The sequence below is a fragment of the Bacillus ectoiniformans genome, from assembly GCF_016908875.1.
In the GTDB taxonomy this organism is placed as follows: Bacteria; Bacillota; Bacilli; order Bacillales; family Domibacillaceae; genus Bacillus_BX; species Bacillus_BX ectoiniformans.
Genome location: NZ_JAFBES010000005.1, coordinates 57,672 through 115,342, shown reverse-complemented (window position 1 = coordinate 115,342; position 57,671 = coordinate 57,672). Strand labels below are relative to the sequence as shown.

Annotated in this window: 58 protein-coding genes, 1 tRNA gene, 1 riboswitch and 2 other annotated features (2 of these 62 cut by a window edge); of the genes, 6 read left to right on the top strand and 53 right to left on the bottom strand. The window is 42.2% G+C overall.

Annotated elements, in window-relative coordinates:
• The 16 genes from lonB to JOC78_RS09030 form a co-directional block, all read right to left on the bottom strand.
• Nucleotides 1-62: the 5' end (the start) of an ATP-dependent protease LonB gene (lonB, locus tag JOC78_RS09105; RefSeq protein ID WP_204554395.1), read on the bottom strand. 1,600 nt of this gene lie to the left of the window's left edge; only the first 62 of its 1,662 coding nucleotides appear in the window; its start codon is at nt 60-62; its stop codon lies beyond the left edge, outside the window.
• 146 nt (nt 63-208) lie between these two features.
• Nucleotides 209-1,480, bottom strand: coding sequence for an ATP-dependent protease ATP-binding subunit ClpX (clpX, locus tag JOC78_RS09100; protein ID WP_204554393.1), 1,272 nt, complete (start codon nt 1,478-1,480; stop codon nt 209-211).
• A gap of 272 nt (nt 1,481-1,752) precedes the next feature.
• Nucleotides 1,753-3,039 carry a trigger factor gene (tig, locus tag JOC78_RS09095; RefSeq protein ID WP_204554391.1) on the bottom strand — a complete coding sequence of 429 codons (1,287 nt, stop codon included), beginning with the start codon at nt 3,037-3,039 and terminating at the stop codon, nt 1,753-1,755.
• A gap of 145 nt (nt 3,040-3,184) precedes the next feature.
• Nucleotides 3,185-4,162, bottom strand: a complete 978-nt coding sequence (locus JOC78_RS09090; RefSeq protein WP_204554389.1) for a hypothetical protein — start codon at nt 4,160-4,162, stop codon at nt 3,185-3,187.
• A 168-nt stretch (nt 4,163-4,330) separates the two neighbouring features.
• A tRNA-Arg gene (locus JOC78_RS09085) sits at nt 4,331-4,407 on the bottom strand.
• Nucleotides 4,408-4,574: 167 nt separating this feature from the next.
• Nucleotides 4,575-5,084, bottom strand: coding sequence for a metallophosphoesterase (locus JOC78_RS09080; protein WP_204554387.1), 510 nt, complete (start codon nt 5,082-5,084; stop codon nt 4,575-4,577).
• Entirely contained in the window at nt 5,081-5,689 is a 609-nt protein-coding gene (locus JOC78_RS09075) for an XTP/dITP diphosphatase (protein ID WP_204554385.1), read from the bottom strand. The genes JOC78_RS09080 and JOC78_RS09075 overlap by 4 nt, the downstream gene beginning before the upstream one ends.
• A 21-nt stretch (nt 5,690-5,710) precedes the next feature.
• Complete coding sequence (gene rph, locus JOC78_RS09070; RefSeq protein ID WP_204554383.1) at nt 5,711-6,451, bottom strand: ribonuclease PH; 741 nt, start codon at nt 6,449-6,451, stop codon at nt 5,711-5,713.
• A gap of 133 nt (nt 6,452-6,584) precedes the next feature.
• Nucleotides 6,585-7,634: a GerMN domain-containing protein gene (locus JOC78_RS09065; RefSeq protein WP_204554381.1), complete on the bottom strand. Its 1,050-nt coding sequence runs from the start codon at nt 7,632-7,634 to the stop codon at nt 6,585-6,587.
• Nucleotides 7,635-8,170: 536 nt separating this feature from the next.
• Nucleotides 8,171-8,971, bottom strand: a complete 801-nt coding sequence (gene racE, locus JOC78_RS09060) for a glutamate racemase (protein ID WP_204554380.1) — start codon at nt 8,969-8,971, stop codon at nt 8,171-8,173.
• 10 nt (nt 8,972-8,981) lie between these two features.
• A complete protein-coding gene (locus JOC78_RS09055) occupies nt 8,982-9,431 on the bottom strand; it encodes a MarR family winged helix-turn-helix transcriptional regulator (protein ID WP_204554679.1) in 450 nt (149 codons plus the stop codon).
• 177 nt (nt 9,432-9,608) lie between these two features.
• Complete coding sequence (locus JOC78_RS09050; protein ID WP_204554377.1) at nt 9,609-9,833, bottom strand: helix-turn-helix domain-containing protein; 225 nt, start codon at nt 9,831-9,833, stop codon at nt 9,609-9,611.
• Between the two features lie 136 nt (nt 9,834-9,969).
• Nucleotides 9,970-10,437, bottom strand: coding sequence for an acyl-CoA thioesterase (locus JOC78_RS09045; RefSeq protein WP_204554375.1), 468 nt, complete (start codon nt 10,435-10,437; stop codon nt 9,970-9,972).
• Between the two features lie 98 nt (nt 10,438-10,535).
• A complete protein-coding gene (gene sdhB / locus JOC78_RS09040) occupies nt 10,536-11,303 on the bottom strand; it encodes a succinate dehydrogenase iron-sulfur subunit (RefSeq protein WP_204554373.1) in 768 nt (255 codons plus the stop codon).
• On the bottom strand, nt 11,303-13,063 hold the full coding sequence (sdhA, locus tag JOC78_RS09035; RefSeq protein WP_204554371.1) for a succinate dehydrogenase flavoprotein subunit: 1,761 nt from the start codon (nt 13,061-13,063) through the stop codon (nt 11,303-11,305). Before sdhA ends, sdhB begins: the two co-directional genes overlap by 1 nt.
• A 60-nt stretch (nt 13,064-13,123) precedes the next feature.
• Nucleotides 13,124-13,732, bottom strand: a complete 609-nt coding sequence (locus tag JOC78_RS09030) for a succinate dehydrogenase cytochrome b558 subunit (RefSeq protein ID WP_204554369.1) — start codon at nt 13,730-13,732, stop codon at nt 13,124-13,126.
• Between the two features lie 290 nt (nt 13,733-14,022).
• Between JOC78_RS09030 and JOC78_RS09025 the strand changes: the two genes are divergently transcribed.
• Nucleotides 14,023-14,448 (top strand): YslB family protein, encoded by a 426-nt coding sequence (locus JOC78_RS09025; RefSeq protein WP_204554367.1) that lies wholly within the window; start codon nt 14,023-14,025, stop codon nt 14,446-14,448.
• An 81-nt stretch (nt 14,449-14,529) separates the two neighbouring features.
• Here JOC78_RS09025 and JOC78_RS09020 read toward each other — a convergent pair whose 3' ends face one another.
• From JOC78_RS09020 to zapA, 21 genes are all read right to left on the bottom strand, one after another.
• Nucleotides 14,530-15,756, bottom strand: coding sequence for an aspartate kinase (locus tag JOC78_RS09020; RefSeq protein WP_204554365.1), 1,227 nt, complete (start codon nt 15,754-15,756; stop codon nt 14,530-14,532).
• Nucleotides 15,757-15,865: 109 nt separating this feature from the next.
• A riboswitch (Lysine riboswitch) is annotated at nt 15,866-16,044 on the bottom strand.
• 65 nt (nt 16,045-16,109) lie between these two features.
• Nucleotides 16,110-17,879: an excinuclease ABC subunit UvrC gene (uvrC, locus tag JOC78_RS09015; RefSeq protein ID WP_204554363.1), complete on the bottom strand. Its 1,770-nt coding sequence runs from the start codon at nt 17,877-17,879 to the stop codon at nt 16,110-16,112.
• Entirely contained in the window at nt 17,872-19,335 is a 1,464-nt protein-coding gene (locus JOC78_RS09010; RefSeq protein ID WP_204554361.1) for a hypothetical protein, read from the bottom strand. The genes uvrC and JOC78_RS09010 overlap by 8 nt, the downstream gene beginning before the upstream one ends.
• A gap of 157 nt (nt 19,336-19,492) precedes the next feature.
• Nucleotides 19,493-20,446, bottom strand: a complete 954-nt coding sequence (locus JOC78_RS09005) for an FTR1 family iron permease (protein WP_204554359.1) — start codon at nt 20,444-20,446, stop codon at nt 19,493-19,495.
• 31 nt (nt 20,447-20,477) lie between these two features.
• Entirely contained in the window at nt 20,478-21,233 is a 756-nt protein-coding gene (locus JOC78_RS09000) for a hypothetical protein (RefSeq protein WP_204554357.1), read from the bottom strand.
• A 47-nt stretch (nt 21,234-21,280) separates the two neighbouring features.
• A complete protein-coding gene (locus JOC78_RS08995; protein WP_204554355.1) occupies nt 21,281-22,051 on the bottom strand; it encodes a glycosyltransferase family 2 protein in 771 nt (256 codons plus the stop codon).
• Nucleotides 22,044-23,510 carry an alkaline phosphatase family protein gene (locus tag JOC78_RS08990; RefSeq protein WP_204554353.1) on the bottom strand — a complete coding sequence of 489 codons (1,467 nt, stop codon included), beginning with the start codon at nt 23,508-23,510 and terminating at the stop codon, nt 22,044-22,046. Before JOC78_RS08990 ends, JOC78_RS08995 begins: the two co-directional genes overlap by 8 nt.
• Before the next feature lie 3 nt (nt 23,511-23,513).
• Complete coding sequence (locus JOC78_RS08985; protein WP_275582021.1) at nt 23,514-24,446, bottom strand: lysylphosphatidylglycerol synthase transmembrane domain-containing protein; 933 nt, start codon at nt 24,444-24,446, stop codon at nt 23,514-23,516.
• The gene (locus JOC78_RS08980; RefSeq protein ID WP_204554349.1) at nt 24,424-25,374 is read right to left on the bottom strand and encodes an SDR family NAD(P)-dependent oxidoreductase; all 951 of its coding nucleotides are present in this window, start codon (nt 25,372-25,374) and stop codon (nt 24,424-24,426) included. Before JOC78_RS08980 ends, JOC78_RS08985 begins: the two co-directional genes overlap by 23 nt.
• 187 nt (nt 25,375-25,561) lie before the next feature.
• Entirely contained in the window at nt 25,562-26,770 is a 1,209-nt protein-coding gene (locus JOC78_RS08975; RefSeq protein ID WP_204554347.1) for a hypothetical protein, read from the bottom strand.
• A gap of 212 nt (nt 26,771-26,982) precedes the next feature.
• Complete coding sequence (gene trxA / locus JOC78_RS08970) at nt 26,983-27,297, bottom strand: thioredoxin (RefSeq protein WP_204554346.1); 315 nt, start codon at nt 27,295-27,297, stop codon at nt 26,983-26,985.
• Between the two features lie 159 nt (nt 27,298-27,456).
• A complete protein-coding gene (locus JOC78_RS08965) occupies nt 27,457-28,437 on the bottom strand; it encodes an electron transfer flavoprotein subunit alpha/FixB family protein (protein WP_204554344.1) in 981 nt (326 codons plus the stop codon).
• 27 nt (nt 28,438-28,464) lie between these two features.
• Nucleotides 28,465-29,238: an electron transfer flavoprotein subunit beta/FixA family protein gene (locus JOC78_RS08960; RefSeq protein WP_204554342.1), complete on the bottom strand. Its 774-nt coding sequence runs from the start codon at nt 29,236-29,238 to the stop codon at nt 28,465-28,467.
• A 66-nt stretch (nt 29,239-29,304) separates the two neighbouring features.
• A complete protein-coding gene (locus tag JOC78_RS08955) occupies nt 29,305-30,078 on the bottom strand; it encodes an enoyl-CoA hydratase (RefSeq protein WP_204554340.1) in 774 nt (257 codons plus the stop codon).
• A gap of 29 nt (nt 30,079-30,107) precedes the next feature.
• Complete coding sequence (locus JOC78_RS08950) at nt 30,108-30,692, bottom strand: TetR/AcrR family transcriptional regulator (protein WP_204554338.1); 585 nt, start codon at nt 30,690-30,692, stop codon at nt 30,108-30,110.
• A 107-nt stretch (nt 30,693-30,799) separates the two neighbouring features.
• On the bottom strand, nt 30,800-32,488 hold the full coding sequence (locus JOC78_RS08945; protein ID WP_239587088.1) for a long-chain-fatty-acid--CoA ligase: 1,689 nt from the start codon (nt 32,486-32,488) through the stop codon (nt 30,800-30,802).
• Between the two features lie 267 nt (nt 32,489-32,755).
• The gene (locus tag JOC78_RS08940; RefSeq protein ID WP_204554336.1) at nt 32,756-33,163 is read right to left on the bottom strand and encodes a DUF350 domain-containing protein; all 408 of its coding nucleotides are present in this window, start codon (nt 33,161-33,163) and stop codon (nt 32,756-32,758) included.
• Nucleotides 33,164-33,197: 34 nt separating this feature from the next.
• On the bottom strand, nt 33,198-35,552 hold the full coding sequence (locus JOC78_RS08935) for an endonuclease MutS2 (protein ID WP_204554334.1): 2,355 nt from the start codon (nt 35,550-35,552) through the stop codon (nt 33,198-33,200).
• 16 nt (nt 35,553-35,568) lie between these two features.
• Complete coding sequence (polX, locus tag JOC78_RS08930) at nt 35,569-37,281, bottom strand: DNA polymerase/3'-5' exonuclease PolX (protein ID WP_204554332.1); 1,713 nt, start codon at nt 37,279-37,281, stop codon at nt 35,569-35,571.
• A 110-nt stretch (nt 37,282-37,391) separates the two neighbouring features.
• Nucleotides 37,392-37,931, bottom strand: a complete 540-nt coding sequence (locus JOC78_RS08925; protein WP_204554330.1) for a CvpA family protein — start codon at nt 37,929-37,931, stop codon at nt 37,392-37,394.
• A 5-nt stretch (nt 37,932-37,936) separates the two neighbouring features.
• Nucleotides 37,937-38,200: a cell division protein ZapA gene (gene zapA, locus JOC78_RS08920; protein WP_204554328.1), complete on the bottom strand. Its 264-nt coding sequence runs from the start codon at nt 38,198-38,200 to the stop codon at nt 37,937-37,939.
• Nucleotides 38,201-38,292: 92 nt separating this feature from the next.
• Between zapA and rnhC the strand changes: the two genes are divergently transcribed.
• Complete coding sequence (gene rnhC / locus JOC78_RS08915; protein WP_204554326.1) at nt 38,293-39,231, top strand: ribonuclease HIII; 939 nt, start codon at nt 38,293-38,295, stop codon at nt 39,229-39,231.
• A gap of 338 nt (nt 39,232-39,569) precedes the next feature.
• Here the strand turns inward: rnhC and pheT are convergent, their stop codons facing one another.
• The 3 genes from pheT to JOC78_RS08900 form a co-directional block, all read right to left on the bottom strand.
• On the bottom strand, nt 39,570-41,984 hold the full coding sequence (gene pheT / locus JOC78_RS08910) for a phenylalanine--tRNA ligase subunit beta (protein ID WP_204554324.1): 2,415 nt from the start codon (nt 41,982-41,984) through the stop codon (nt 39,570-39,572).
• Between the two features lie 28 nt (nt 41,985-42,012).
• Nucleotides 42,013-43,050 (bottom strand): phenylalanine--tRNA ligase subunit alpha, encoded by a 1,038-nt coding sequence (gene pheS, locus JOC78_RS08905; RefSeq protein ID WP_204554322.1) that lies wholly within the window; start codon nt 43,048-43,050, stop codon nt 42,013-42,015.
• A 69-nt stretch (nt 43,051-43,119) separates the two neighbouring features.
• Nucleotides 43,120-43,348: a binding site (T-box leader), on the bottom strand.
• 59 nt (nt 43,349-43,407) lie between these two features.
• Complete coding sequence (locus JOC78_RS08900) at nt 43,408-44,163, bottom strand: TrmH family RNA methyltransferase (RefSeq protein WP_204554320.1); 756 nt, start codon at nt 44,161-44,163, stop codon at nt 43,408-43,410.
• Nucleotides 44,164-44,278: 115 nt separating this feature from the next.
• On the opposite strand from JOC78_RS08900, the gene sspI reads away from it, so the two are divergent.
• Nucleotides 44,279-44,485, top strand: coding sequence for a small acid-soluble spore protein SspI (sspI, locus tag JOC78_RS08895; protein ID WP_204554318.1), 207 nt, complete (start codon nt 44,279-44,281; stop codon nt 44,483-44,485).
• Between the two features lie 54 nt (nt 44,486-44,539).
• Here the strand turns inward: sspI and JOC78_RS08890 are convergent, their stop codons facing one another.
• From JOC78_RS08890 to JOC78_RS08875, 4 genes are all read right to left on the bottom strand, one after another.
• Nucleotides 44,540-45,625 carry a M42 family metallopeptidase gene (locus tag JOC78_RS08890; protein ID WP_204554316.1) on the bottom strand — a complete coding sequence of 362 codons (1,086 nt, stop codon included), beginning with the start codon at nt 45,623-45,625 and terminating at the stop codon, nt 44,540-44,542.
• Between the two features lie 74 nt (nt 45,626-45,699).
• Nucleotides 45,700-46,029 (bottom strand): CHY zinc finger protein, encoded by a 330-nt coding sequence (locus tag JOC78_RS08885; protein ID WP_204554314.1) that lies wholly within the window; start codon nt 46,027-46,029, stop codon nt 45,700-45,702.
• A 12-nt stretch (nt 46,030-46,041) separates the two neighbouring features.
• Complete coding sequence (locus JOC78_RS08880) at nt 46,042-46,533, bottom strand: dUTP diphosphatase (protein ID WP_204554312.1); 492 nt, start codon at nt 46,531-46,533, stop codon at nt 46,042-46,044.
• A gap of 15 nt (nt 46,534-46,548) precedes the next feature.
• Nucleotides 46,549-46,812 carry a DUF1294 domain-containing protein gene (locus JOC78_RS08875; RefSeq protein WP_204554311.1) on the bottom strand — a complete coding sequence of 88 codons (264 nt, stop codon included), beginning with the start codon at nt 46,810-46,812 and terminating at the stop codon, nt 46,549-46,551.
• 205 nt (nt 46,813-47,017) lie between these two features.
• On the opposite strand from JOC78_RS08875, the gene JOC78_RS08870 reads away from it, so the two are divergent.
• Complete coding sequence (locus tag JOC78_RS08870; RefSeq protein ID WP_204554309.1) at nt 47,018-47,587, top strand: TetR/AcrR family transcriptional regulator; 570 nt, start codon at nt 47,018-47,020, stop codon at nt 47,585-47,587.
• Between the two features lie 94 nt (nt 47,588-47,681).
• A complete protein-coding gene (locus JOC78_RS08865) occupies nt 47,682-48,617 on the top strand; it encodes an SDR family NAD(P)-dependent oxidoreductase (protein ID WP_204554307.1) in 936 nt (311 codons plus the stop codon).
• Between the two features lie 56 nt (nt 48,618-48,673).
• Here JOC78_RS08865 and rplT read toward each other — a convergent pair whose 3' ends face one another.
• The 3 genes from rplT to infC are packed head-to-tail and all read right to left on the bottom strand — an operon-like array spanning nt 48,674 to nt 49,807.
• Nucleotides 48,674-49,033 (bottom strand): 50S ribosomal protein L20, encoded by a 360-nt coding sequence (gene rplT, locus JOC78_RS08860; RefSeq protein WP_204554305.1) that lies wholly within the window; start codon nt 49,031-49,033, stop codon nt 48,674-48,676.
• Nucleotides 49,034-49,063: 30 nt separating this feature from the next.
• Nucleotides 49,064-49,264, bottom strand: a complete 201-nt coding sequence (rpmI, locus tag JOC78_RS08855) for a 50S ribosomal protein L35 (protein WP_204554303.1) — start codon at nt 49,262-49,264, stop codon at nt 49,064-49,066.
• Between the two features lie 21 nt (nt 49,265-49,285).
• Nucleotides 49,286-49,807 (bottom strand): translation initiation factor IF-3, encoded by a 522-nt coding sequence (gene infC / locus JOC78_RS08850; RefSeq protein ID WP_204554672.1) that lies wholly within the window; start codon nt 49,805-49,807, stop codon nt 49,286-49,288.
• A gap of 41 nt (nt 49,808-49,848) precedes the next feature.
• On the opposite strand from infC, the gene JOC78_RS08845 reads away from it, so the two are divergent.
• Complete coding sequence (locus tag JOC78_RS08845; RefSeq protein ID WP_204554301.1) at nt 49,849-50,046, top strand: hypothetical protein; 198 nt, start codon at nt 49,849-49,851, stop codon at nt 50,044-50,046.
• Nucleotides 49,890-50,025, bottom strand: a sequence feature (ribosomal protein L20 leader region). (Overlaps the previous gene by 136 nt.)
• A gap of 498 nt (nt 50,047-50,544) precedes the next feature.
• On the opposite strand, the gene thrS is transcribed toward JOC78_RS08845, so the two are convergent.
• The 6 genes from thrS to JOC78_RS08815 all read right to left on the bottom strand — a co-directional run.
• Complete coding sequence (thrS, locus tag JOC78_RS08840; protein ID WP_204554298.1) at nt 50,545-52,485, bottom strand: threonine--tRNA ligase; 1,941 nt, start codon at nt 52,483-52,485, stop codon at nt 50,545-50,547.
• A gap of 479 nt (nt 52,486-52,964) precedes the next feature.
• On the bottom strand, nt 52,965-53,897 hold the full coding sequence (gene dnaI, locus JOC78_RS08835; RefSeq protein ID WP_204554296.1) for a primosomal protein DnaI: 933 nt from the start codon (nt 53,895-53,897) through the stop codon (nt 52,965-52,967).
• On the bottom strand, nt 53,881-55,284 hold the full coding sequence (locus JOC78_RS08830) for a replication initiation and membrane attachment family protein (RefSeq protein ID WP_204554294.1): 1,404 nt from the start codon (nt 55,282-55,284) through the stop codon (nt 53,881-53,883). The genes dnaI and JOC78_RS08830 overlap by 17 nt, the downstream gene beginning before the upstream one ends.
• A 77-nt stretch (nt 55,285-55,361) precedes the next feature.
• Nucleotides 55,362-55,823, bottom strand: coding sequence for a transcriptional regulator NrdR (gene nrdR / locus JOC78_RS08825; RefSeq protein ID WP_204554292.1), 462 nt, complete (start codon nt 55,821-55,823; stop codon nt 55,362-55,364).
• A gap of 153 nt (nt 55,824-55,976) precedes the next feature.
• Nucleotides 55,977-56,354, bottom strand: a complete 378-nt coding sequence (gene speD / locus JOC78_RS08820; RefSeq protein WP_204554290.1) for an adenosylmethionine decarboxylase — start codon at nt 56,352-56,354, stop codon at nt 55,977-55,979.
• A 301-nt stretch (nt 56,355-56,655) separates the two neighbouring features.
• Nucleotides 56,656-57,671, bottom strand: the 3' portion of a protein-coding gene (locus tag JOC78_RS08815) for a glyceraldehyde-3-phosphate dehydrogenase (RefSeq protein ID WP_204554288.1). The gene runs 13 nt beyond the window's last position; 1,016 of the gene's 1,029 nt are visible here — the last part of the coding sequence; its start codon lies beyond the right edge, outside the window; the stop codon is at nt 56,656-56,658.

Sequence of the window (57,671 nt, the reverse complement as noted above, 5' to 3'; positions counted from 1 at the left end):
TAAAAGCTGATAATAACCCCAAACACTAGCTGTCCGACAATCGCAACTGCAGTCCAGTTCATTTTGCATCCTCCCATACCGGCAATGTTTTATTTTATTGCCAGTATCGCCGAGATTCGAAGGACGTAATCAAAAAAGTTATAATTCCAATAAAAAAGCAGAACAACGCTGACTGCTCGCTGTTCTGCTCTTATCAAACATCTATACATTAGGCAGATGTTTTTGTATCTTTATCCATTTCGATGACTTCACCGTTTTCATCTAACAGCTGAGGCACCGCATTGTCTAACACCGTTTCCTTCGTTAAGACACATGTTTTAATATCCTCACGAGATGGAAGGTCGAACATCACATCAAGCATGATCGTCTCAATGATTGAGCGAAGTCCGCGCGCGCCTGTTTTACGTTCAATCGCCAATTTAGCGATTTCTTGCAGCGCTTCTTCATCGAATTTCAATTCAACATCGTCGAGTTCAAGCATTTTTTGATATTGTTTCACTAACGCATTTTTCGGCTTAGTTAAAATCTCAATCAATGCTTCCTCGTCTAATTGTTCAAGGCTCGCAATAACCGGAAGACGGCCAATGAATTCAGGGATTAATCCGAATTTCAGCAAATCTTCAGGAACAAGCTTAGATAATAGGGATTTATCCGCTACATCCTCTTGTTTCGTATCAGAACCGAATCCGATCACTTTTTGGCCTAAACGGCGCTTAATAATTTGTTCAACCCCATCAAATGCACCACCGCAAATAAACAGGACATTCGTCGTGTCAATTTGGATGAATTCTTGATGAGGGTGCTTGCGTCCGCCTTGTGGTGGAACGCTTGCTACTGTTCCTTCTAAGATCTTTAACAGAGCCTGCTGCACGCCTTCTCCTGATACGTCACGCGTAATAGACGGGTTTTCGGATTTACGGGCCACTTTATCGATTTCATCGATATAGATGATGCCTTTCTCCGCTTTTTCCACGTCATAATCTGCTGCTTGAATCAGTTTAAGAAGAATGTTTTCAACATCTTCCCCTACATATCCGGCTTCAGTTAAAGACGTCGCATCCGCGATCGCAAATGGAACATTTAGAATGCGCGCTAAAGTTTGCGCAAGCAATGTTTTCCCGCTCCCTGTAGGACCAATTAGACAAATATTACTCTTCGCAAGTTCTACGTCGTCTACCTTGCTATTGGAATTAATCCGCTTATAATGGTTGTACACCGCAACGGCCAGCGATTTCTTCGCTTGGTCTTGTCCAATGACATACTCATTTAAAATTTCGCGAATTTCCATCGGCTTTGGAACGTCTTTAAATTCTACTTCTTCTTCCGTGCCCAGCTCTTCTTCCACTATTTCTGTGCAGAGTTCAATACACTCATCACATATATATACGCCAGGACCCGCCACAAGCTTTCGGACTTGATCCTGTGTTTTTCCACAGAAAGAACACTTCAATTGCCCTTTTTCATCGTTAAACTTGAACAATGTCTGTCACCCCTTATCCTATATTTCTTCCTAATTACAAGCAAACCTCTATGAAGACCGCAGTATTCTTATCTTTCCCCTAATTGAGTTATGTACTGCATTGTATCACATTACATCTCATACAAAAAATATAATGCATTTGTATATAGTAAGATGCTTCCTGTTCAACTATGACCAAAATTCTAAAGTTTCATTCTCTATGTATGCAAGCCTTAGGTGTAGAAAACAAGGCACGAGAGATTCGCACCTTGTTTTCACTGTCCTATATTTTATTATGCACTAGTTTTGCTGTTTTCTACAAGGAATTCGACTGCTTTACGGATTTTTAAATCTCCTTGGATGCCGTCAAGATTTCCTAGAGCTTTTTTGATGTCATCAGCTGACAGGTTGAATTGCTCAGCCATTTTATTTACTTCGTTCTCAACGTCTTCTTCTGTCGCTTCTAATCCTTCAGCAGCTGCAATTGCTTCTAAAGTTAAGCTTGTGCGTACGCGAGTTTCAGCATTTTCTTTCATTTGTCCGCGAAGGTCTGCTTCACTTTGACCTGAGAATTGGTAGTAAAGGTCAAGGTTCATGCCTTGCATTGAAAGGTTTTGCGTGAATTCTTGAAGCATGCGGTCGATTTCGCTCTCAACCATTACCTCAGGAATTTCAACTTCAGCATTAGCTGCCGCTTTTTCAACTAGCGTGTCACGAAGTGTTTGATCTGCTTCGTTTTTCTTTTGGTCTTCTAAACGCTTTTGGATCGCCGCTTTTAACTCATCAAGAGTTTCAGCTTGCTCATCTGTTTCTTTCGCGAAATCGTCGTTAAGTTCAGGAAGCTCCTGCGCTTTGATTTCGTGAATTTTTACTTTGAATACTGCAGGCTGTCCAGCTAATTCTTCTGCATGGTATTCTTCAGGGAATGTTACTTCAACATCTTTCTCTTCGCCAGCTGCCATTCCGATTAACTGCTCTTCAAAACCAGGAATGAATGAACCAGAACCGATCACTAGAGAGTAGTTTTCAGCTTGTCCGCCTTCAAATGCTTCGCCGTTTACGAAACCTTCGAAATCAAGAACAACTGTATCGTCTTCTTCCACTTTGCCGTCTTCTTTAACAACAAGCTCAGCGTGGCGTTTTTGAAGTGAAGTTAACTCTTCTTGAACGTCTTCTTCCGTTACTTCTGTGCTTAATTTTTCAACTTCAAGGTTTTTGTATTCGCCAAGTTTAACTTCTGGCTTAACAGTTACCGTTGCTTTGAAAATTAATTCTTTGCCTTTTTCCATTTGCTCTACGTCAATTTCAGGACGATCCACAGGGTCAATTCCTGCTTCTTCTACTGCTTTTCCGTAAGCTTCAGGAAGAATCACATCAAGTGCATCTTGATAAAGCGCTTCTACACCAAAACGTTTTTCGAACAATGCGCGAGGCATTTTTCCTTTACGGAAGCCTGGTACATTAATCGTTTTTACTACTTTTTTAAACGCAGTATCTAACCCGCGGTTAACTGTTTCAGCATCTACTTCTACTGTAAGAACCCCTTGGTTCCCTTCTTGTTTTTCCCATTTTGCAGACATAAAGTTCCCTCCAAAAATCTATAAATTGATAATATCGAACAATAATAGTATGTTCTCTCGCCCTATGTATTTTACTTCTACACAAAAACGACACATTACGACCTTTACATTATAACATATGATCTTTCTCTTTCAACTAAAAAGGCTAGAGAATAGGTGAAGAAATTTCATCCAGCTCCTTTATGAAAGCCAAACTTCTCGTCATTTCAGAGTCTAAACCATCTTCAGAAAGCACCTCTGCCTCTTGATAATAGTGACGGATCAGATGCAGCGAAGCTTCCGCCCATATGTCAGCCTCGATTTCCACCGGTTCAAAAGGATACAGCAAAAAGAAATGGCGTTTAACAATTTCTTTCGCCTGTTCGAACAGGATCGGGTCCTTGTGGGAGAGATTTTCTTCAAGAACATTCAGCACTTTATTGAAATAACTCATCTCAAACACATCTACTAGAGCAGATGGAATGACCTGTTTATGATAATAAAACTTTTTTATCTCTACCGGTTCATTTACCCCATGCTCTTTTAGCACATTCAGCACGAGCGTTTGTAAAAAAGGGTGGGTGTGCGGGCTTCCCAGCATCTCTATTAATTCCGCTTTATAAGGCTGAATATTCGCATGGACCAATTCAATAATCCGCAGCGTCTTTTCCTGCAAATTTTCCTCGCCCATAAACAAAGGTTTCACATTGTGCTGTGCAGGTTCCTTCATTTTCGCACTAAGCTTTAACAGTTGTTCAAAATGCTCTCTTTTGCTCTCTGGCAGCTGCTTCTCTTCCAAAAGTGCTGTGATGGTGGCATGTACTTCTTCAAATTGCTTTTTTTGAATAAGAATCAATAAATACACATCAAGGACGTCTTCGTAGTCCCCGATCCCTTCACGAAGCATCTCTTGGCACAGGTCTAGACCTTTTTCGTACTGTTCACTTTCATATAAGGCTAAGATCAAGGCCATCTTCACTTCATCTTCGTCCTCTAGCGGGTAATTCAAAGCATCAGAAAGGTGAAGAGCGGCATCAGTAAATCGTTTGTCTTCAAGCGCTTCTTTCCCTTTTTCTATTAACACATTGGCCGCACCCGGAAACATAAAAACATTTCCTTTTTTAACCCATTTTTTCTTTTTCATGAATGATCATCACCCGGTCATTTATTAAGTATGACAATGTTCACCTTACACATATATTTCGTTATTATCTGAAGTGTAGCACGCTCTTATGAAAAATCAAAGCAGCAGGGAAACAACACAGAAAAAAACCTTCTAGACAGCAGCCTAAAAGGTTAATTGATTATGTAATGGCGTCCCAGGAGAGATTCGAACTCCCGACCGACGGCTTAGAAGGCCGTTGCTCTATCCAGCTGAGCTACTGGGACATATGTATAAAAATTATTTCGTTTCATTCGTCCCTCAGGACATTTACTATATTATCAACTTACGAAAAGAATGTCAATACATTCTCAAGAAATTTTTCTCATATAATTTCTGCTCTTTTATTTTCTTATCCATGTTTAAGGAAAAGAGCGGGAAATCCGCTCTTTCTTTAGTTAGCAAATGTTTGCTGCAGGTCTGTTAGTTCCCTATGTTTATGATCAAAAAAACGAATGATGGTTTCACGGCGATTTCTTTCGACCATCGCATAGGTTTTTTCACTTCGGCCGCGCGGCAGCGTAATGCTGCCAGGGTTTAGAAAAATGGTTTGGCCGATCTTTTCTGCACCTATAAGATGGGAGTGCCCGAAAAACGCCAAGTCTGCCTGATGCTCTTCTGCTTTATACTGCAAGTTCATTAACGACATTTTGACGTTGTACCGGTGGCCATGCGTCATAAAAATACGCACGCCTTCAATTTCTTCCGTCAGGTCATTGGGATAGCTTTGTTCCGTGTCACAATTTCCCCTCACGACAATCCAGCCATCCATTTCCGGGTCATCAGCCAAAAGCTCAGAATCCCCGCAATGAAACATCGCATCGACTTTATTTTCGTAACGGCCCTTTAATTCTGTCAGTATCTCTCCCCAGCCATGGCTGTCGCTCACGACTAATACCTTCATGCAAGTTCACCGCCTAATGTATCAGATAGCTTTCCTTTAAGTGCTTGAATGGCTTGTCCACGGTGACTGATACGATGTTTTTCTTCAGGTGACAACTCGGCCATTGTACGACCGAGGGATGGAACAAAAAATATCGGATCATAACCGAAACCGTTCTTTCCTTGCTGACTCGTTGAAATTTGCCCCTCGCACGTTCCTGAAACAGTTAGCACTGGTTCATTAGGTACTGCCAGCGCCAGTGCACAATAAAAACGCGCGGCACGCTTTTCCGCAGGCACTTCAATCAGCTCAGCCAGCACTTTTTCGATGTTCGCCTGGTCATCCTTCGCTTCCCCGGCATACCGGGCGGAATAAACACCTGGACGGCCATTAAGGGCATCAATGACTAATCCTGAATCATCCGCGATCGCCAACCGACCTGTAGCAGCAGAAACTGCCTCTGCTTTAAGAATCGCATTTTCCTCAAATGTCTGTCCAGTCTCTTCAATATCAGGAAAATCCGGATAATCCAGCAGCGTTTTCACCTCATAGCCATACGCTGAAAACATCTCTTTAAATTCTTTCGCTTTTCCTGGATTTTTCGTCGCAATAATAACTTCTTTCATAAGGCATTGCCCCTTTATTCGTTACTTGCCGATTTTTTCAGAAATGTCGCCGAGTGCAGCTGCTTGAGCTTGGAACAATTCTTTTAGACCTGTTTGCGCAGCTCCCAGCAAGCTTTGGAGATCATTCATCGAGAAAGTGGCTTCTTCCCCTGTTCCTTGAAGCTCCACAAATTCACCCGCACCTGTCATCACGACATTCATATCGACTTCTGCCTGACTGTCTTCAATATAATTTAAGTCTAACACGACACCCTGTTCTTTGACGATTCCAACGCTTGTCGCAGCTAAGTAATCAGTCACCGGAAATACTTTTAGTTCTTTTTGCTGCACGAGCTTATCAAGAGCCATCGTCATCGCAACGAATGCACCAGTGATAGAAGCTGTGCGCGTTCCTCCATCTGCCTGTATCACGTCACAGTCGATCCAAATAGTTCTCTCTCCAATTGCGTCCAGATTCACTACGGCTCTAAGCGCACGGCCAATTAAACGCTGAATCTCCATCGTACGGCCTGATACTTTGCCTTTAGATGATTCGCGAATATTTCGTGTGCCCGTTGCTCGTGGCAGCATCGAATACTCCGCCGTGATCCAGCCTTTGCCGCTCCCTCTCATAAAAGGCGGCACACGATCTTCAATACTAGCTGTACAAATCACTTTCGTGTCCCCTACTGAGATTAAAACAGATCCCTCAGGATGCACTAAATAATCTGTGTCTATATGTATATTCCTTAATTCCAATACATCTCTTCCATCTGCTCTCATTACATTTCCTCCTAAATTTGAAATTCACACATGAAGAGCACCCCCAGCTATTTGTTCTGGGGATGCTCTATTTAAATGAATGACTATCCCTGCTTTTCTTTGTGACCCTACTGTATAGTATAGCAAAAATCGTTTAGAATCCACCAGTATTGACAAAGTCTGGGCGCGTGACAGAACTGCTTAACGGCTCTCCTTTTTCAGTCACCATTTCAGAGCTTCCGCCTACTTGGATTCCCACACTTTCAATCTCATTTTCTTCCGTTAACGACAGCACCAATGACTTCAGCACATGATCAGACACCATTTTCTTATCAAAGTTTCCTAATACCGCTTCATTAAAATTCAATACGACACGTCCATCTTTCATGACTGGTCTTTCAAGCAATTCAACCTCAGGCAAGAATTCAGTCACTAGCTTTGAATTGGCTCCCGGACCTTTCGCCAATTCTTTTACTGCGGCAGAAATGTTATCCTTCTCTTGATTGGAGATCCGTTTCGTCACCGGTACATAGTAAGAATTGTCGCCGTCCTGAGCCAGATAATAGACGGTAAGCGGTCTTGTATTGGCCAAATCAACGACCGGTGATGGGTCAAAATTGATGCCATCTTTTCTGCTGAGACCTTGCGGATTCAGAGCCATTCCATTGACTGGCATTTCATTAAGAGCATGTCCATTTATTCTCATTTTAATTCGGTCAACCGAGTCAAATTGAGTTAATGTCCATGCAACCGATTGAACAATTCTTGCTTCATCTTCTTTTTGATACTCTTTAAATTCCGGAGAAAAATCCACAGTGGCCGTCCCATCTTTAATGTCCACACTTTTCACTTGTGTACCTGCCGGCAGGACGGCGCGGAACCCATTTGGAAGCATATTCGTCACAGGACCTTCCGCCACAAGATATTCAAGTGCCTGCTTGGCCAAACTTTTCGTATTAGACAGTGGCATTGTCTGCGAAACGACATATCCGTTTTTATCAATTAAATACAATTCCGTCATCACGATATTTTTGTCTGCTTCAGCTTGTCCTTGCTTAGATGCTTCCTCACTTACATTTTTGTCTACATAAGTAACGGATTGAGGAGGATCAATTTTTTCCTTTTGCTCCCCCGGCAACAACCCGCAGCCCGATACATACAACGACGAAACAAGAATGACAGCTGCTGTTTTTTTATTCAGCATGTGGACCCCTCCTAAAAACTCATTTGTATTGTATGTATACGAGCATTTTTGAAAAATAGAACACTGAAAAGCAAAATGGGCTCGCCCAGGAGCGACTGGCAAATAGGCAGACAGCACAAAGGCGCTCTTTGCCTTTTTGATGGCTGATCTTTTGACCCGAGCTCCTAGCCCATTTTGCTAGACAACACAGAAAAGCAAAAGCCGTTCGCTCAGGTGTGAAGGGCAAATAGGCTTTTTCCCTCAAGGCGCTCTTTGCCTTTATATTTAATGCTGAACATCAAACTTTCCCCTTAAAACTAACTAATAATGGTTCGCTTTAGAAGAGATAGGCAATAAAAACCTTCATTTCGCCAAATTCTGTCTAAATTATATCGCGTGCTTAACGCCCATAGGCTATCTATCGGCGGCTTTCCCAATTCTAACGGCGGTTTGCAGCATTCTAACGGCGACTTTCCCAATTCTAACGGCGATTCAGCAAACAGACACCCCTGCTCACTTCACCGGCAACTCCCACCTTTTCACACAAAACAATCCGCCTAGCTCTCTAAGCGGATTGTTTCAGAATGTATATCTTGCTCCTGCAGCCAGTCGGAGGCAATTTGATTAAAAAGCTGACTAGACCCAGTAGTGAAATAGCGGTTTGGCGAGGATTTTTCACCGTTTGAAAGCAATTGATTATAATCTAGGATCGCGCTTACTTCCCGGGCAGTTTCATCCCCTGAACTAATGACTTTCACGCTAGAGCCCATTACATTGGCAATGGTAGATTCTAATAGAGGGTAGTGGGTACATCCAAGGATAAGCGTATCCAGCTTTTCTTTCTTCAATGGAGTTAACGTCTCAGCGACTATTTTCTTCGCCATGGCTCCTTTGTATTCCCCACTTTCAACAAGCGGCACAAATTTAGGACAGGCAAGTGAGGTTACCCTTACTTTAGAATTAATAGAATTCAAGGCATCTTCATAGGCACCGCTTTTCACTGTGCCAATCGTTCCAAGCACGCCCACATTATAATTCTTCGTATGTTTTATCGCTGCTCTCGCTCCCGGATTAATAACACCGATTACTGGTATATTTAATTCCCGGCGGATTTCATCCAGCACGACCGCCGTCGCAGTGTTACAAGCAATGACAAGCATTTTAATCTGTTTACTCAGCAGGAAACGAGTCATTTCCCATGTAAATCTCTTCACTTCTTTGGCCGGCCTCGGTCCATACGGGCAACGGGCAGTGTCTCCTACATAATAAATGGTTTCATTCGGAAGCTGACGCATGATTTCTTTCGCTACCGTCAAGCCGCCCACTCCCGAATCAATTACACCTATTGGTCTGTTCAACAGTCTCCCCTCAATCTTCCTTCATTTCATGATGCATTTTCGCTAAGTTGTCTTTTAAAGATTTCACTTCTTCGGGAGTGAAGTTTTTTAATACTTGCATGACATAAAGCTGCCGTTTATTAATCACTTCATTGATTATCCGTTCTCCTTCTTCAAGCAAATGGATGCGGACAATGCGGCGGTCTTTACTGTCTTTGACCCGCTCGACCAGCTTGCCTTTCTCCATGCGATCAATTAAGTCCGTCGTCGTGCTGCAGGCAAGAAACATCTTTCCCGACAAGTCTCCGATCGTCATATCGCCTTCTTCAAATAACCATTGCAGTGCAATAAACTGCGGCGGCGTGATCGTGTAGTCACTTAAAATCTCACGCCCCTTTTGCTTAATGATTCCATCTATGTACCGCAGATCTTTTTCTATATCAGCAACGATTACTGCACAATCTTCATGCATTTCTTCCATTCCTTTTTTCACTCCAAACTCTTATCCAGCATGGCAATCTATTATACAATTCCACAAAGTTTCCCCTTATTTTCTCTTTTTTTTTACAAAATTGCAAGGAAAGTTCCGTTTCTATCAAACAAGCAGGAAGTATAGCCTGCATGCGAAAAAGACGGCGCCTTGGCACCGTCTTTTGGATTAGAGTTTTAATTCTCCCATACGCAATAATTCTATTACAGCTTGAGAGCGCCCTTTCACTCCCAATTTTTGAATTGAATTGGATATGTGATTTCTTACCGTCTTTTCACTGATATATAAAACATCAGCAATTTCTTTCGTGGTTTTGTCTTGAACAAGCAATTCAAATACTTCTTTTTCTCTTTTTGTTAATAGCGGTTTTCGGACAAAGCGATCCTCCCTCAATTGAATGTACCCCTCCTCGCTTCCGCCAGCTTCTCTACGTTGAAAAATTATATCGGCCGTTACGGTATCATATGTTAGCTTGATACTAATTGACAGTTAGGGACATTCTTAATTTGAATGATTTTAGAAGAATAATTTATTTTTGACGACTATACTTTCCTTGTTCGAGTTTCTTCTTCGACCCCTCGCTTAGCGGAAGTGCTTTTCCTGTAACTTTCGAAATTTGTACAAGTGTGCCGCGGCCTATAAATCCTATCTTCCCATCAGACCTAACCCCTTTATAGTGGATGTCACATGAGGAATTGCCAACTTCATTTGCCTTCACATAAATATGAAGGGTTTCTCCAAAATACACTTGCTCTAAAAAGTCACATTGCAGATCGGCAACCACTGGAATAGACTCGTTCTCGTTTTCTAGCCAACCTTCCATCAAGCCAATATGAGTTAAAAATTCTATTCTTGCTTCCTCAAAATAAATAAATGGCACTGTGTTATTCAAATGTCCGAACATATCTGTTTCTGAAAACCGCACTTTCACAGGGTGATAAAAATGAAATTCTTGATCCCATTCCTCCCAATGATCAATATAAGAAATCTTTTTCAACTATATTCCTCTCCTTCTGCTTCTATTCCTTACGCTCGTTTCGATTTAAAGATTTTAAAAAAGCCCCCAGCTATCATGCTGGAGGCAAGAATTCATTATTAATCTACTTGATGGTCGCTTCCAAAGAAGTTACGGAACGATTGAACGGTTGCATCACGGTTTAACGCAGCAATAGATGTAGTCAATGGAATGCCTTTCGGGCAAGATTGAACACAGTTTTGCGAGTTACCGCAATTAGCAAGACCGCCATCTCCCATGATGGAGTTTAAGCGCTCATCTTTATTCATTGCTCCTGTTGGATGCGCATTGAACAAGCGCACTTGAGAAAGCGGCTGAGGTCCAATGAAATCAGATTTGCTGTTTACATTTGGACAAGCTTCCAAACATACACCGCAAGTCATACATTTAGACAGTTCATATGCCCATTGACGCTTTCTCTCAGGCATACGAGGTCCTGGTCCAAGGTCATACGTACCATCGATTGGGATCCACGCTTTAACCTTTTTCAAGGAATCAAACATACGGCTTCGATCTACTTGAAGGTCACGGACAACCGGGAATGTGCTCATAGGAGCCAGGCGAACCGGCTGCTCTAGCTGATCAATTAACGCTGTACAAGATTGTCTTGGTTTGCCGTTGATAATCATTGAACAAGCGCCGCATACCTCTTCTAGACAGTTCATGTCCCATGCGATTGGCGTTGTTTGCTGCCCTTTCACATTGACAGGATTCCGGCGAATTTCCATAAGAGCTGAAATCACATTCATATTCGGACGGTATGGAACTTCAAACTCTTCTTCATACGGCGCGGAATCTAACGTGTCTTGACGAGTAATGATAAAACGGATGGATTTATTCTCACTCATCATTTCTCCTCCTTCTTCTTAGAGTAGTCACGCTTACGCGGTTTGATTAAAGAAATGTCTACTTCTTCATAATGGAAGGCAGGAGCTTGGTCTTCTCCTTTAAACGTAGCCATTGTTGTTTTCAAGAAATCTTCGTCATTACGATCCGGGAATTCCGGTTTATAGTGAGCTCCGCGGCTTTCGTTACGGTTAAGCGCACCAATTGTAACAACGCGAGAAAGATGCAGCATATGCTTCAGCTGGCGAGTGAAGCTTGCTCCTTGGTTGCTCCACTTAGCTGTATCGTTAATATTGATGTTCTTCCAGCGCTCAAGAAGTTCAACAATTTTATCATCAGTTGCTTTCAGCTTGTCATTATAACGAACAACAGTTACGTTGTCAGTCATCCATTCGCCAAGCTCTTTATGAAGAACATAAGCATTTTCTTTACCGTCTAGTGACATAATATCGTTCCACTTTTGCTCTTCTTGTTTCACAGAGTTATCAAAAACAGAGGAAGAAATGGCGTCAGTTGACTTTTCAAGACCATTGATATATTTCACAGCATTAGGACCCGCTACCATACCGCCAAAAATCGCAGAAAGCAATGAGTTAGCTCCTAAACGGTTCGCTCCATGCTGAGAGTAATCACATTCTCCGGCAGCAAATAATCCAGGGATATTTGTCTGCTGCTCATAATCAACCCATAGTCCGCCCATTGAATAATGCACGGCAGGGAAGATCTTCATTGGTACTTTACGAGGATCGTCACCCATGAATTTCTCATAGATTTCAATGATTCCGCCAAGCTTAATATCCAATTCATGAGGATCTTTATGAGAAAGATCCAAGTACACCATGTTTTCACCGTTGATGCCAAGCTTCTGATTGACACACACGTCAAAGATTTCACGAGTGGCAATATCACGAGGAACAAGGTTACCATAAGCTGGGTACTTTTCTTCCAGGAAGTACCAAGGTTTACCGTCTTTGTACGTCCAAACACGTCCGCCTTCTCCACGAGCTGATTCACTCATTAAGCGCAGTTTATCGTCTCCTGGAATAGCTGTCGGGTGAATCTGAATAAATTCACCATTCGAATAGTGTACACCTTGCTGATAAACGATCGAAGCTGCTGAACCAGTGTTGATGACAGAGTTCGTCGATTTACCGAAAATAATCCCAGGTCCGCCTGTTGCCATGATCACAGCATCAGCAGGGAACGACTGAATTTTCATGTTTGTTAAGTCTTGACCAACGATTCCGCGGCAAACGCCTTCTTCGTCAAGAACGGAACCAAGAAATTCCCAACCTTCGTACTTCGTTACAAGACCCGCTACTTCATAGCGGCGAACTTGCTCGTCCAATGCATATAGCAGCTGCTGGCCAGTTGTCGCGCCAGCAAAAGCTGTACGGTGATGCTGAGTTCCACCAAAGCGGCGGAAATCTAAAAGTCCTTCTGGCGTACGGTTAAACATTACGCCCATACGGTCTAATAAATGGATAATGCCAGGAGCCGCTTCTGTCATCGCTTTAACAGGTGGCTGGTTAGCTAAGAAGTCTCCTCCGTAGATCGTATCATCAAAGTGAACCCAAGGTGAATCTCCTTCACCTTTTGTATTTACGGCGCCATTAATGCCGCCCTGTGCACATACAGAGTGGGAACGTTTAACCGGTACCAATGAAAACAAGTCAACCGGTGTTCCTGATTCTGCTACTTTAATTGTAGCCATAAGTCCAGCTAAACCGCCGCCGACTACAATAATTTTACCTTTACTCATTGAGACTCACTCCCTTTTTTCCCAATTCCGAACTAGTAGTTATCTCTGAAACTATTTAACTTAAACGAACGCAAGGATTGCGCGAATTCCAACGATCGAAAGGGCAAAGAAAATACCCATTGTAACGTAAGTAACAATTTGCTGGGAACGAGGTGAAACTGCAATTCCCCAGCTTACGCAGAAAGACCATAAGCCGTTAGCAAAATGGAAAATCGTAGATACCACACCAACTATGTAAAAACCAAGCATTAATGGATTAGCTAAAATTTCCTCCATCATTTGGAAATTAACTTCTGCGCCTAAAGCAGCCGCAATTCTTGTTTCCCAAACATGCCATGCAATGAAAACAAGTGTAACAACACCTGAAATACGCTGCATAAAGAACATCCAATTTCGGAAGAATCCGAATCTGCCCACATTATTTTTCGCCGTAAATGCAATATACAAACCGTAAATTGCATGGAATAAAAGCGGAAGAAAAATAATTACAGTTTCCAATACATAGCGGAAAGGCAAGCTTTCCATGAAGTGAGCAGCACCGTTAAATGCTTCTTCACCCTTCGTTGCAAAGTGGTTAACCACCAAATGCTGGACTAAAAACAGTCCTACAGGAATGACACCAAGTAATGAGTGCAGCCTGCGATACGTAAACTCTCGATTGTCAGCCATAAGATACCCCCCTTAATCTTTTAGCATCCGACAAAAAATTGAAAATTCGGACACTGTCTAATTTATTAACAATTATGTGACAAGTACATTTTACTCCCACAAAGTAGTAGCGTCAAGAAAACGTATACAACTTTTTATATATTACTAAAATTAAAAAAGTGAATAGTTCTTCATTATTTTTGCGTGTTTTTTCTGTATTATTATTTCCAAATAATAAAAAATTAGCGCTTTTCTCGCCTTTTTTTGCCGGACTCATTTGTATATAATAAGTACAGAAAGTGGGGATAAAATTGACGAATCAAATCGATCCGCCGGAACAAGAATCATTATCCGTTTCTGTTTTCGGCTATGAATTAATTAGAGATGTGCTGCTGACTGACATACTGGGCAAGGAATGCGAAGATGTCCTTTATTGGGCTGGAAAATCTATCGCCCGTAAATTCCCTTGTTCGTCAAACGATGAACTGGCCGCTTTTTTTCAGGAAGCAGGCTGGGGTCAGCTGAAACTAATAAAAGATTCCAAGAAAGAAAGAATCTATGACTTATCTGGTCCGTTAGTTGAAAGAAAGCTTTCCATGCAAACCGCTCCTTCCTTTACGTTAGAAAGCGGATTTTTGGCTGAGCAAATAGGCACTCTTGAACAAGCAGGAGCCGAGTCGATCAGTGAAATATTAAAAAAGACTTCTTCCGTTCAGCTCACAGTGAAATGGGAATAGAACGCTAAAAGGTAAATCAGCTGTTCCGCTCTCATTTTGAAAGCGGAACGCCTCTTAGTCACGCGATGAGCAGCCTGTTTATTACGCCATAGCTGGTACTAGGTTTAATTGAAAAGCGTCATGCAGAGACTGCGCTGCTTTATTCGTCTCTTCCTGCGCAATCACAGCAGAGACTTTAATCTCAGACGTACTGACCATATGGATGGCAACTTCCTGCTCAGCCAGCACTTCAAACATTTGTGCCGCTACACCCGGATTAGAAATCATGCCTGATCCGACGATGGATACTTTTGAGAGGCCCGTTTCATAATCAAGCGCTTCATACTTTAATTCTCTCTTTAAACCAGTGACCACATCGAGCGCTGCTTCTAAATCTGATTCTTTAGTAGAAAATGATAAATCATACTTATTAGCTGTGCGGCTTTGAATGATAATATCTACATTAATATTATTCTTCGCTAAAGGAGCAAACACGGCTGATAAACTCTGAATTTCATTCTTTAATCCTTCGATTGTAATTCTTGCTACTTCCTCTTCAAACGCTACGCCTCTAACCACTAAGTTTTGTTCCATTGAAATCTCCTCCTCAATTCTCGTTCCTTCTTCTTTTTCCATGCTGGACCTGACAACAAGCGGAATGCTGTAATTCTTCGCAAATTCAACCGCTCTCGGATGCAGAACACCCGCCCCTAGGTTCGCTAATTCAAGCATTTCGTCATAGGATACTGCGTCGAGTTTGCGCGCTCCTTCTATGTATCTAGGATCTGACGTATAAACACCGGTAACATCTGTGTATATATCGCAGCGTTCGGCTTTAAGTGCAGCCGCCAGCGCCACAGCAGTCGTATCCGATCCGCCTCTGCCTAAAGTCGTAATCTCCCCGTCCTCGGTTTTCCCTTGGAAGCCAGCGACAATAACCACTTTTCCTTCATTTAATAATTGTTCTGTTTTATTCGTATCAATATGAGTAATGCGTGCATTTCCCGGCACTTTTTCCGTATGAATTCCTGCTTGCCAGCCAGTCAGTGAAATGGCTTCATATCCTTGCTGCTGTAATGCCATGGACAAGAGAGCGATCGTTACTTGTTCGCCTGTCGCCAAAAGCATATCCATTTCGCGTTTAGATGGGCTTTCGGATAAAGCTTTTGCCAGACCTACTAACTGATCTGTTGTTTTTCCCATGGCAGAAACAACGACGACCACGTCATTCCCCTGGCTTTTCTCTTCTTGCACCCTGCTTGCCACATTTTGAATTCGTTCTACACTGCCTACTGATGTTCCGCCAAACTTTTGTACGATTAATGCCAATTTTACTCCCGCCTTTTCGGTTTCTTATCTGCACACACAAAAAAGGGCAATGAGATCGATATCTCATTGCCCGTTATAGATGTAAATAATAAATTAATTACATGCATACGTGTGAGATAGCTCTCCAAGATTCTTGATCTTGACAGTTCTGCATCTATTAAATACAAAACCAGCAAAAAGAAATATGAGTTTCCTTTCACTTCGGCAGGTCTCCCCTTTCAAGCTTCTTCTTCGAATCTCATCATTCTCTGAAGCCCTACTCTTGAATCCTGCACCTCTATCACCACTTATAAAAAGTGATTGAATATTAAGTTTTGTTAATTGTAGCATACTGGTAATTCCTAGGCAACCGGCTATTTTAATTTTTCAATAATTTTATCAGCTGTCTGCTGCGGAATGCCAATTTCCATTAATTCTTCTTTCGTCGCTTCCTTTAATTTCTTCATTGATCCGAAATGTTTCAATAGCATTTTCTTGCGCTGCGGTCCGACTCCAGGGATCTCATCCAGTACCGATTGAAATGCGCCTTTTCCGCGCAGCGTCCGGTGGAAGGTAATCGCAAAGCGGTGCACCTCGTCCTGTATTCGTTGGAGCAGATAAAACTCTTGGCTGTTATGCTTAAGCGGAACAATCGAGAGCGGATTCCCATAAAGAAGCTGTGAGGTTCTGTGCTTTTCGTCCTTCGCTAAACCGGAAATCGGAATGTCTAAATTCAGCTCGTTAACCAAAACATCCCTGGCCGCTTCAATTTGTCCCTTTCCCCCGTCGATCACAATTAAGTCTGGCAATGGCAGATTTTCTTTCAAGACCCGGGTATATCTTCGGCGTATGACTTCACGCATGGAGCTGTAATCATCTGGGCCTATGACTGTTTTAATTTTGTATTTCCGGTATTCTTTTTTCTCGGGCTTGCCGTCAATAAACACGACCATCGCAGAGACTGGATCTGTTCCTTGAATATTTGAATTATCGAATGCCTCAATTCGAAGCGGAGCCGCAATTCCCATCGCTTGTCCTAATTGCTCCACCGCTTTAATGGTCCGCTCTTCATCCCGTTCGATTAAAGAAAACTTTTCATTTAAAGCCGCGGCTGCGTTGCTGGCCGCAAGCTTAACAAGCTCCTTCTTTTTCCCTCTCTGGGGCTTGAGCATTTGTACGCCGATTAATTGCTCAGCCAGTTCTTCATTCACATCTTCCGGCAGCAGAATTTCTTTCGGCTTAAAGTGGCCGGGCTGATCATAAAACTGGCCAAGAAACGTAAGGAATTCTTCTGCAGGCTCATCATAGATCGGGAAGAGCGACACATCTCTTTCGATCAATTTTCCTTGGCGGACAAAAAATACTTGCACACACATCCAGCCCTTATTGACCACATAGCCAAATACGTCTCGGTCCGTAAAATCCGTCATGTTGATTTTTTGTTTCTCCATAATGGCTTCGATATGAACAATTTGATCCCGATATTCCTGAGCCCGTTCAAATTCCAGCTTCTCCGCTGCTGCATGCATCTTCACAGTCAGCTGATCTTTCACGTCCTTATGCCCCCCATTTAAGAAGCGGGCAATATCACTTGTCATTTCCCGGTACTCTTCTGCCGTCACTTCTTTCACGCAAGGTGCTAAACACTGCCCCATATGATAATACAGACATACGCGATCCGGCAGATTTACACATTTCCTTAATGGATAAAGGCGGTCAAGCAGCTTCTTTGTTTCGTTGGCCGCTTGAGCATTTGGATAAGGACCGAAATATTTTCCTTTATCTTTTTTGACTTTCCGGGTGATGATCAAACGCGGATGTCTCTCCGACGTTAACTTGATAAACGGATAACTCTTATCATCCTTCAGCATAATGTTGTACTTCGGATCATGCTTTTTAATTAAATTCAGCTCAAGAATTAAAGCCTCTAGATCAGAGGAGGTCATAATGTATTCAAAGTCTTCTATTTCATTCACAAGGCGCTGAGTTTTCGCATCATGTGACCCTGTGAAATAAGAACGGACTCGATTTTTTAACACTTTTGCTTTACCAACGTAGATGATCGTTCCCTGCCTGTCTTTCATTAAGTAACAGCCTGGCTGATCTGGAAGCAGCATTAATTTATTTTTAATTTGTTCATTCAATTTCCTCACCTCCAGATGGTATCCATTGATAAATCATGACTTTATTGTATACGGGATCAAATAGCTCTTCCGAATGGAAGGTGTCTACAGCTTTTACATGGGGGGATAAATCCTTCCCTGTTTGCGCTTCAAACCCATGTTTTACTTTATTCGTTATATACACTTTTTTGCCAGCCTGCATTTGCAAATCTGCCAAGAAGTTCTTATAAGTAAATACCCTTTTATGCGAAAATGAGACCTGCTGATAGTCAAACACTCTCGTTTCTTCCCATGTATAAATGATAAATGGCTCACTTTCCTTCTGTAAAAAGGCAGACGCTTGGATGACGGCCGGCTGCTCATTCGCTTGCTGTTTAACCAGCATCCATCCCAGTCCAATTTCCAAACACAAGACAAAAACAGAGAAAGCTATGATCAGCTTATTCTTCCACTCAGAAAAACATAGTACTAATAGGGGAAGCAGCATGATTAATGGCAAGCTGTGCCTCGGCTTTTCAATATTCTGCGCAAATAAAGCCCAAAGAAAATAGCTGATAAAAGCAATGATCATACTGAAGGCAAACCAATCGGCTTTTTTCTTTGTAAATGAAACAGCTGATAAGATCAGCAAAGCAGACAACGATACAGCAAACAGACCTTGCTCAACAAACACCCCTTTCCAAAATAAATTTTGGGTAAGGAAATAGCTTAGCCTTTCAATTGTTGATGCATCGCTTGCGAGCGCGGTTCCGCCCCAATCTGTAAAATGTCCTTCTGTAAAGCCAATTGCTATATCAAAAAACGTTTTGAGGCTCCCTGCATTGGCAATCAATGCACTGACCCATATTAAATTAGCAATCATTAAAATAGCTAATTGAAAAATAATCCCCTGCCAGTCTTTTGATTTTCTCCAATACCATACCCAATACACTAACAAGGACGCGCCTACTGCCAGATAAGACAAACGCACACCCAGCAGCACCGCAAATAAGACCATGGGCAGAAGACCCGATTCTCTCGTTCCACTATTAAACGCCCGTAATAATGACCATATCATCCAAAAAAACACAGCGGCAGCCATTGATTCTGAGATCGGCTGCTGCATCATGATCAGCGGAAACGGCAATATATGCACCACAGTTGCGGTCAAAGCCGCTTGTGGTCTTGGCAAAAAATGCTCAGCTATTTTAAACAATGGCCACCAAGCAGATAAATAGATGATTTTATTCCACAAGGACAAGGCAAGTTCGGCATTTTCCGTCACCACATTCATGAGCATGCCGCCCAATATAAAAAATGGATACCCCGGAAAATGGGGCTGCATATTTAATAAGTCAAATTGTTCAACACCTAAAATAAAATCCACTTGATCCCATGTACCTACTGCAGCAGGAGGCAACGAAAAAATCGCCAGCCAATATATTAGCCCACCGGCTATCGCAATGTAAATTAATAATCTTTTTTGATATTCACTCATAACGGTTCCCTTTCTTTCTATTCTAATGTATAGGTTTTTTACGCTTTTTTCAAAAAATAGAGTAAAGCAGACGGGTCGTTCAGATTAGGCTCTTTTGCCGGACAATAAAAAAACTCGCCCGAGGGCGAGTTCTGTCAGGGGGCTGACATAGATTTCTTTAACTTACTTGAGAATGAGGTTCACTTTTTTCCTGAACCGACTTTTTTTTCGAAAATGGCTTTCGGATTCTTCCATCATTAATGAGCTTCATCCAGATACCCACCAATCCGAAATATCCCCAGTAACCAAGAATTTGTTCCAACGATGGATTATGACTGTATCCAAACATCGCGCTCAAGAATAAGCCAATCTGTCCGCTGATTAATGTTTCTTTGCCGGTGTCTCTCATGTAATGCGCTTCATCTTGAAAATGCTCTGGAAGAATCGAAACAAGATTGTATACTTCAGCAGGCTTCCCTTCTGCAGTTGTGTATAAAGATCCCATTTTGCCAAGGTCTTGCATAATGCCGATTCCTTGAACTAACAATCCGGCTGCAATGAACATAATCAGAATGCCTGTGACATTAAAGAACGTCTTTAATGAAAATCTCATCGTTCCTGAGAAGAACATGTAACCCAGCACTAAGGCCATAAGCAGACCAGCCAGTGCTCCGTGGCTCGTAAATACCTTCGTCACATCGCCGCCGCTGATGGCTGCAAAGAAGAAGACGGTTTCGACTCCTTCTCGCACAACGATTAAGTACGAGTGGATAATTAAAGCCGATACACTTCCAGCCGTGACCGCCGCACCGATCTTTTCCTGCATATCTGCATTGACGCCTTTCGATTCTTTCTTCATCCAAATGACCATATGCGTCAGCAAAAAGACGGAAGCAAACATAATGGTGACTTTTAAATAAGTTTCAGAACCAAAACTTGCAAATCCGGTGAATACCACTTGAAATACAAGTGCCACTAGAAAGCTGGATACGAGGGCTAAGAGCACCCCTACATAAATCCATTTTTTAAATTTGTCTGCCTTTAAGCGGGTAAGATACGATAATATCAGCCCAACGATCAAAATGGCTTCCAATGACTCGCGCAGCGTGATTAAAAATGCTTGAAAATCCATGCAGCCGTCCCCCTGTTTAAAATCTCGTGATCTATTGTTTCTTTTGTTTACGTTTATTATTAATGATTAATGCAGCTAATATAACGACTAATGCGACAGAAAACCATAGCCAGAAGCTAGAGCTTCCTCCCTCATCCATTCCATCAAACAGACCAAGATTTTCTTCGGTCAAGTGACTTCCGTCTTCTTCTTCAGAAACGATCGGAAATTGCGGACTGATTTCACTGATTATGAACTCTATTTTTTCTTTAAATACTTCCGGCTCATTCTGCTGATTGCCAATTCCGAATAATCCCGGGTTTCCCAATGCCTTTAAAGAATCATCAAACGCCTGGTAAATGGCATCTACTGTTTTTTGATCGGTCTGCTCTAACATCATCGGCTCTAAAACGGTGAATGTCCCTCTTGCTTTAGCCAAAAGGAGTTTCGCTTGGCCGTAATCATCGAATTGCTCTTCAGCGAAATGGAGGCGGCGTTCAATATTTAATCGCATGGCCGCTTGCCAGCTGCGGAGCATCAAGTCTTTATCTTCTTCTTTTAATGCTTTTTCAATATCAGGCTGCGTTTTTGTAAAGTACAATTCGAAATCTTTTTTGTATGTATTATATACTTCACCAGCTTTTTCCCAATCATCGTTTTCTACATGATTAGCAAGCTCTTTATACGCTTCGGCCATTTTTTCTTCCCCGGGGTCTCCATAAGAATAGGCATTAGCTCCCCCTGGAAAAGCCATGCAATTGAGAACGAATATCATTATTAAACTAAAAAAAAGACTGGTTCTTTTCATCTTCGCGCCTCCTGTTAATTTAATGATAATGATTATCAGTATTCTTGTCAATGATTATTGGGCAAAAAACGCTTATTTTCAGACTTTTTGTTCGGGTGAATCGAATCAGCTTTCAGATTTTTAACCGGTCTTTTCATTTCTTTATAAATCGCCGGTATCACATTCATCATATAAGATTTAAATTTAATGAATGACTGGCCGGTCGTTCGAACTTGATAGTCGATCGGCACTTCCATCATCCGAAAACCTTTACGGACAATATTTAAGGTCACTACCTGCGCATAGTTATAGTCATGGATGATTTCAGCTTCTTCCATGACTTCCCGTGAAAAGGCCCGCATGCCCGATTGTCCGTCATAAATCCATCTTCGCAATAAAATAGACTGGAGCAAGGTAAAACAATAATTTCCTGTTCGGCGGTGGACTTTCATCCCGTCAATCGTTCCAAGAAAACGAGAGCCCATGGTATAGTCTGCCTCGCCATTTCTAATTGGTAAAATCAATTCAGGAATTTGCCATGCAGGATATTCTCCGTCAGCATCAATCATGACAGCAATATCGGCACCAAGAGCAACGCTTTCCTTTAAGCCGCGGCGAACAGCAGCACCAAGGCCGCTGTTCTTGTCCATATGAACAATATGATCGGCTCCAGCTTGCTTTGCCACTTCAACTGTTCGATCCGTCGATCCATCATTAATAATGAGCACTTCTACTGTCACCTGCTCATCAAAGTGTCTAGGAACTTTCTCAATGACCGCTCCGATCGCTTCCTCTTCATTATAAGCAGGGAGAAATACAACTACTTTTAGTTTATTCATTCTTCTTTTCCTTCCTTTTCAAGAATGCTTCTTTTAGTACAGGACCCCTTGCATGATCCGGAAGCGGTGCCCCCAAAATATACGCAAGTGTCGAGGCCATTGAAACTAAACTGTGGCGTTCCTCGACTTTCACCCCTTTTTGAATCGTTGGCCCGTGCATGATAAATGGAACAAAACGTTCCCCTTCATCTAAATGGCCATGTCCGCCAATCCCGTCTGCCTGGCCGTGATCTGCACAAATGATCAATGTCGTATTGTCCATCTTTCCTTCATTTTGAAGCCAGCCGACAAAGTCTTCCACCAGAGCATCGGCTTCTTTAATTTTCTGCAAATACTCATCATATAATACGCCGCGGCTATGACCTGTTTGATCGGTCGCAATCATCTGCACAATGAAGAGATCGGGATCCTGTTCTTTCATAATTTTCTTCGCGCGCTGCATGATGTTCGGGTCTGCTTGATCATTATTCATGACAGCTGTTACCGTTTCTACGTCACTGCCCATGGCATCTACTAAATGAGCAATACCCAGCAATCGTCCTTTTTTGCCCACTTTTCGAAGCGAATCAAATATGCTTTCTGTTTTAATTCCGAGCTTGTATACCATATTCGATTTGATTCCATGTTCAAATGGGTACGTGCCTGTAAACATGGAGGAGAAGCATACCACGGTTCTCGCGGGATAAACGGTTTCCATATTCGTATACTCTGTACCGTTTTCTTTCAAATAATCGAGATAAGGCGTATCGGCTTCATAAAAGCGCTCTTTCCTCATGCCGTCAATGACGATGACAACAACCCGATCCGTTTGGTGATTAGAATCAATCAGAGGCATCTCTGCATATTGCTCATACGGCTTCGGTTTCCAGTCGAACAAATAACGATGAAGAATATAGGTAAAGATCAGCACTCCCCCATAAAATACACCTAAATCACTATAATTGAATGCCTCACTTGAGATTTGCCCGCTGGCAAAGTGCTGCCAAAGCATTAAGATTAACAAAAATTTCGGCAGCTGCTCCTGCGCGTTGCCGCTTGTGGAGTCACTGTTTTTTAACACGAGCTTCCAGAATCGAGTGAAATTCCAAAGGGTAATGCCTATGCGCAAATAATAATAGATGGTTCCCCAAAAGAAAACGGTGAAGAAGAAATACAGTCCAAGCGCTAAGAACATCAGTGGGAAATCAACCGTTCCGCCCATTAATATGAAAGCGATGAATGGTATCCAAAGATAATTTCGTAAAAACAGCGGAAAATCATAAATAAAATACAGCACCAAGAGCGGCACAATAAACAGAAAGCTTGACCCAACCGCTTGCCACTCTTCCATTGTATTTGACGCAAACAATTGATAGATAAGCATGGTTCCAATCACAAAGATCGGTGTGAATGGTTTTCCTTCATTTAATAAGTTCCAGCATCGGGCAGCAAACTTCTCAAACTTCGATGCACTTTTCATGAGCTAACGCTTCCTCTCTTTATACAATCTAAACACTTTCTTTAAGGACAGCGGATGCAGTATGCAAGCCGCCGCACCTGCAATAAATGAAAACAAGAATTTGATGCCATGGGTGATGATGGCCACTGTCATGCCAAATTCGATGAAATAGCCCGCCGAACGAAAGGACAGTGCCATGACAGATTCATAGCTGGCTAGGCCGCCAGGGGTGACTTGAAAAACTTGACCTGCCACGGTGACACTGTTGATCCAAATCGCTTTTGCCCATTCAACCGGCTGGCCAAGAGCTTCAGCAACCGACCAAATGAGAGCGGCTTCCATACCCCAGCTAAGAAAAACGAGCAGGAATACAGGCATTGTCGATAACCTGAAAAAAGTGGCTTTAAAAAATCGGATTTGTTTTCGAATCACATCTGGCCAAAGCTTGAACAAGATCATTCCAGCTGCCCCGCCTGCCAGACTTCCTCCTATCAAAAGCCAAAATGAAAAGTGAGCAGGCACCGAAAGCCAATATAAACCGATGTAAATCATCACACATAGAGAAAACAAATCAAAAACCCTCATGACCGCGACAGACTGTAAAGCCGTTAAATAGTCCACATCTTCTCGCTCACGAAAGATATACGCTCTAAAAAACTCCCCAGCTTTGACGGGAGACAAATGATTGATCAGCAATCCGTACCAAATACTAATCAGCGACGTGGAAAACGTTATTCTCTGCCCGAGGTACCATCTCCATGCCAGAGCTTTCATGACAAAAGATAGCCCATAGACGATGAAACCAAACCATAATAAATAAGGCTGCTTCGATGCCGTACGAATAGATTCCCAAAAAGCTTCAGGCGATAATTTCATAAAAATCAAACTCAAAAACAGAAAAATCAACGCGACTGATACCGAAAGCTTTATTTTTTTAAAGATATTCTTTATTTTCATACGCCCATTTAATTGTACGTTCTAGCCCTTCTTCAATCGATACAGTTGGCCGATAGCTCTTGTCTTTAGTCATTTTTGATATATCCGCCCATGTAGAAGTCACGTCGCCGGTGCGATGACCTTTTATCTGAACCTCAAGTGCCGGAAAATACATCTTTAACCTTTCTAAAAGCCTGCTCATTAAAACGGGATGGCCTGCACCGACATTCCATATTTCAAATGGCTTTTCATCCGTTAAGCTAAGGACAATTCCATTCACTATATCATCTACATATGTATAATCCCGGCCGCTTCCCTGTCCGTATATTTCTACAGGCTGACCGTTCATAGCTAATTTAATAAATTTAGCAATCGCCATATCTGGACGTCCCCACGGACCATATACAGTAAAAAAGCGCAGAATCGATACAGAATATGAATAAAGCGAGGCATAAACATGGCAAAATGATTCCGCGCTCCATTTTGAAGCTGCATAGGGAGAAATGACCTGTCCATTTGCCATTTCTTCTTTTAAAGGCTTGCCTGGCTGGTCTCCGTATACAGAAGAAGAAGAGGCGAACACCACTTTTTTCACATCTGACTTTCCAGCTGCTTCTAACACATTAATCGTTGCTTTCACATCATAATCCACATATAAAAGCGGCTCTTCCAGTGAATAAGCTACACCCGGAAGTGCCGCAAGATGAATAACCGCATCCGGCTTCACCGCAGTGAATAATTCAGCTGTCGCTTTGCGGTCTGTCAAATCCACTCGGCAGAAATGAAACTTACCCGTTTTTTCAATCTGCTGCAAATGAATATTCTTTCGTTCTAAAGAATAATAGGAGTGAAGCAGATCAGCAATATGTACTTCATAACCTAGTTCTATAAGCGTTGAAGCCGTATGCATTCCAATAAATCCGGCTCCTCCTGTTACTAGCACTTTCATTTTCATTCACTCTTTCTGTTTCAGCGTCCTTATTATTGTAACATAGCTGTTACCTTCTCACCTCTACCTGAATGTACCAGACATATAAGGAAACTTCTCATAGAAAGAGGCTGCCCTCTCTATGCCTCCTTTGAGATAAAATAATTCAAAGGTTGGCATGAATAAGGACAGCCTCGTGCTGAACAGTTTATTTTACTTGACCTAGCATAGAGACGATCTCTTCACTTAAAGGTTTTGCTTCGTCAGCTTTTCCAGCCTCAATTGCCGCATACCATTTTTCAGCTTTCTCATGAAGCTCAGCCGCCTTGTCTTCACCCAGCTGTTTGTTTAATTGAATATCGATCATGTTCATAAACATATTGCCTTCAAGAGCTGAGGTTTTCGCATCTGTCGCTTTATCTTCTTCTAAAGCAGCAGGTGCTTTTTCATGGTAGCTAGTGATTTTTCCGATAATCGCTTTGTTGAACAAGCTGTTCACTTCAGACGCTTTGATTGCTTTTGGATCGCTGTCTAGTGAGAATAGCTCATCTAATTTCTTAGAAGCTTCTTCATCTCCGCCTGCTAAAGATTCTTTAATTGCTTGGTAGAAGCCATATGCTTCCGCCTGCATGATTTGCAGTTCATCTTCTTTGCCTTCTTTTACAGCCGCTTCAATTTTTTCAGCATAGCCGTTCGCAGCAAGATAGTACACTTTATAAGCAGATTTATCAGTCAGCTGAGAATACACTTGGTAGTCATCCGCATTTTCTGCTTGAAGAGCTTCTTCTTGAACTTTTAATCCATTGTTAATGTTTTCAGCGATGCTTTTTTCACCAGTTAATTCATAGTAGTTATCACGTTTTTCAGCTGTTGGAACGATGACATTTTCAGTAATCAATTTGATTTCTTCAAAAGATGCTTTGGCCTGGTCTGCTTTCTTTTCCGTTAAAGCAGCTATAACATCTTTCTGAAGACTCTTTTGTTTTTGATAGAAGTATGATTGAGTCAGCTTATCTACAAGCTGCATGGCAACTACCGGTTCGATCTCTCCAGATTGACCGCCAGCAATAGCTGCTTCAATACCTTGTGCGAATTCACCGTTCACATCATTAACAGCGGCTTGAAGATTTTCATTGTAAGCTTTTTCAACTGCTGCCCAGTCTACTTCTCCGCCTTCTTCTTTCAGCTTGTCTTTTTCAGCTCCAAATGTTTTATGAGCGTCAATTTGTGCCTGCACGTCACCCGCTGCAGCTGGTGCTTCTGTTTCTTCAGCTGGCTTCTCTTCAGTCTCTTCCGCTGGTGCTGCTTCTTCTTGCTTTTCTTCTTTTGGTGCCTCTTCTGTGCTTCCGCATCCAGCCAATACCGTACTGGCTACTAAAAATGATGCGAATACTGCTTGTAAATCTCTTTTCTTCATGTGAAAAATCCCCCTTGAGTTTTGCTTATGTATTATTTAAATGAAAACGTTTATCAATATAAAACAAATTATATCGAGAATGATTCTCATAGTCAATGAAAATTTCGTAATAAAATTAAAATATTCAATCTTGGGCTGAATTTTCACGGTAGAAGAAGTGTGAATGGCATAAAAATATAGAGACACCGCATCAGGCATCTCTATATTTTTACTTATGCGTGTTTGTTGATTAGGTCAGCTAGAGCTTCTTTCGGCTGGAAACCGATTACTTTATCAACTACTTCGCCGTCTTTCATGACAACAAGAGTTGGGATGCTCATAACGCCGAATTTACCAGCAGTTTCTTGGTTATCGTCTACATCTACTTTTACGATCTTCACTTTATCGCTCATTTCAGCATCAAGCTCTTCAAGAACTGGAGCGATCATTTTACAAGGTCCGCACCAAGGAGCCCAGAAGTCAGCTAATACTAAACCGCTGTTTGTTTCAGATGAAAAAGTTTGATCTGTTGCTTTTACAATTGCCATAAAAAAATACCTCCTAAATATGAACTAAATACTATGGTCAGTATATCACCGTTTGGAAGGTGATGCTATTTTTTTGTCTCGGATGTATCTTTCCCCAATTTTTTTCAAAATAAACAACAAAGCAGCAGGAAGGCATCCCGCTGCTCTGTGTCATCTGTATTAAGATGTAGCGACTTTCAGCTTCTTGAATTCTTCAGTCAGCATTGGCACAACTTCGAATAAGTCACCCACAATGCCGTAGTCAGCAACATTGAAGATGTTCGCTTCTGGATCTTTGTTAATCGCTACAATAATTTTAGAGTTAGACATACCAGCTAAATGCTGGATGGCTCCAGATAAACCGCAGGCAATATAAAGGTCTGGTGTAACCACTTTACCTGTTTGCCCGATTTGCAGAGAGTAATCACAGTAGTCTGCGTCACACGCTCCACGGGAAGCTCCCACAGCTCCGCCAAGAACTTCTGCCAATTCTTTTAACGGTTCAAAACCTTCTTCACTTTTCACACCGCGTCCGCCAGCGATGACGACTTTCGCCTCGGAAAGATCAACACCTTCAGAAGCCTTGCGAACAACTTCTTTAATGATTGTGCGAATGTCTTTGATATCCGCTGTTACAGATGCTACATCACCAGAACGGGAAGCATCTTTTTCTAATAGCTCAATGTTATTTGGACGAACAGTAGCAAACACAATTCCTTCGTTCACTACTTTCTTTTCAAATGCTTTACCAGAGTAGATTGGACGTGTAAAGACGATTTGACCGCCCTCTTCTTCAACAGATGTCGCATCAGAGATTAAGCCTGCGCCAAGTTTGCTGGCAACCTTTGGAGACAGGTCTTTTCCTAAAGCTGTGTGTCCAAAAATAATTCCTTCTGGATTTTCTTGCTCAACTACAGCTAAAAATGCTTGAGAGTAGCCATCAGAAGTATATTGAGCTAATTTTTCATCCTCTACAACCAGGACGCGATCTGCTCCATACTGAATCATTTGCTCTCCTAAAGCGCTTACAGAGTCACCAATTAATACTCCAACTACTTCGCCGCCTTCAGCAATCTTTTTCCCAGCAGCAATGGCTTCAAATGATACGTTTCTTAATGCTCCGTCACGAGCTTCACCTAATACTAATACTTTTTTTGTCATGTCGATTACCCCCAGTCTGTTAGTCTATTAAATTACTTTCGCTTCTTTATGAAGTACGTTCACTAATTCTCTCACTTGGTCGCTTAGATCGCCTTCAAGCACACGGCCCGCTTCTTTCTTAGGAGGAAGGAAGATGTCCAGCGTTTTTGTTTTCGCTTCTACTTCATCTTCATCTAAATCTAGATCATCCAATTCTAATTCTTCAAGCGGCTTCTTCTTCGCTTTCATGATGCCAGGAAGAGAAGGATAGCGTGGATCATTTAGTCCTTGCTGAGCTGTAACAAGAAGTGGAAGAGATGCTTCGATTACTTCAGAATCTCCTTCAACGTCACGAGTAATCGTAGCTTGTTCCCCGTCAATTTCAATCTTTGTAATTGTTGTTACGTAAGGGATGTTTAACTGTTCAGCTACGCGAGGACCTACTTGTCCGCTTCCGCCGTCAATTGCAACATTACCTGCAATGATCAAATCTGCATCCTTATCTTTTAAGAATTCAGCTAAGATCTTAGCAGTCGTAAACTGATCTCCGCCTTCTACATCATCTTCCGTGTTAATTAGAACGGCTTTGTCCGCTCCCATTGCTAAAGCTGTGCGGAGCTGCTTTTCACTTTCTTCACTGCCTACAGAAACAACCGTTACTTCGCCGCCTTTAGCGTCGCGAATTTGAATGGCTTCTTCCACCGCATACTCATCGTATGGATTAATAATAAATTCCGCGCCGTCTTCTTGGATGGCTCCGTTTGCGACTGTTATTTTTTCCTCTGTATCAAATGTTCTTTTTAATAATACATAGATGTTCATATTTTCCCCTCCTGTATAATCACTTTCTATAAGTTTAAAAGATTAAGAAATCTTTTAATAAAAAAATTATTGCCCTTTAAATTCAGGCTTTCTCTTCTCAATAAATGCTTGGATTCCTTCTTTCGCATCTTCAGAGACAAACACTGTACCAAAAAGCTTAGCTTCTTTCGCCACACCTTCATGATACTGTGCATGTTTCGTATAATTTAACAGCTCAATGGCTGCTTTGATGCTGACAGGACTCTTTTGTGCGATTTTAGCTGCCATTTCTCTAGCTTTAGGCATCAGCTCGTCCTCTGAATACGCATGATTCGCAAGACCCCACTGTACGGCCTCAGTGCCTGAGATCGGCTCGCTTGTCAATAGCATTTCAGCAGCTTTCGGCATGCCTACATAACGCGGCAAGCGCTGTGAGCCTGCAAAGCCTGGGACAAGTCCCAATGATAATTCAGGAAGGCCTAATTTCGCCTTTTCCGTTACAAGACGGATATGACAGCTCATAGCCAGTTCAAGTCCGCCGCCTAATGCAGCGCCATGAATAGCCGCAATGACCGGCTTGCTGAAATTCTCGACTCTTTCAAATACACGCTGTCCACGAGCGGCCAGTTCAGAGAATTCTTCTCCTGTTTCGATAGAAGTGAACTCTTTAATATCTGCTCCAGCTGAAAAAAATCGGCCTTCACCGCTGATGAGAACGACACGAATATCTTGATCCGCTTCAATCTTATTCAGTGCTGCATCAATCTCTTCAATTAATACACTAGACAGTGCATTCGCTGGCGGACGCTGTATTGTGATTTCCCCCACTCGGTCCGATTTCTCCCAAGATATGTATTGCATTTACTCACCATCCCTTTTCGTTTCAACATTTAGTGGACAGAAAAACCGTTTAGCAGCATGTCTCCCACATCCGAAGCGGACTCTACGAGGTCATACTTTTGCTCATTCATGACCCAGGTTGTCACTGTTTCGTCAATGGTGCCAAAAATCATCTGACGTGCCAGCTGAATATTTAGCGTCTTTCTAAATTCACCATTTTGAATTCCCTCTTTCAAAATCTGGTCAATTAAAAGTAAATATCCTTTCAGCACTTCATTAATTTTTAACCGCAGTTCTTTATTTGACTGGCGAAGCTCCAGCTGGGTAACAACTGCCAAATGTGGATCATCTGATAACATTTTGAAATGATTTTCCACTAACAATAATAACTTCTCCGCCGCTGTCGATTTTCCTGCAATAACTTTTTCAATATTTTCAACAAAATGACCCATTTTGTCCTGAAACAGTGAGATCAATATGTCTTCTTTATTTTTAAAGTATAAATAGATGGTTCCATCAGCGACTCCCGCTTTTTTAGCGATCTTTGCCACTTGAGCTTGATGGTAGCCATTTTCCGCAATAGCAACGACAGCTGCATCAATGATCTGATGGTATTTAGGTTTGTTTTTCTTCATAAGCTGTCACCCTCTCAATCTACAAAAGTGAATGACTATTCATTCATAATCTTATATTACAATCTGATTCTTTAATAGTCAAGAGGGCAACGATTGATTATTTTCAGTTAACTTGTTTTCTCTAGTTTCTTTTTTTCTTCGTCCACCAATACCCGGCGCAAGATCTTTCCGACGGCCGTTTTCGGCAATTCATCTCTAAATTCATAAATTCTAGGCACTTTATAAGCTGCCAAATGCTCTCTGGCATATTTATTTAATTCATCTTCGGTTATTTGATATCCATCTTTTAGAACGACATAGGCTTTTACCGTCTCTCCGCGATATGGGTCTGGCACTCCGGCTACCACTGCTTCAAGAATGGCATCATGTTCATACAGCACTTCTTCTACTTCTCTCGGATAAATATTGTAACCTCCCGCAATGATCATATCTTTCTTGCGGTCTACGACATAGAAATAGCCTTCTTCATCCATGTAGCCAATGTCTCCTGTTAAGAACCAGCCATCTTTAAACGTCTGTTCGGTTTCTTCAGGACGCTTCCAATAGCCTTTCATCACTTGAGGTCCTTTTATCACAATTTCCCCTACTTCATTCGGCGGCAGGAATTCACCTGTTTGCATAGATAAGATCGCTGCATCTGTGTCAGGCCACGGCACCCCAATGCTGCCCTTAATTCGAGGGCGATCCCACAGGAAATTAGAGTGGGTAACAGGGGATGTTTCCGATAGTCCATATCCTTCTACCAGCTTTCCTCCGGTCACTTCTTCAAACTTCTGCTGCACTTCAACAGGCAGAGGAGCAGAGCCGCTGATACAAGAATCAATGGATGATAAATCATATTTTTGGATGTCCGGGTCGTTTAATAAAGCAATATAGATCGTCGGCGCACCCGGAAACAGAGTCGGCCGCTGCTTAGCGATCGTTTTTAAAGTTGTTTTCGTGTCAAACTTAGGGAGGAGAATCATTTTATGCCCTTGCAAGACCGAGAGTACCATGACCGTCGTCATTCCGTATACATGGAAAAATGGAATCACTCCGAGTACGGCGCCATTTCCTTTTTCGCATTTGTATAGCCAGGCCGCACACATCGTAGCATTGGCAATCAAATTCTTATGTGTCAGCATGACTCCTTTTGGGAAGCCAGTTGTTCCGCCCGTGTACTGTAATAATGCCAAATCTTCTTCAAAATCAATGGCAAGCGGAATTTCTTCTGCTTTTTCTTCCTTCATAATTTTCTTGAAAAGATGGTTCGTGCCTTGGTGTTCAATCTGAACATTGAGGCCTGTTTGTTTTCTTTGGATAAATGGATAGATGATGTTTTTCGGGAAAGGCAAATAATCTTTGACAGCGGTTACAATTAAGTGTTCAAGTTCCGTTTGTTTCATGACGCTTTTCACACGGGGGTATAGAAGATCTAAGGTGATCATTACTTTCGCTTCTGAATCTTTCATTTGATATTCAATTTCTCTTTCTGTATATAGCGGGTTGGTCTGAACAACCACCCCTCCTGCATATAGAGCACCGAAATAACTGATCACAGCTTGCGGTCCATTCGGCAGCATGATAGCCACCCTGTCGCCTTTAGTGACACCTAACCGCTTTAAATACCGGGCCATTTTCAAAGAGGATTCATACACTTCTTTAAAGGTTAACTCCTTCCCTAAAAAATGAATCGCTATTTTTTCAGGATAATCTTTTGCGGCATTTGTTAGAAAGGATTGCACCGGCTGATTCGCATACTCAAGAGTAGGAGGGATTTCCTCTGGATAGTGGACAAGCCAAGGTTTTTCACTCATAATCTTCACCCCTTATAAATTAGAATATTAAAAATATTCACTTCAATTATACTATACGTACGGATCGAGTGACAAATGATAAATCAAATTATTTTATATTAATATAGAAACACCCCGCTTTGAAATGAGCAGAAATGTTACTCATCCACAGCGGGGCGTGACTTCTTTATACAAAAAACATTAAATAGATAATTCCAATTGCTATAAATACTCCGCAAAGTACTAGAAGAACTTTTGCTAATGTTTCCATATCCTTTTAGTCCCTTCTTAAATTAACGCTGCACCGATTACATAGGATAACCCGATTGAAATGACCATTGAAATAAAACCCACGGCCCGGTTATCCTTCTCAATTTCTTCATCTATTTTAAAGCTCGGTGTCAGAAATTCATACATAAAGTAACCGACCATTAATAGTAAAAATCCAAAGACTCCCCAGCCGACCATAGCGACGACGGAATCATTCTGCAGAATCGAATGCCTAAAGATATTGGCCAGCCCAAAGATCTTGCCTCCGGTTGCCATCGCCACAGCTAAATTGCCTTTCTTGATTTCTTCCCAATTACGGTATTTCGTGACCAGTTCAAAGACAGCTAAAAACAAAATAATACATAGGACGACGACACTATAGTAACCAGCCAGCTGGATATATGGATTTTCCCAGAATTGGTTCATATGCTTAAGGCCCCTCTGCTCATATTCTGTTTCATCACTTTAACTCAACTACAGTGACTCCGCTGCCGCCTTCTCCTGCTTCACCAAATCTCGAACGCTTCACTGAACGATGGCCCTTTAAGTAATCCTGCACACCTTTTCTTAGAGCGCCTGTTCCTTTTCCGTGAATAATCGATACCCTGGAATACCCGGCTAAGAGCGCATCATCAATGTATTTCTCCACTTTAGCCAGCGCATCTTCATATCTTTCACCGCGAAGATCCAATTCCAGATTGACATGAAAATCCCTGCCGCGAAGCGAAGCCATCGGTTTAGGATCCGGCTTCTTCTCAGATTTGACGAATTCCATATCTGATTCTTTCACTTTCATTTTCATGATGCCAATTTGAACTTGCCACTCGTCTTTTCCGCTCTTTTCAAGCAGCTGGCCTTTTTGATCAAAACTTAGCACTTTTACTTCATCACCAGGTTTTAAGCCTTGTTTTGCCTTCACGCTAGGTTTCTTTTTCGCTTTCTTCGGTTCAGGTGCTGCCTCTGACAAACGGCGTTTCGCATCGATCAATTCATGCTCTTTTACTTCTGCTCCTTTTTCTAAGCGAAGTGTACGAAGCTCACGAATGACTTGTTCTGCTTCCGCTTTTGCCTGTTCGACAATCTCTGCTGCCTGCTGCCGGGCTTTTTCTTTTAATGCTTCTTCATTGGCGTAGAAATCCTGCATTTGCTTTTGCATATCTTCGTGAAGTCTTTCGGCGTGCTTTAAATATTCCTTCGCTTCCTTTTCTTCTTCTTCCGCAAGCTTACGGCTCTGTTCAAGAGAGGCAATCATTTGATCAATTTCATTCGTGTCCGTACCCACCGATTGTCTCGCTTGATCAATAATACTTGCGCTTAATCCTAACCGCTTCGAGATCTCAAAGGCATTGCTTCGTCCCGGCACTCCTACTAACAGCCGATAAGTCGGGCTTAATGTCTCTACATTAAACTCCACACTGGCATTAATGACGCCTTCTCTGTTATATCCATATGCTTTCAGCTCCGGATAGTGAGTAGTTGCGATAATTCGGGCGCCGCGCTTATGGACTTCGTCGAGAATAGAAATCGCTAATGCGGCTCCTTCCTGCGGATCTGTTCCTGCGCCTAGCTCGTCAAATAACACCAGGCTTTCATGATCCACTTTCTTCAAAATATCTACTATGTTCACCATATGAGAGGAGAATGTACTTAAACTTTGCTCAATCGACTGCTCATCCCCTATATCCGCATAGACCGATTGAAAGACAGCTGTTTCTGATCCGTCGAGTGCCGGAATCTGCAAGCCCGCCTGCGCCATCAGCACCGTTAGACCTACCGTTTTAAGCGTCACGGTTTTTCCGCCCGTATTTGGTCCGGTAATTACAATAGATGTATAGTCTTTTCCAAGTTCAATGTCACTTGGCACAGCTTCTTCAATTGAAAGCAGCGGATGGCGGCCTTGGTTCAAGCGGATAAATCCGTTGTCATTGACCGCCGGCTTCGTCGCTTTGATTGTTTTTCCGTACTTTGCTTTTGTAAACATAAAGTCAAGATCGCTGAGCACGCCGACAAGGACATAGAGCTCGTGGCCATGTGCTTCCACTTCAACGGACAGCTCTGCAAAAATGCGGTCGATTTCCTGCTGTTCAGAAATTTTTAATTCTCTCACCTGGTTATTCATTTGAACGACAGATTCCGGCTCAATAAATAACGTTTGGCCAGTAGAAGAAGAGTCATGCACAATTCCTCCATAATGAGAACGATACTCCTGCTTTACTGGAATTACATAGCGGTCATTTCTGATCGTGATGATAGCATCTGACAGCATTTTTTGCGCATTGCGCCCGCGAATTAAACTCTCTAGCTTTCCGCGAATCCGGCTTTCATTCGCCCGGAGCTGCTGCCGGATATGGCGAAGGGCGGAACTGGCGGAATCAAGCACGCCGCCATGTTCATCGACAGTATGTTTAATTTGATGCTCAAGTGCTGTCAATACCGGAATGGCTGCTTCCTTTTCTGAAAGAATCGGATAAATGTCTTCTTCTTCATTTAAATCCATAATAAAGTTCTTCATCATTCGGCCTGCATGGATCGTGCTTGCAATTTGTACAAATTCAGTTCCGTTCAGCACACCGCCGATTTGGGCACGCTTCACATGCGGACGGATATTATGGATGCCGCCAAGCGGAGCATGTCCTTTGAGCCGAAGCACTTGCGCCGCTTCATCTGTTTCTTCCTGAAAGCGCACAACTTCCTCAAACGACAGAGAAGGCATTAGATTCTCCGCCTGTTCCCGCCCAAGCGCCGAAGCTGCATGTTCAGCGAGCTGCTGCCGGATTTTATTAAATTCAAGTGTTGCTAGTACTTTGCTGTTCACTTAGAAGGCTTCCCCCTTACTTTCTTTTTAAAAAGGACAGTAACTCCTCTTTATTGTACGTATTGATGACGGTTTCGGGGCGCAGCCAGCCTTTTCTGGCCGCTTTCACACCGGTATTCATAAATTCCAAATGCTCAATGGCATGGGCATCGGTATTAATAAACACTTTAACGCCCGCTGCTTGTGCTTTTCGCAGATTTTCAGCAGATAGATCCAACCGATGCGGATTAGCGTTTAATTCAAGGGCTGTATTCGTTTCTTTTGCCAGCTCAATCAACTGATCCATATTCACATCATAGCCATCGCGCCGGCCGATCAACCGGCCAGTTGGGTGAGCAATCAAATGAACATATGGATTAGATAAAGCTGTTTTTAGCCGCTTCATGATCGTTTCTTGCGGCTGCGAAAAACTCGAGTGAATCGAGGCGATGACAAAATCGAGCTGACTCAATACTTCATCATCGTAATCAAGCGTTCCATCAGGAAGAATATCCATTTCAATACCCGATAGAATTTCAATGTCAGAATATTGCTCGTTCAGGCTCTTGATCTCCTCATTCTGCTTTAATAGGCGTTCAACAGATAATCCGTTCGCTACTTTTAAATAACGGGAGTGATCGGTAATCACCATGTATTGATAGCCTTTGGCGCGGCATGCTTCTACCATTTCTTCGATTGAAAAAGCACCGTCTGACCACGTTGTATGCATATGCAAGTCGCCTTGTATATCCGTGAGTTCAATTAACCGCTCGCCTTCTTTATACTGTTCGACTTCTCTGCCGTCTTCTCTGATTTCAGGCGGAAACCAAGGCAGACCAAAATGACGGTAAAACTCTGCTTCGGTCTCAAACGTCGTGACTTCACCAGTGTCGATATTTTCTACACCGTACTCACTGATTTTTTCCCCACGCTCTTTCGCCAGCTGGCGCATGCGGACATTGTGATCTTTTGATCCGGTAAAATGGTGAAGTGTCGTCGCGAATTCCTTATCAGTGACAATACGGAAGTCGACTCCTACTTCAAACTCTCCATCTAGAACAATTGATACTTTTGTGTCTCCAGCGGCAATAATTTCTTTAATGCTTGACAGCTCAAGCAGCTGTTCTTTCACTGTCGCTGGATCATTCGTTGAGATAATAAAATCCAGATCCTTGATCGTTTCACGCATTCGGCGCAAGCTGCCGGCTCTTGAAAATTTACTGATATCCTGCATGTTTTTAAGCTCAGCTTCAATTGCTTCAGCAAGTTTACTCATATAAGCAACCGGTAACCGCTCCGGCCGCGTTCCGGCGTTTTCGACAGCAGCTAAAATTTTCTCTTCTGTTTTGGCGCCAAATCCTGCGAGTCCCTGAATCTGCTTGTTTACACAAGCTTCCTTCAGCTGATCAATATTCGTAATATCAAGCTCTTTATATAATTTAGCAATTTTCTTGCCGCCAAGTCCCGGCAGCTGCAAAAGCGGGATTAATCCCGGAGGCACTTCTCCCTGTAATTCCTTCAGTGTGCTTGATGATCCTGTTTCGATGTATTCAGTAATGACAGCCGCTGTTCCTTTGCCTATACCAGCAAGCTTGGTCACATCATCTATTTCGCTCATGCTGCGGTCATCATTCTCAAGAGCCGCTGCGGCTTTGCGAAAAGCGGAGATTTTAAACGGATTATCCCCTTTTAATTCCATATATATAGCAATTTGTTCTAACAAACGAATGATATCCTTTTTATTCACCATTTTTCTTCACCTGGCTTTCAGAAGTAGATTGGTTCGTTATCGCATTTCTTCCTTATATATACTAGCAGAAAATGAAATCAAAATAAAAACTTCTCTTTCAAAAAGAGAAGTCATTTCAGATAATTGAGCGGTTCTAGGTCTTTTAGTGCTTCTGATAAAAACGGAGTGCGATTGATCATGTAATCGGCCGCTTGTGATTCGTGAATCATTTCCTGAATGCTGCTTTCAGGGATCAGCATACCAATATATAATAGAACAAATAAGACCAGATAGATCTCAAGAAACCCAAGAACGCCTCCGCCTATTTTGTTTACTTCCCTTATGATGGGGATATGCGATATCATATTCATAAACGAGGCTAGAACAGACAGCGCGATTTTCACGACAATGAAGATGAGAATAAAAGCAATGGTTCCATAATAAAAAGCAGCGAATCCCGGTCCGTTAGCAAGCAGGCTCATCGCTTGCCCTTCTACTGGCGGAAGTGGAATCCAGTTCTTTAAGATGGGAACTATCTGCCCTCTAAGCATAATAGCAAGAATGATGGCAATAATGGAGCTTGCCATATGAAAAAATTGAAGGATAAAACCTCTTCTAAGTCCCATGGTGATTCCGGCAACTAGGAATAGAAGCAAGATGATTGTAAGCATGTATGTCAATCCTTTGTTTGTTTAATTTCTTTTTCCAGCTTCTCTATTTTTTCTTGTAATTTTACATATTCATGAACAGCGTTGACCGCTGTTAAAACGGCTGTTTTATTCGTGTCTAGCATAGGATTCGCCGAACTGATCTCCCGCATCTTTTTGTCTACCATATTAGCTACCCGCTGAATATGATCATGAGATTCGGTTCCGACAATGGTATATTCGTATCCGTAGATTTTTACTGTTATTCGCGTTTTTTTCTGCTCTTCCGACAACTAGATAGCCCCCGTTCTTTAAGAATCCTACATGCTATCATACCATGAATAGTTTTAGGTTGAAAAGTCGTAAGTACAAAGGAGAATTTCAATTGGCCCATACTGTATTAAAAGTTACTGACCAAACACTTAAACAAATGAAAGAATTTTATCAGCAGTATTCGACAGGATCTTTGCCGCCGGGTGCGGTATTCGCGGCTAAAAAGCCGAGCTGCTCTATCACAGGTTACCGCTCAGGCAAAGTCTTGTTTCAAGGAAAGGAAGCCATGACAGAAGCGGCCCGCTGGCAAGGAGGTACAGCGGTGTCCTCCCCTGCAAAAAAAGCAAAACCGAAAACAGCTTCTCTGCCAGAAGGGTTTGCTTCCATGTCCGTGATCGGCAGTGATGAAGTCGGAACCGGCGATTTCTTCGGTCCGATTACTGTAGCAAGCGCTTATGTCAAACGCGAGCAGATGGATGAACTGCGGCAGCTGGGTGTACGAGATTCTAAAAACCTAAATGACCAGCAAATTGCGAGCCTCGCCAAGCAGTTAATCAAAATCATTCCTTACAGCTTGCTGATCCTTAAAAACGAAAAATACAATGAACTGCAGCAATCCGGCATGTCGCAAGGGAAAATAAAAGCATTGCTTCATAACCAAGCCCTTATTAAGCTGCATGAAAAAATCCTGCCTGAGAAACCAGAAGCGGTATTAATTGATCAATTCGCAGAAAAAACCACGTATTACCGTTATTTAAAAGAACAAAAAAATATTTTTAAAGAAAACGTGTATTTCAGCACGAAAGGTGAAAGTGTCCACCTTTCTGTCGCTGCCGCTTCTATTATTGCCCGCTATGCTTTTGTGAAAGAATTTGACAAACTAAGCACGGAGGCAGGGTTTAAGATCCCAAAAGGAGCCGGAAGCCAAGTCGATGCAGCCGGAGCTCGTTTAATTATTGAAAAAGGTGAAGACGCTCTTCGCCAGTTCACGAAAATGCATTTTGCCAATACAGACAAAGCGATGAAGCTTGTGAAGAAATATCAGGGATAAAAATAGAGGCCGAGCACAAAAGAACCTGGAAAGATTCTTTGTGCTCGGCCTTTCGTTTATTTGCAAATACACGGGGGTTATATTCATTTACAGGTATTTTATTTTCACTCATGAGCTGCTTATTTTCACTCGAACTAGTTTCTTTTCACTCGCTGCCGGCTTCTTTTCAATCACTCATTTATTGACATTCGAGCATCGGTTCTTTTCACTGACACTCATGTTATTTTCGTTCGCGCAAAGTTTATTTTCACTAACTGCCGCTTTCCTTTCACTCACCTGCTCACCCTTCTCCCCACCATCAAAAAGACGCCCAGCTTAGCTGGACGCCTACTTTCTATTTATCCTCTTAATTCTGCATTCGCTTGTTCTTTCAGCTGCTCTAGAACCTGCGTATGCACTTTCACTACTTCTTCATCCGTTAATGTTCTTGACGGGTCTAAATATTTTAAAGAGAAGGCCACGGATTTTTTGCCCGGCTGCATATGCTCGCCTTCGTACAAGTCAAATACATAGACTTCCTTCAACAAACTTCCACCCGCTTCTTTAATGATGGCTTCCATAGTTCCTGCTTCCACTTCACGATCTACGACTAAAGCAATATCGCGGGTAATAGAAGGGAATCGAGGAATCGCCTCATAGCGAAGATCTTCTGTTTCCGCTTGTAATAAAGCATTTAATTTCAGCTCAAATACATACGTTTCTTTAATGTCGAGCTCTTTAGCGTTTTGGGGATGCACTTGGCCAACATAGCCGATGTACTCGCCATCAAGCTCAATGGCTGCGGTACGGCCTGGATGCATGCCTTGTAGTTCCGCTTTTTTGAATGTGACTCGATCTTGAAGGCCAAGACGGTTAAACAGTCCTTCGAGAACGCCTTTTGCGACAAAGAAGTCAACGGCTTTCTTTTCTCCCTGCCATTGATGCTGAGACCAAAGGCCAGTCATAGCGCCAGCTGCATGCTCTTCTTCTGTCGGCAATTCTTCTGTGCTGTCTTTTAAAAATACAGAGCCAATTTCATAAAGAGAAACGGAATCGTTTTGACGAGCCGTATTATGAGCGACCACTTCAAGCAGCTGAGGAATGATGCTCAGGCGCAAGAAAGCGCGCTCTTCACTCATTGGCATGCTTAAAGCGACTGGTTCACGAGTTTCTAGCGCCCATTCGTTCGCACGTTTTTCACTCGTTAATGAATACGTAATCGCTTGGTTTAAGCCTGCTCCTTCAAAATAACGGCGGACAATCCGGCGTTTTAATTGATAAGTTGTCAATCCGCCCGGGTTCGTTACGCTGACAGGAACAGTAGTTGGCAAGTGATCGTAGCCATACATACGAGCGACTTCTTCCACTAAATCTTCTGGAATTGTAATATCGCCGCGGCGAGTCGGTACCGTTACTAAAAACTCGTCATTGTCCGTTTGTACGTCAAATTGCAGACGACGGAAGATATCTTCAACTCCACCGCTTTGCAAGTCCGTACCAAGCACGCGATTTAATTTATCCAATGTAATAGCCACTGTTTTTGGCTCGGCATTGATTTCACCAGCTGTTACGTCCCCTGCTAATACTTCACCAGCTGCGTACTGTGCCATTAGCTGAGCTGCGCGGTCAACTGCCGCTTTCACACGGTTCGGATCCACACCTTTTTCAAAACGGGCACTTGCTTCACTGCGCAGGCCATGATCTTTAGAAGCCTGGCGAATGCGCTGACCGTCAAAATAAGCAGATTCCAATAGTACCGTCGTCGTGTCCGACTGCACTTCTGAATTAGCTCCGCCCATGACTCCGGCTAAAGCAACCGGCTCTTGGCCATTTGTGATCACTAAATGATCAGCAGATAGTGTGCGCTCTGCTTCATCAAGCGTCACCATTTTTTCTCCTTCGTTTGCACGGCGGACGACAATCTCTTTTGAACCGAGGCGGTCATAGTCAAATGCGTGAAGCGGCTGACCGTATTCAAGCAGCACAAAGTTAGTGATGTCTACAACGTTATTGTGCGGACGAATGCCGGCAGCCATTAAGCGTGTTTGCATCCAAAGCGGAGATGGAGCGATTTGAATATTCTTGACCACTCGCGCAATATACAATGGATTATCTTCTTTTGCTTCAATGCGGACTTGAATATAATCAGACGCTTGTTCAGCACCTTCAGCCACATCCGTGTTAGGCAGTTTCACATCACGGCCAAGAATCGCTGCAACTTCATAAGCCACGCCAAGCATGCTTAAGCAGTCTGAACGGTTCGGTGTTAAGCCAAGTTCAAGCACTTCATCGTCTAAATTCAGCTGTTCTAGTGCACTGCTTCCCGGTTCTACATCATTAGGGAAAACGAAAATCCCTTCTGAGAATTCCTTCGCCACTAATTTGCTTTCAATGCCTAATTCCTGCAATGAACAGATCATGCCATGAGATGCTTCTCCGCGAAGCTTGGCTTTTTTAATTTTGAAATTGCCCGGAAGAACCGCACCCACTTTGGCAACCGCTACATATTGTCCTTTATCGACATTCGGCGCGCCGCAAACGATTTGAACTGGCTCTTCTTCCCCAACATCAACGGAACAGACATTTAATTTGTCTGCGTTCGGATGCTGTGTACGCTCAAGCACATGGCCGACTACTACATTTTTAATGCCTTCGCCAAGCACTTCTACCCCTTCCACTTCAATTCCGCTGCGGGTAATTTTTTCCGCTAATTCTTTTGCTGTGATCCCGTCTAAATCGACGTATTCTTGCAGCCATTTATATGAAACGAACATATCGTTTACACCCTCCTGTAATTAAAAATTATTGATGGACTGAAAATTGTTTAAGAAAACGAACATCATTTGTATAGAAATGACGGATATCATCAATTCCGTACTTCAGCATAGCAATACGCTCAGGACCCATTCCGAAAGCAAAGCCCGTGTATTTCTTAGAATCAAAGCCGGCCATTTCAAGTACGTTTGGATGAACCATTCCGGCACCTAAAATCTCGATCCAGCCTGTGCCTTTACAAATATTGCACCCTTCTCCTCCGCAGAACATACAGCTGACATCCACTTCTACAGATGGTTCAGTGAATGGGAAGAAGCTTGGACGCAGACGAATTTCACGATCTTCACCAAACATTTTCTTAGCAAACACTTCAAGTGTTCCTTTTAAATCTCCCATGCTGATGTTTTCATCAATCACAAGGCCTTCAATTTGTGTAAATTGATGGGAATGTGTCGCGTCATCATTATCTCTTCTGTACACTTTACCAGGGCAAATAATTTTAACAGGCCCTTGTCCTTTATGCTTTTCCATTGTGCGTGCTTGTACAGGTGATGTATGTGTACGCATTAAAATATCTTCTGTGATGTAAAAGGAATCCTGCATATCACGTGCCGGGTGTCCTTTTGGAAGGTTCAATGCTTCAAAGTTGTAATAATCCTTTTCCACTTCAGGACCTTCAGCTACTGTGTAGCCCATGCTGATAAATAAATCTTCAATTTCTTCTACCACGCGAGTGAGCGGATGCTGGCAGCCTGTTTTCACTGAGCGACCTGGAAGAGTCACATCAATCGTTTCATTTTCAAGCTGCTTTTGAATTTCTGCCTGTTCAAGAACCGTTTGTTTCGCTTCAATGCTAGAAGCAATGGCTCCGCGCACTTCATTTCCAAGCGCACCCATCTTTGGACGTTCTTCTGCTGAAAGCTTGCCCATGCCTTTTAAAATCTCAGTCACTGGCCCTTTTTTCCCAAGATAAGCGACGCGAATATCATTTAAGTCTTTTAAATTGTCCGCCGCTTCGATTTTTTGAAGGGCTTCTGTTTGCAGTGCTTTTAATTGCTGTTCCACCGTCTATTTCCTCCTTTATTTGCTTTAAGTATCATTCATTTTTTGAACACAAAAAAGCCCCGTCTCCCGGAAAGGGACGAGGCTTTGATCGCGGTACCACCCTTTTTAACATGCACAAAGGCATGTTCAACTTCATTGGGATAACGGTTTTCACCGGAGCATCTTTATGCGTATGGCAGTCCTGATGCCGGCTCGAGAGGTGAACTTCACTTACCCGTTTATAAAAGTGCTTGCAGTCCGGGGCACTTTCTTCCTGAAAAAACGAAAATAAGCTACTCTTCTCTGTCATTGCCTTTTGCTTTATATGATATACAAACCATATTATAGTACAGTTTCACTCGATAATTCAAACTTTTTTCAGGAATGCTTTAGATGATACAGTAAAACTCCCGCCGCTACTGCGACATTCAGCGATTCACTTTGCCCATAAAGCGGAATGTATAGATTTCCTGTCGTCTGATTTAAAAGTTCTTCGCTCACGCCACTGCCTTCATTGCCAACTAGCAGAGCAAATTGGCTGCCTTTGCCCGCTTCCCGATAATCGACCGCTCTTTGCAAAGAAGTGCCGTAAACTGGAATGTCTTTTTCTTTTAACTCCTGAATTGTTTCATTAAGAGGCTGAATAAAAATAGGCAGATGAAAATGACTTCCTTGTGCAGAACGAAGCACTTTCGGATTATATGGATCGGCACAGCCTGTTCCGAGTACCACACCAGCCATTCCAGCGGCATCCGCTGTACGAATCATCGTGCCGATATTACCTGGATCTTGAACAGCATCAATCAATAAATAATTCCCTTCCTTTAATACCTCAGGAAGCTCCGGCTTACGGCATAGCGCAAAAATGCTTTGGGTCGTTTCCGTTGAAGCTAAAGAATCCGCCACATCTTGTGTCACCATCGTCATTTCTACACCGTCGACATTCCAGTGAGCAGGCAGTGTTATATCTTCTGAAACAATTAGCTCCACTAGCCAATCTTTATGATTCAACGCCGTTTCCACTAAATGAAAACCTTCAAGCAAATACAAGCCTGTTTTATCACGTTCTTTTTTCAACTGTAGCTTTTTCCATTGTTTCACCTGGGGGTTTTTTGCTGATTGTATAAACTTCACGTATTCCGCTCCTCTATCACTTGTTCAATTGTTACATTATAACTCATTTTTTTCGCATATTAAATGAAGAGACAGGAGAAATTAGTAAGGATGAAGCAGAAAAGGAGCGATTGTGATGAATTTTAATTTACGTCAAGCTGTTTTAAACAACATTACCGGACACTCTTCCAATCAATTGGAACAAACGATTGTCGATGCGATTGAACGAGGGGAAGAAAAAATGCTTCCTGGATTAGGTGTTCTGTTTGAAGTGTACTGGCAGCATGCAGATGAAAATGAAAAGCTGCAGATGCTGGAAACACTTGAAGAAGGATTAAAATAACACGGCTTCTTGCTTATCAAAAAAACTTCCGGCATGCACCGGAAGTTTTTCTTGTTAGTCGAATGTAATTTTGTTAACCGTGTCACGGTCTAGACGCAAGATTACTTCGCCAATTAACTTGACCGCATGCTCATAATCATCACGGTGAAGCATCGCTGCATGAGAATGAATGTAGCGGGTTGCAATGGTGATAGAAAGACTCGGCACACCGCCTGATGTCACATGAATGGCACCCGAATCTGTTCCTCCGCCCGCCATCGCGTCAAACTGGTATGGAATGTCAAGTTCATCCGCTACATCTGTAACAAAATCACGCAAGCCTTTATGAGACACCATCGATGCATCATATAAAATGATCTGCGGACCTTTGCCCATTTTGCTCATTGCTTCCTTGCTGGTGATGCCTGGCGTATCGCCTGCAATTCCAACATCCACCCCAAAAGCAATATCCGGCTTGATTGTCTGCGCAGATGTTTTGGCTCCGCGGAGGCCAACTTCTTCCTGAACCGTACCAACACCGTACACAATGTTTTTATGCTGTTTGTCTTTCACATATTTCATTACGTCAATTGCAATCGCGCAGCCAATGCGGTTATCCCAGGCTTTTGCCAGCAGCATTTTTTCATTATTCATCACAGTAAACTCGAAATAAGGAACGACCATATCTCCTGGTCTAACTCCCCACTCTTCTGCTTCTTCCTTGCTTGAAGCGCCAATATCAATAAACATATCTTTAATGTCTACTGGTTTTTTACGCGCTTCCGGAGGCAGGATGTGTGGAGGTTTAGAACCAATTACTCCAGTCACATCGCCTTTTCTAGTTACAATCGTAACACGCTGGGCAAGCATGACCTGACTCCACCATCCGCCTACTGTTTGAAAGCGGAGAAATCCTTTGTCATCGATTAGGGTAATCATAAACCCAACTTCATCCAAGTGGCCGGCCACCATAATTTTTGGTCCGTTTTCGTCACCCGTTTTTTTAGCAATCAAGCTGCCGATGTGATCGGTTGTCACTTCATCAGACAGCGGCTCTATGTATTTTGTCATGACAGCACGAACTTCACGTTCATTGCCGGCAATTCCTTTTGCATCGGTCAGTTCTTTCAGCATCGTTAATGTCTCATCCATTTTAGCCATTGAAACGCCTCCTTTAAATAAATGTATACGTTTGCATTATACGAGATTTTCCTGAAATGCACAAAAATTCAGCCTTATTTCTCAAAATAAAACTCGCGATGAAGACTGCATGCCGGATTAAAAGCCGCTTGGCAATATGGACATTCTGACTCGCATCCTAAATATTCATTCACTGTTAGTTCCGAACCGCAGGCGCCGCAGAGGACGGCTTTTTCATGAAAATGTTCCTTTGGCCAAACACTCGCTTGTCCGCACCCGTCTTCCTCATGACACTGATGACAAGGATAATAAGTCCCGCAGCAGTAAAACTTAATGCTGATCCGATCGACTTCTTTATGATAGTGCGCGCAGCGAGTTTCTTCATCTAATACGCTGCCGCCGACATCATGCCCTTTTACATTCAAACAAACTCCCCCTTAATAGCCTTGCTGCTGGCGCTCATAATTGACTTCGTTTTTAGCCACATAAGCTGCTTCAACTTCTTCAACAGAGAATCCGAGGCGGACACCTAATGCAAAATAATCCGTTAACAGCTGATTAAATGAATCGATGTTCTGTTCACGCTTAAATTGCTCCACACATTTGAACACTCGAAGAAATTGATCAGTTATAGAAGGTTCAGCTGAATGATCTCCAGAAATCTCGGCTTCTGCTTCAAAACTTTTAACGATCCCAAGCGACAGAATAAAATGAACTCCATCCACAAACTCTTCTAAGATAACGGAACGTTCGCTTGGAGCTTTCTTGCTCCAAAATTTAAAACAGCGTGTTTCATTGGCTAGTTCCCCAATTTCCACGAGTAAGGCTAACACCTTTTGGTCAAATAAATCGGCTTTCTCTAAACCATGCTCTTCTTCAATATACTGATCGAGCGATTTTTGCATCATAAATAATTTTTCCAGATTCATGCTGTTTTCCTCCTTTTATGCGGACAATAAGGATAGTAACCCTAAATCAATAATTGCTAATAATGGCATGCCAATCACGAAAGCCGTGTGCTTCGTTTTATGGCGGTAAGTCTGCATCGCAAGCCAGCCTCCACAAGCTCCGCCCGCTAATGCTAAAAGCCAAAGCATCTGTTCGCTCGTCCGGTATTGTCCCCGCTGCGCTTTTCTTTTATCCTGTCCCATCACCATGTATGTAAATAAATTGATAAGGACGAAATAACCGAATAACCAGGATAGCATCGTCATCCCTCCTGACTTTATTAGTGTAGCAGACAAGTATGTTTTCTGTGAAATGTATACACATTAATAGCTAGGTTTCTTAAAGATATTTTTCACATTCGTTTATTCAATATAAAAAAAATAAAAATTTGCATTTTACCTATTGCCAAACAGGATCAAACAGCATACAATTTAATTAACCAATGGTCAATAAAGGAGCGAGACGATGTCACCTCGTAAACCAGCCTCTCAAGAACTAACAAAAGATATGATTTTACAGGAAGCACGCACTCAATTTATTGAAAAAGATTTTCACCAGGTCTCGATGCGCAATTTAGCCAAACAACTCGGCTGCAGTCATGGCGCCATCTACTACCACTTTAAAAATAAGGCAGATTTATTTTATGCGATTGTTGAAGAAGATTTCTCTAAATTAAACAGTCTCATAGATCAAATAACAGATGGTCCCGGAGATTATCGTACAAAGTTATCTCAAATATTTCTCTGTTTTATTGAGTTTGGTTTAAATCATCAAAGCCAGTATGAAATGATGTTTATGGTAAGAAACACAGAAGTGGATAGTCTCTCCCATGAGGCTGCCAACCTGAGCTATCAAAAATTCGCTCAGTCCGTTCAAACATTATCGGAAAACACTTTAGCCATTAAAGATATTTGGTCTGCCTTCTTGTCGCTGCACGGTTTTGTTTCCCATCACCGCGGATACGTATCAAGCTTTGATGAAGCAAAAGAAGCTGCCCATGCTCATGTCGATTTTATCGTTAAAGCCTTGATTTAATATCATTAGCTCTTTTTCTGGAGTGTCGGATTTAGAGCTAAGATTATTTTTTACTAATTATTGACCACTGGTTAATAAAAGGAGGAAGTTATTCATGAAAAAAGCGTTAGTTGCAGGTGCATCCGGAGGAATTGGATATGCGTTAGTTCTCGAGTTAGTATCTAGAAGGGTGGAAGTCGTCGCTTTTTCTAGAGGAAAAGCAAAGTTGGATTCACTTTATAAAGAGCACAATCATGTAACCATTTTCCCTGGAGATGCGCTAAATGAGAGTGATATGATGAAGGCCGCAGAAGGCGTGGACGTAATCTTCCATGCCGTGAGTTTTCCTTATCCAGAATGGGAAGAAAAACATCTTGCATGCATAGATATCATGATTAAAACTGCTCAAACACAACAAGCGAAGATTGCTCTTGCAGACAATATTTATGCATATGGCTTACAGTCTAATGGAAAAGTAACGGAAGCAGCAAAGAAAAATCCTCATACGAAAAAAGGAAAAATTCGTTTAGACATGGAAAACAGACTGAAACAAAGTTCTGTTCCTTCATTAATCGTCCACCTTCCTGATTTATATGGTCCTAATGCAGAGAACACCGTTTTTTATGAGACGCTCAAAAATGCAATTCAAAATAAAACTGCCAACTTTGTTGGAAATACAAAGATAGCTAGAGAATTCATTTATACGTTTGACGGGGCAAAAGCGGTGGTTGAACTGGCTTTACGAGAGGATGCTTATAATCAGAACTGGAATATACCGTCTTCACGTCCGATTACTGGAGAAGAATTGGTAGCAATTTTACGTGACGAAACTGGCTACAGCAAATCAATCCGACCTGTTTCAAAAACGATGATTCGATTGATCGGCCTGTTCTCTCCTTTTATGAAAGAAATGGTAGAGATGATGTATTTAACTGAAACCCCAGTTATATTAAGCGGGGAAAAATACGAAAAAGAAATAGGCCCTCTCCATCAAACGTCTTATCAAGAAGGACTCAGAGAAACGTTAGCCTGGATGAATAAGACTAAATAATTGTTATTTTCCCATTAAAAAATCAGACCAGGGATCCTGGTCTGATTGAAGTTTCATTACTTGTTCATTTGAGCTTTTGCAGCGTCTGCAAGCTGAGCAAATGCTTTTTCGTCGCTAACTGCAAGGTCAGCAAGCATTTTGCGGTTCACTTCGATACCAGCAAGCTTCAAACCGTGCATTAAACGGCTGTAAGAAAGACCGTTCATGCGTGCAGCTGCATTGATACGAGTGATCCAAAGCTTACGGAAGTCACGTTTCTTTTGACGGCGATCCCGGTAAGCATATTGTAAAGATTTCATTACTTGTTGGTTAGCTACTTTAAATAAACGGTGTTTTGCACCATAAAAACCTTTGGCTAATTTAAGAACTTTTTTACGACGTCTGCGTGTAACTGTTCCACCTTTTACGCGTGGCATAATATTTCCCTCCTATTGTGTTTCCTGGTATTACTTAATATTGTCTAACATGTGGCGGATACGTTTGAAATCGCCTTTTGATACCATAGCAGCTTTACGAAGCTTACGTTTGGCTTTAGTAGATTTGTTAGCGAATAAATGGCTTGTGTAAGCGTGAGAACGTTTAAGTTTACCTGAACCGGTCTTTTTGAAACGCTTAGCTGAGCCGCGGTGAGTTTTCATTTTTGGCATTTGCTATTCCTCCTCAAACTTTTATTGCTTTTCATTTTTAGGTGCTAATACTAAGAACATACTGCGTCCGTCCATTTTTGGCTTCGTTTCGACAGTAGCCACTTCCTCACAAGCTTTTGAAAAACGATCTAATACTCGTTGGCCAATCTCTTTATGAGTAATTGCACGTCCCTTGAAACGGATTGAAGCTTTCACTTTATCTCCCTTTTCAAGAAACTTGATTGCATTGCGAAGTTTAGTATTAAAATCATGCTCTTCGATCGTCGGGCTAAGACGAACTTCTTTCAGATTAATGATCTTTTGGTTTTTACGAGCTTCTTTCTCTTTCTTCTGCTGTTCAAACTTGAATTTACCGTAGTCCATAATGCGTGCTACTGGCGGTTTCGCATTTGCGGCAACAAGCACAAGATCAAGATTGACGCGTGCAGCAATTTCAAGCGCTTCGTTTTTAGACTTAATTCCAAGCTGCTCTCCATTTTGGTCGATTAGACGCACTTCACGGGCACGAATACCCTCGTTTACGAACATGTCTTTGCTAATAATTAGCCACCTCCAAGGTTTTTTAGAAAACAAGTTTTCTATTAATGAATACATTATTCAACATTGACGGCCAGACAGTCGCAGATCACAATAAAAAATGCGGGTATGTAAGCATACCCGCATTAAAAAACAGCCATCAAGGACTATTAATTATTACATTCAAACCTGCCAACTGCCTGGCGCGTCAATCAGGTGAGAAGCGGGTGCTTCTGCTTTTATATAGTGTATTCTATTCACCTTAGTAAATATATCACAATCAATTTTTTTCGTCAATCAATTGCAATCAATCAACAAAAACAATCATATCAAAGCTAAAAAAAATAAGCAACCTTTTTTTATTAGAAAAGCAAAATGGGCTGTTCAGGAGCGACTGGCAAATAGGCAAATAACCAAAAGGCGTTTTATGCCTTTAGGTTATTTGATCTTTTGACCCGAGCTCCTAGCCCGTTTTGCTAGACACCAAGAAAAGCAAAAGCCGTTTGCTTAGGTGTGAAGGGCAAATAGGCTTTTTCCCTGAGAGTACCAGCAATTTTTGGAGTTATCGGTAACTTGGAGTAGTATATCAGCGACTTTTAAGATTTATCAGCAACTTCGAACACTTTATCGGCAACTTTTGGGATTTATCAGCAACTTTGAACACTTTATCAGCAACTGCCTAAATAACCACGCTCCCAACAGTTATGGTCATAGAAAAAGCTCCCAGACCTAAGTTTCCGGCCGGGAGTTTTCGTCTTATCCTCTTATCCTCTTTTTGCTTCCTTTTTGATAAGTTCTAGGAAATCAGCAAATGCGATCGTTTCTGATTTCTGCTCACCGTATTTACGGACGTTGACGGATTTGTTTTCAATTTCTTTATCACCAACAACAAGCATGTAAGGTGTTTTCTGCATTTGCGCTTCACGGATTTTGTAGCCGATCTTTTCTTCACGGCCATCAAGTTCCGCACGGATGCCTGCTTTCTTCAGTTCATCCTGCACTTCTTTCGCGTAATCGAAGTGAACGTCAGCTGAAACTGGGATCACTTGTACTTGTACAGGGGCAAGCCATGTCGGGAACGCTCCTTTGTACTCTTCAATTAAGAAAGCAACAAAACGCTCCATTGTCGATACAACGCCGCGGTGAATGACAACTGGGCGATGCGGCTTGCCGTCTTCTCCAACATAAGTTAAATCAAAGCGCTCTGGCAATAAGAAATCCAGCTGTACAGTGGACAGTGTCTCTTCTTTTCCAAGTGCTGTTTTCACTTGCACGTCCAGCTTAGGACCATAAAACGCCGCTTCGCCTTCCGCTTCATAGTACTCAAGGCCAAGCTCATCCATTGCTTCTTTCAACATACCTTGAGCTTTATTCCACATTTCATCATCATCAAAATATTTCTCTGTATCTTGAGGGTCACGGTAAGATACGCGGAATGAATAATCGTTTAAATCAAAGTCTTTGTATACTTCTTGAACCAGCTGAACCACACGTTTGAACTCATCTTTGATTTGATCCGGACGAACAAAGATATGTGCATCATTTAGAGTCATGCCGCGCACACGCTGAAGTCCAGATAAGGCGCCTGACATTTCATAACGGTGCATCGTTCCAAGCTCCGCAATGCGAATTGGCAGCTGACGATAAGAATGGATGCCGTTTTTATAAATCATCATATGGTGCGGACAGTTCATCGGACGAAGCACTAGCTGCTCATTATCCATGTCCATTACTGGGAACATGTTCTCTTGATAGTGCTCCCAGTGTCCGCTTGTTTTATATAAATCCACGCTTCCCATTACCGGTGTGTACACATGATCGTAGCCAAGGCTAACCTCTTTATCAACGATATAACGCTCAACAATTCGGCGAATCGTTGCTCCTTTTGGAAGCCACATCGGAAGACCCTGCCCTACTTTTTGCGAGTTCATGAATAAATTCAGTTCTTTACCGATTTTACGGTGATCACGCTCTTTTGCTTCTTCAAGCATTTTCAAGTGCTGATCCAGTTCTTCTTTTTTGAAGAACGCTGTACCGTAAATACGCTGAAGCATTTTATTATCGCTGTTGCCTCTCCAGTAAGCTCCGGCAATACTTAACAGTTTGAATTCTTTTAGTTTGTTCGTTGACGGCACGTGAACACCGCGGCATAGGTCAAAAAACTCACCTTGCTCATACATAGTTACTGTTTCGTCTTCAGGAATCGCATCAATTAGTTCCAGCTTATACTCGTCGCCAATTTCAGTGTAGATCTCTTTCGCTTCATTACGGCTGACTTCTTTGCGCACGACTTCTAAGTTTTCACCAATCAGTTTTTTCATTTCTTTTTCGATCTTTGGCAAATCTTCAGGCGTAATCGACTCTTCTACATCGATATCGTAATAAAATCCGCCTTCAATAACAGGACCAACTCCTAGCTTCACGTTATCTTGACCATAAATGCGTTTGATCGCCTGTGCCATTAAGTGAGCTGTACTATGGCGTAAAATTTCTAATGCTTCATCGCTGCCAGCCGTAACAATTTCAATGCTGCCATCCGCTTCAATTGGTGTACGTAAATCAATCATTTGCCCATCTAATTTTCCAGCTAATGCTTTCTTTTTTAGTCCTGGGCTAATGGATGCTGCTATATCTTCAGTCGTTGTTCCTTTAGGAAACTCCTTCACTGAACCATCTGGAAATTGCATTTTTAACATATCAGACATTCTGTCCACTCCTTTAAGTTTTTGTTTGTCTCCTCTGAAAAACGGCTTGGTCTTCGTGGTCGCGAGTAGAAACCATTGCGATCGAACTGGCAAAGAGCGAACTTTTGCTGCCTGCCTATTTGCCTTTCGCTCCTGAACAGCGGGATTTGCTTTTCAATACAAAAAACCCCGTCTCTTCAAATAAATGAAGGGACGAGGTTTGATCGCGATTCCACCCTACTTTTCAGCATAAGAATCCTGCTGAATCTCCAGTTCAGATAACGGCTGCTGCCGTCGGTCCATTACTCGCATTGCTTTCACGGCCGAAGTTCAAAGGCGGTAAGTGATCTTTTCGTGTTGGGAAAGTTTCAGCCTTGCTCTCCCTCTCTGGAAACCGTAAAAGAAAACTCATGTCCTTATCCATACTTATAAGCTTGATTAAAATGTATAAAGGTATTATATGGGTAACTTACACGAAAATCAATAGGCTGTTCATAAAATTATCGGCGTCGATTGGTTCCTTTCATTTCAACAGGCACCGTTAAATATTTGATTCTTTCCATCACACGCGCCGCCTTCAATTCCTCTTCTTCCCCTCGCTGAGAGTAGGTAAGGTGGTGCTGCAAATTCTTGTAATCGAAATTAGAGGTAAAGAAAGTCGGCAGTCCTTCAAGCATCCGATATTGTAGAATAGTGCCTAAGATATCGTCCCTCATCCAGCTTGACATCGTTTCAGCACCAATGTCATCGATCATCAAGATTTGAGCATTCTTGACGACTTCAAGCTTTCCATTCATCGAATGATCATTTAGTGACTGTTTCATTTCCCGGACAAATTCAGGGAAATACACAATCAGAGAATTGATATGCTTATCTGCCAGTTCATTCGCAATCGCTCCAAGCAAATACGACTTGCCGACGCCAAATGAACCGCAAATATATAAGCCTTTTACTTTTTCTTTGCTTTCATATTTATCCACAAACTGCTTCGCCGCTTTCACCGCGTCTAGGCGGCTGCGGTTATCAAGTTCAATATTTTCAAATTTAGCCTCGAGAATGTCTTTCGGCACATAGATGCTTTGGACGTGCTTTTCATTTTTTCGTTTTTCATCATCCCGAATTTTCCGAGGACATTGATGGTAATCAATATCGATGCCGCCTCTCCGCCATACAAGTGACGGTTCAAACCCCTGCATGACATTAATGCAGCCGTTTAGATTCGGGCAATCTTCGCAGTTGTGGCTTTGCGATTTAAATTCATAGAGTTTCATTAAGTTTTTTTCTAATGCAGACGGTGAGATTTCGTCCTTATGCTTTTCTAAAAACACGCGGACAGCCGGATCACTTAACACTTCGTTTTTCAGCTGTTCATATTGTTTCTGAAAGCTTTGTGATCCTGTCATTTTCTTGATCGTATCATTGATCCTTTCCATCTCTGCTCACCTCCCCTTCCTTTTTACGGGTTCCTTTTAACTCCGCTTCAAGCAGCTGTCTTTCTTTTTCAAAGTCTTCATCTTCTGTGGAAGAACTAGGAGCTGGATCTTCTTCCTTTTGAAACCACTCAGGCAATTTCTCTTTACGTATGGACTTTCTCCGTTTCGGCTTGTCTTTGTTCTCGGCCCATTCTAAATATTGCCTGTGCTCGCTCTTAGCCAGTTCCATCGCATCACTAACCGTTTTCACTTGCTTGCGTGCCCAGTGGGAGGCGATTTTTTCCACATAGCTCTTCGTCAATTTCATGTCTGTTTTCAGCATAACATATTGAATGAGAACATTAGTAACCCCTGCCGAAAGCTTATACTGAAATAAAATCCCTTCAATAATCTTCATGTCTGATTGAGAAGGCTGGCTTCCTGAAATATCGATCAGCAGCTGTCTTGGGGACGTCGTTTCAAGATAGAAGATTAATTCCTCTTCTTTCGTCTGCGGCGCATCCGATACAGAACGAAGAGCAGCCGGCTGCACACGATTGATGAGTTCAGGCAGTTCTTCATTCATTTCAAGCTGATACCAGTCCCGTGCTGATTTTCTTAATAGTTCAAGGTCAATTTCATCTTGCTCATCCACAGCCGTCAGCAACAAATTCTTCATTTCGAGCGCCTGAATTCCGTATAAATGAGATAGCTTAAGAATCGTTTCCCTAACAGGTTTCGTCAGTACTTGTTTTGGAATCATTACCCCTCTTAAGGAGCTTTCAAGCAAACTGAAATTGAATTCTTCGCTATTCAAGGGTAATCCGCTGTTTTCCGCTGTTTTCATCAAACGTTTACCCTCTGGCGTGGTACTGCTTTCCATCGCTTCTTGATCCATTAGTGAACCTGTGGTAAATACATCCTGGAAGTCTTTCGTAATTTCCTGATGCTCATTAGTAATCACTTGATCATCCATAAAGAATTCCTTCAGTCTCAAAAAATGGGCACGGCCGATTTTTCTATATAAGAAAATGTTCAGCATCCCGTCATTAAAAAACTGTTCTGGCGTTAAAGGCGGCTGCAAAACGTAGACAAACTCACGGCTGTCTCCGTGTTTTTTTACGTAGCTTTTTAACAGGCCAAGCCCTTCAAGTTTCATGCGTTCTTCATAAATTTCTTGTATGTTAATGTCCATGAAATTCATTAAATGATAGTGGCTTGAACCACTGGATCTCAGCCGGTTTTCTTCCACCTCAGCCCAGAGTGTCATATATAAACTAAAACATTTCGCACCAATCAGCGGCTGATATAATAGCGTTAAAATTTTACGGTCTGTTTCATGAAGTACGCCTTGCAGCGACGTCGTATACAAGTCAACAGGCTGTATTTCATTCCAATGTTTTTTCATTCTCGGCCTCTTACCTTTCATGGTGAATCTAATGGTGATGAATACGAAAAAGCCAGAGAGCCGTTTCGTCCTCCAGCTTATCCATTTTCTTTCTTGATTAATTCCTTTAGTTCATCCAAAAATACGTTGATATCCTTAAATTGGCGATAGACAGAAGCGAAACGGACATAGGCCACTTCGTCTACTCCAGAAAGCTGATCCATGACCATCTCACCGATTTGATCGGACTGAATCTCAGATATTCCTTGACTGCGGATATTTTTTTCGACAGAGATTGCGATATCTTCAAGCTGATCTAGTGACACGGGGCGCTTTTCACAAGCCTTAACGAGCCCTCGAAGCATTTTATCGCGATTAAACTCTTCTCTCATTCCTTCCTTCTTGACAACGATTAAAGGCAGATCCTCTACCTTCTCAAACGTTGTGAATCTATAGGAACACTCTTCACATTCTCTTCGCCGGCGAATGGAACGACCTTCGTCTACCGGTCTTGAGTCAATCACACGCGTTCCATTATGCTGACACGCAGGACATTTCATTCCATCAACTCCGATTCTCTATTATATTACCTTCATCATATAAAAAAGCACAGAAATGCACAAGCTGAAGCCGTTATGAAGGGCTTTCATTATGTATAAAATATAGGCAAAAAGAAAGGGACGCATGTAAAACATGCATCCCGGTTGTTTGTATTATAAGCTTGCTACAGGCTGTTTAGCGTGGACAGGTCCCATACCGCGAGGCATTTCAATCGTTTCGCGTGTTTCTGCCTCAAGAGCCTCTGCAATGTGGTTGGCTGCTACATTCGGATCTAAATGGCCGCAAGTATAAACATCGATGCTTGCATAACCATGTTCCGGAAAGCTGTGAATAGTTAAATGAGATTCAGAAATGATTACAACTCCGCTGACACCTTGTGGAGCAAATTTATGAAAAGCTACTTCGCGAATTTCAGCACCTGATTTAAGTGCAGCATCTACAAAGATTTTTTCAATAACTTCCATATCATTTAATTTGTCAAAATTACAGCCCCAAAGTTCTGATATTACATGACGACCCATAGTTTCCATTGATCGTTTCCCCCTTTTACAAGTTTAAATTTTTAAGAACGAGTTGTAAAAGTTATAACTGCCACGGGGGAAAGTTAGTCTGAAAAGGTCCTAACCCTTTAAGCAGCTATTTTGTTTCACGAAAAATAGTATACTTCGATTAAAAATATTTTGCAACCTACAATTTAAAAAAGTTTATTAATTTACCAAACTTTATTTTTGATTCGAATCTCCTGCTGCATTCGCATACTTTTGACCCACAAAAAAACCCGCCGGGGAGGCAGGTTTTTAAAGGGTACGGGTCATTCTAAGCGCAAAAGAGTTAAACAGCTACTTCAATTTTTTTTTTCATTTCTTCTGCTACATAGTTTACTAGATCAACTACGCGGCAAGAATAGCCCCACTCGTTATCATACCAAGCAAGAACTTTTACCTTCGTTCCACTCATCACGATCGTTGATAAACCATCGACAATGGAAGAATGAGGGTTTGTATTAAAGTCAACCGATACTAGCGGTTCTGTTGTGAAATCTAAAATTCCTTTAAGAGAGCCTTCAGAAGCTTTGATTAATGCATCATTCACTTCGTCAACTGTTACTTCACGGTTTAAGTCAACAACAAGGTCAACTAGAGACACGTTAGATGTTGGCACACGCAATGACATGCCGTGCAGCTTGCCTTTTAGCTGCGGAAGAACAAGTGAAAGGGCCTTAGCAGCACCTGTTGATGTCGGAATAATTGATTGAGCGCATGCACGGGCACGGCGCAAATCCTTATGAGGGTTATCAATATTCTTTTGATCATTTGTGTACGCATGAACAGTTGTCATTAAACCATTGTCAATGCCAAATGTTTCATTAAGCACTTTAGCAACTGGCGCTAAACAGTTTGTTGTACAAGAAGCGTTTGAAATAACTTCATGTTCTTCAACATTTAAATCGCTTTCATTTACTCCCATAACGATCGTTACATCTTCGTTCTTACCAGGAGCTGTTAAGACTACTTTCTTAGCGCCGGCCTCAATATGAAGAGCAGCTTTATCACGGGCATTGAACTTACCTGTTGCTTCGATGACAATATCTATATTAAGTTCTTTCCAAGGAAGCTCTAGAGGATCACGACTGCTTAATAATTGAACGCGTTTTCCATTTACGATCAGTGCATTCTCTTCCGTTTGCACGTCTCCTTCAAACTTTCCATGGTTTGTGTCATACTTAATTAAGTGAGCAAGTGTTTCAGCCGGGTAGCTTGCGTTAATTGCAACAATGTCCAGCCCTTCCTCTAAAATCGCTTTACGAAATACCATTCTTCCGATACGGCCAAACCCGTTAATTGCTA

Bases quoted from the DNA above. Each gene is read 5' to 3' on its own strand.
- tig (WP_204554391.1), bottom strand. From the start codon at position 3,039: ATGTCTGCAAAATGGGAAAAACAAGAAGGGAACCAAGGGGTTCTTACA.
- JOC78_RS09090 (WP_204554389.1), bottom strand. From the start codon at position 4,162: ATGAAAAAGAAAAAATGGGTTAAAAAAGGAAATGTTTTTATGTTTCCG.
- JOC78_RS09080 (WP_204554387.1), bottom strand. From the start codon at position 5,084: ATGAAGGTATTAGTCGTGAGCGACAGCCATGGCTGGGGAGAGATACTG.
- JOC78_RS09075 (WP_204554385.1), bottom strand. From the start codon at position 5,689: ATGAAAGAAGTTATTATTGCGACGAAAAATCCAGGAAAAGCGAAAGAA.
- rph (WP_204554383.1), bottom strand. From the start codon at position 6,451: ATGAGAGCAGATGGAAGAGATGTATTGGAATTAAGGAATATACATATA.
- JOC78_RS09065 (WP_204554381.1), bottom strand. From the start codon at position 7,634: ATGCTGAATAAAAAAACAGCAGCTGTCATTCTTGTTTCGTCGTTGTAT.
- JOC78_RS09055 (WP_204554679.1), bottom strand. From the start codon at position 9,431: ATGGAAGAAATGCATGAAGATTGTGCAGTAATCGTTGCTGATATAGAA.
- sdhB (WP_204554373.1), bottom strand. From the start codon at position 11,303: ATGAGTGAGAATAAATCCATCCGTTTTATCATTACTCGTCAAGACACG.
- sdhA (WP_204554371.1), bottom strand. From the start codon at position 13,063: ATGAGTAAAGGTAAAATTATTGTAGTCGGCGGCGGTTTAGCTGGACTT.
- JOC78_RS09030 (WP_204554369.1), bottom strand. From the start codon at position 13,732: ATGGCTGACAATCGAGAGTTTACGTATCGCAGGCTGCACTCATTACTT.
- JOC78_RS09010 (WP_204554361.1), bottom strand. From the start codon at position 19,335: ATGAGTGAATATCAAAAAAGATTATTAATTTACATTGCGATAGCCGGT.
- JOC78_RS09005 (WP_204554359.1), bottom strand. From the start codon at position 20,446: ATGGATTTTCAAGCATTTTTAATCACGCTGCGCGAGTCATTGGAAGCC.
- JOC78_RS09000 (WP_204554357.1), bottom strand. From the start codon at position 21,233: ATGAAAAGAACCAGTCTTTTTTTTAGTTTAATAATGATATTCGTTCTC.
- JOC78_RS08995 (WP_204554355.1), bottom strand. From the start codon at position 22,051: ATGAATAAACTAAAAGTAGTTGTATTTCTCCCTGCTTATAATGAAGAG.
- JOC78_RS08990 (WP_204554353.1), bottom strand. From the start codon at position 23,510: ATGAAAAGTGCATCGAAGTTTGAGAAGTTTGCTGCCCGATGCTGGAAC.
- JOC78_RS08985 (WP_275582021.1), bottom strand. From the start codon at position 24,446: ATGAAAATAAAGAATATCTTTAAAAAAATAAAGCTTTCGGTATCAGTC.
- JOC78_RS08980 (WP_204554349.1), bottom strand. From the start codon at position 25,374: ATGAAAGTGCTAGTAACAGGAGGAGCCGGATTTATTGGAATGCATACG.
- JOC78_RS08975 (WP_204554347.1), bottom strand. From the start codon at position 26,770: ATGAAGAAAAGAGATTTACAAGCAGTATTCGCATCATTTTTAGTAGCC.
- trxA (WP_204554346.1), bottom strand. From the start codon at position 27,297: ATGGCAATTGTAAAAGCAACAGATCAAACTTTTTCATCTGAAACAAAC.
- JOC78_RS08965 (WP_204554344.1), bottom strand. From the start codon at position 28,437: ATGACAAAAAAAGTATTAGTATTAGGTGAAGCTCGTGACGGAGCATTA.
- JOC78_RS08960 (WP_204554342.1), bottom strand. From the start codon at position 29,238: ATGAACATCTATGTATTATTAAAAAGAACATTTGATACAGAGGAAAAA.
- JOC78_RS08955 (WP_204554340.1), bottom strand. From the start codon at position 30,078: ATGCAATACATATCTTGGGAGAAATCGGACCGAGTGGGGGAAATCACA.
- JOC78_RS08950 (WP_204554338.1), bottom strand. From the start codon at position 30,692: ATGAAGAAAAACAAACCTAAATACCATCAGATCATTGATGCAGCTGTC.
- JOC78_RS08945 (WP_239587088.1), bottom strand. From the start codon at position 32,488: ATGAGTGAAAAACCTTGGCTTGTCCACTATCCAGAGGAAATCCCTCCT.
- JOC78_RS08940 (WP_204554336.1), bottom strand. From the start codon at position 33,163: ATGAACCAATTCTGGGAAAATCCATATATCCAGCTGGCTGGTTACTAT.
- polX (WP_204554332.1), bottom strand. From the start codon at position 37,281: ATGGTGAATAAAAAGGATATCATTCGTTTGTTAGAACAAATTGCTATA.
- JOC78_RS08925 (WP_204554330.1), bottom strand. From the start codon at position 37,931: ATGCTTACAATCATCTTGCTTCTATTCCTAGTTGCCGGAATCACCATG.
- pheT (WP_204554324.1), bottom strand. From the start codon at position 41,984: ATGTTCGTTTCATATAAATGGCTGCAAGAATACGTCGATTTAGACGGG.
- sspI (WP_204554318.1), top strand. From the start codon at position 44,279: ATGAATTTTAATTTACGTCAAGCTGTTTTAAACAACATTACCGGACAC.
- JOC78_RS08890 (WP_204554316.1), bottom strand. From the start codon at position 45,625: ATGGCTAAAATGGATGAGACATTAACGATGCTGAAAGAACTGACCGAT.
- JOC78_RS08880 (WP_204554312.1), bottom strand. From the start codon at position 46,533: ATGAATCTGGAAAAATTATTTATGATGCAAAAATCGCTCGATCAGTAT.
- JOC78_RS08875 (WP_204554311.1), bottom strand. From the start codon at position 46,812: ATGCTATCCTGGTTATTCGGTTATTTCGTCCTTATCAATTTATTTACA.
- JOC78_RS08870 (WP_204554309.1), top strand. From the start codon at position 47,018: ATGTCACCTCGTAAACCAGCCTCTCAAGAACTAACAAAAGATATGATT.
- JOC78_RS08865 (WP_204554307.1), top strand. From the start codon at position 47,682: ATGAAAAAAGCGTTAGTTGCAGGTGCATCCGGAGGAATTGGATATGCG.
- rplT (WP_204554305.1), bottom strand. From the start codon at position 49,033: ATGCCACGCGTAAAAGGTGGAACAGTTACACGCAGACGTCGTAAAAAA.
- rpmI (WP_204554303.1), bottom strand. From the start codon at position 49,264: ATGCCAAAAATGAAAACTCACCGCGGCTCAGCTAAGCGTTTCAAAAAG.
- JOC78_RS08845 (WP_204554301.1), top strand. From the start codon at position 49,849: ATGAATACATTATTCAACATTGACGGCCAGACAGTCGCAGATCACAAT.
- thrS (WP_204554298.1), bottom strand. From the start codon at position 52,485: ATGTCTGATATGTTAAAAATGCAATTTCCAGATGGTTCAGTGAAGGAG.
- dnaI (WP_204554296.1), bottom strand. From the start codon at position 53,897: ATGGAAAGGATCAATGATACGATCAAGAAAATGACAGGATCACAAAGC.
- JOC78_RS08830 (WP_204554294.1), bottom strand. From the start codon at position 55,284: ATGAAAAAACATTGGAATGAAATACAGCCTGTTGACTTGTATACGACG.
- nrdR (WP_204554292.1), bottom strand. From the start codon at position 55,823: ATGAAATGTCCTGCGTGTCAGCATAATGGAACGCGTGTGATTGACTCA.
- speD (WP_204554290.1), bottom strand. From the start codon at position 56,354: ATGGAAACTATGGGTCGTCATGTAATATCAGAACTTTGGGGCTGTAAT.